This is a genomic window from Aurantiacibacter marinus, assembly GCF_001021555.1.
Classification (GTDB): Bacteria; Pseudomonadota; Alphaproteobacteria; order Sphingomonadales; family Sphingomonadaceae; genus Alteraurantiacibacter; species Alteraurantiacibacter marinus.
The window spans coordinates 57,672-115,145 of the sequence record NZ_LDCP01000003.1 but is presented as its reverse complement, the minus strand read 5'-3'; the positions used below and the strand labels follow the sequence as shown (position 1 = coordinate 115,145).

Annotated in this window: 52 protein-coding genes and 1 tRNA gene (2 of these 53 running past the window's edge); 32 read left to right on the top strand and 21 right to left on the bottom strand. The window is 59.0% G+C overall.

Annotated features, from left to right (window positions below; genetic code table 11):
- The 9 genes from hisD to AB731_RS10520 form a co-directional block, all read left to right on the top strand.
- Positions 1 to 911 carry the 3' portion of a histidinol dehydrogenase gene (gene hisD, locus AB731_RS10560; protein ID WP_047094167.1) on the top strand. The gene continues 385 nt to the left of window position 1, outside the view, so only the last 911 of its 1,296 coding nucleotides appear in the window; the start codon falls outside the window, past its left edge; the stop codon is at positions 909 to 911.
- A gap of 2 nt (positions 912 to 913) precedes the next feature.
- Positions 914 to 1,372 carry a transcription antitermination factor NusB gene (gene nusB / locus AB731_RS10555; protein ID WP_156167443.1) on the top strand — a complete coding sequence of 153 codons (459 nt, stop codon included), beginning with the start codon at positions 914 to 916 and terminating at the stop codon, positions 1,370 to 1,372.
- A 76-nt stretch (positions 1,373 to 1,448) separates the two neighbouring features.
- Positions 1,449 to 2,456, top strand: coding sequence for a hypothetical protein (locus AB731_RS10550; RefSeq protein WP_047094169.1), 1,008 nt, complete (start codon positions 1,449 to 1,451; stop codon positions 2,454 to 2,456).
- Positions 2,457 to 2,484: 28 nt separating this feature from the next.
- Entirely contained in the window at positions 2,485 to 3,312 is an 828-nt protein-coding gene (thiL, locus tag AB731_RS10545; RefSeq protein ID WP_231638923.1) for a thiamine-phosphate kinase, read from the top strand.
- Positions 3,313 to 3,445: 133 nt separating this feature from the next.
- The gene (locus tag AB731_RS10540; RefSeq protein ID WP_047094171.1) at positions 3,446 to 5,569 is read left to right on the top strand and encodes a sodium-translocating pyrophosphatase; all 2,124 of its coding nucleotides are present in this window, start codon (positions 3,446 to 3,448) and stop codon (positions 5,567 to 5,569) included.
- A 189-nt stretch (positions 5,570 to 5,758) separates the two neighbouring features.
- Positions 5,759 to 6,949, top strand: a complete 1,191-nt coding sequence (locus AB731_RS10535) for a GNAT family N-acetyltransferase (RefSeq protein ID WP_231638922.1) — start codon at positions 5,759 to 5,761, stop codon at positions 6,947 to 6,949.
- Positions 6,946 to 7,830 (top strand): cupin-like domain-containing protein, encoded by an 885-nt coding sequence (locus AB731_RS10530; RefSeq protein ID WP_407921644.1) that lies wholly within the window; start codon positions 6,946 to 6,948, stop codon positions 7,828 to 7,830. Before AB731_RS10535 ends, AB731_RS10530 begins: the two co-directional genes overlap by 4 nt.
- A gap of 32 nt (positions 7,831 to 7,862) precedes the next feature.
- Positions 7,863 to 8,756 carry an acyl-CoA thioesterase gene (locus AB731_RS10525; protein ID WP_082126481.1) on the top strand — a complete coding sequence of 298 codons (894 nt, stop codon included), beginning with the start codon at positions 7,863 to 7,865 and terminating at the stop codon, positions 8,754 to 8,756.
- A 21-nt stretch (positions 8,757 to 8,777) separates the two neighbouring features.
- Positions 8,778 to 10,385 carry a serine hydrolase gene (locus AB731_RS10520; protein ID WP_047094172.1) on the top strand — a complete coding sequence of 536 codons (1,608 nt, stop codon included), beginning with the start codon at positions 8,778 to 8,780 and terminating at the stop codon, positions 10,383 to 10,385.
- A 16-nt stretch (positions 10,386 to 10,401) separates the two neighbouring features.
- Here the strand turns inward: AB731_RS10520 and AB731_RS10515 are convergent, their stop codons facing one another.
- Together AB731_RS10515 and uvrC are read right to left on the bottom strand one after the other, a co-directional pair.
- Positions 10,402 to 11,214, bottom strand: a complete 813-nt coding sequence (locus AB731_RS10515) for a universal stress protein (RefSeq protein ID WP_047094173.1) — start codon at positions 11,212 to 11,214, stop codon at positions 10,402 to 10,404.
- A 66-nt stretch (positions 11,215 to 11,280) separates the two neighbouring features.
- On the bottom strand, positions 11,281 to 13,248 hold the full coding sequence (gene uvrC, locus AB731_RS10510) for an excinuclease ABC subunit UvrC (RefSeq protein WP_047094174.1): 1,968 nt from the start codon (positions 13,246 to 13,248) through the stop codon (positions 11,281 to 11,283).
- A 91-nt stretch (positions 13,249 to 13,339) separates the two neighbouring features.
- Here uvrC and AB731_RS10505 point away from each other — a divergent pair, with 91 nt between their 5' ends.
- Positions 13,340 to 14,629, top strand: coding sequence for an APC family permease (locus AB731_RS10505; RefSeq protein WP_047094175.1), 1,290 nt, complete (start codon positions 13,340 to 13,342; stop codon positions 14,627 to 14,629).
- Entirely contained in the window at positions 14,630 to 15,811 is a 1,182-nt protein-coding gene (locus tag AB731_RS10500; protein WP_047094176.1) for a BaiN/RdsA family NAD(P)/FAD-dependent oxidoreductase, read from the top strand. It abuts the gene before it with no gap.
- Between the two features lie 341 nt (positions 15,812 to 16,152).
- Here the strand turns inward: AB731_RS10500 and AB731_RS10495 are convergent, their stop codons facing one another.
- On the bottom strand, positions 16,153 to 19,086 hold the full coding sequence (locus AB731_RS10495) for a TonB-dependent receptor (RefSeq protein ID WP_052769033.1): 2,934 nt from the start codon (positions 19,084 to 19,086) through the stop codon (positions 16,153 to 16,155).
- A gap of 247 nt (positions 19,087 to 19,333) precedes the next feature.
- On the opposite strand from AB731_RS10495, the gene infA reads away from it, so the two are divergent.
- The 5 genes from infA (at position 19,334) to AB731_RS10475 (ending at position 21,489) form a co-directional block, all read left to right on the top strand.
- A complete protein-coding gene (gene infA / locus AB731_RS10490; RefSeq protein ID WP_047094177.1) occupies positions 19,334 to 19,585 on the top strand; it encodes a translation initiation factor IF-1 in 252 nt (83 codons plus the stop codon).
- A gap of 11 nt (positions 19,586 to 19,596) precedes the next feature.
- Positions 19,597 to 20,178: a Maf family protein gene (locus AB731_RS10485; protein WP_047094292.1), complete on the top strand. Its 582-nt coding sequence runs from the start codon at positions 19,597 to 19,599 to the stop codon at positions 20,176 to 20,178.
- Positions 20,171 to 21,148, top strand: a complete 978-nt coding sequence (locus AB731_RS10480; RefSeq protein ID WP_047094178.1) for a ribonuclease E/G — start codon at positions 20,171 to 20,173, stop codon at positions 21,146 to 21,148. The genes AB731_RS10485 and AB731_RS10480 overlap by 8 nt, the downstream gene beginning before the upstream one ends.
- The gene (locus tag AB731_RS13840) at positions 21,145 to 21,309 is read left to right on the top strand and encodes a DNA gyrase inhibitor YacG (protein WP_082126460.1); all 165 of its coding nucleotides are present in this window, start codon (positions 21,145 to 21,147) and stop codon (positions 21,307 to 21,309) included. Before AB731_RS10480 ends, AB731_RS13840 begins: the two co-directional genes overlap by 4 nt.
- A gap of 105 nt (positions 21,310 to 21,414) precedes the next feature.
- Positions 21,415 to 21,489 (top strand) — tRNA-Phe (locus tag AB731_RS10475).
- A gap of 93 nt (positions 21,490 to 21,582) precedes the next feature.
- Here AB731_RS10475 and AB731_RS10470 read toward each other — a convergent pair.
- On the bottom strand, positions 21,583 to 23,202 hold the full coding sequence (locus tag AB731_RS10470; RefSeq protein WP_047094293.1) for an FAD-dependent oxidoreductase: 1,620 nt from the start codon (positions 23,200 to 23,202) through the stop codon (positions 21,583 to 21,585).
- Positions 23,203 to 23,762: 560 nt separating this feature from the next.
- Here AB731_RS10470 and AB731_RS10465 point away from each other — a divergent pair.
- Positions 23,763 to 24,284, top strand: coding sequence for a hypothetical protein (locus AB731_RS10465; protein WP_052769034.1), 522 nt, complete (start codon positions 23,763 to 23,765; stop codon positions 24,282 to 24,284).
- Between the two features lie 84 nt (positions 24,285 to 24,368).
- Here AB731_RS10465 and AB731_RS10460 read toward each other — a convergent pair whose 3' ends face one another.
- Positions 24,369 to 24,785, bottom strand: coding sequence for a hypothetical protein (locus AB731_RS10460; RefSeq protein WP_047094179.1), 417 nt, complete (start codon positions 24,783 to 24,785; stop codon positions 24,369 to 24,371).
- Between the two features lie 239 nt (positions 24,786 to 25,024).
- Here AB731_RS10460 and purC point away from each other — a divergent pair, with 239 nt between their 5' ends.
- Positions 25,025 to 25,834, top strand: coding sequence for a phosphoribosylaminoimidazolesuccinocarboxamide synthase (gene purC / locus AB731_RS10455; protein ID WP_047094180.1), 810 nt, complete (start codon positions 25,025 to 25,027; stop codon positions 25,832 to 25,834).
- A gap of 150 nt (positions 25,835 to 25,984) precedes the next feature.
- Entirely contained in the window at positions 25,985 to 28,846 is a 2,862-nt protein-coding gene (locus AB731_RS10450) for a M16 family metallopeptidase (protein ID WP_162199482.1), read from the top strand.
- A gap of 68 nt (positions 28,847 to 28,914) precedes the next feature.
- On the opposite strand, the gene AB731_RS10445 is transcribed toward AB731_RS10450, so the two are convergent.
- Positions 28,915 to 30,138, bottom strand: coding sequence for a bifunctional alpha/beta hydrolase/OsmC family protein (locus tag AB731_RS10445; protein WP_047094182.1), 1,224 nt, complete (start codon positions 30,136 to 30,138; stop codon positions 28,915 to 28,917).
- A 130-nt stretch (positions 30,139 to 30,268) separates the two neighbouring features.
- Here AB731_RS10445 and purS point away from each other — a divergent pair, with 130 nt between their 5' ends.
- Positions 30,269 to 30,505 carry a phosphoribosylformylglycinamidine synthase subunit PurS gene (gene purS / locus AB731_RS10440; protein ID WP_047094183.1) on the top strand — a complete coding sequence of 79 codons (237 nt, stop codon included), beginning with the start codon at positions 30,269 to 30,271 and terminating at the stop codon, positions 30,503 to 30,505.
- The gene (gene purQ / locus AB731_RS10435) at positions 30,502 to 31,167 is read left to right on the top strand and encodes a phosphoribosylformylglycinamidine synthase subunit PurQ (protein ID WP_047094184.1); all 666 of its coding nucleotides are present in this window, start codon (positions 30,502 to 30,504) and stop codon (positions 31,165 to 31,167) included. The genes purS and purQ overlap by 4 nt, the downstream gene beginning before the upstream one ends.
- 38 nt (positions 31,168 to 31,205) lie before the next feature.
- Here purQ and AB731_RS10430 read toward each other — a convergent pair whose 3' ends face one another.
- The 4 genes from AB731_RS10430 to glmU form a co-directional block, all read right to left on the bottom strand.
- Complete coding sequence (locus AB731_RS10430; RefSeq protein ID WP_231638921.1) at positions 31,206 to 33,488, bottom strand: putative bifunctional diguanylate cyclase/phosphodiesterase; 2,283 nt, start codon at positions 33,486 to 33,488, stop codon at positions 31,206 to 31,208.
- Positions 33,489 to 33,625: 137 nt separating this feature from the next.
- Entirely contained in the window at positions 33,626 to 35,449 is a 1,824-nt protein-coding gene (glmS, locus tag AB731_RS10425) for a glutamine--fructose-6-phosphate transaminase (isomerizing) (protein WP_047094186.1), read from the bottom strand.
- A 19-nt stretch (positions 35,450 to 35,468) separates the two neighbouring features.
- Positions 35,469 to 35,780 (bottom strand): hypothetical protein, encoded by a 312-nt coding sequence (locus AB731_RS10420; RefSeq protein WP_047094187.1) that lies wholly within the window; start codon positions 35,778 to 35,780, stop codon positions 35,469 to 35,471.
- Positions 35,777 to 37,135, bottom strand: coding sequence for a bifunctional UDP-N-acetylglucosamine diphosphorylase/glucosamine-1-phosphate N-acetyltransferase GlmU (gene glmU, locus AB731_RS10415; RefSeq protein ID WP_082126459.1), 1,359 nt, complete (start codon positions 37,133 to 37,135; stop codon positions 35,777 to 35,779). The genes AB731_RS10420 and glmU overlap by 4 nt, the downstream gene beginning before the upstream one ends.
- Positions 37,136 to 37,197: 62 nt before the next feature.
- Here glmU and AB731_RS10410 point away from each other — a divergent pair, with 62 nt between their 5' ends.
- Both AB731_RS10410 and AB731_RS10405 read left to right on the top strand, forming a co-directional pair.
- Positions 37,198 to 37,893, top strand: a complete 696-nt coding sequence (locus AB731_RS10410) for an HAD hydrolase-like protein (RefSeq protein ID WP_047094189.1) — start codon at positions 37,198 to 37,200, stop codon at positions 37,891 to 37,893.
- A gap of 49 nt (positions 37,894 to 37,942) precedes the next feature.
- Positions 37,943 to 38,998 (top strand): hypothetical protein, encoded by a 1,056-nt coding sequence (locus tag AB731_RS10405; RefSeq protein ID WP_047094190.1) that lies wholly within the window; start codon positions 37,943 to 37,945, stop codon positions 38,996 to 38,998.
- A gap of 52 nt (positions 38,999 to 39,050) precedes the next feature.
- Here the strand turns inward: AB731_RS10405 and AB731_RS10400 are convergent, their stop codons facing one another.
- Genes AB731_RS10400 through AB731_RS10385 form a run of 4 tightly spaced genes read right to left on the bottom strand, consistent with a single transcriptional unit; the run spans position 39,051 to position 42,085 of the window.
- Positions 39,051 to 39,410 carry a DUF2794 domain-containing protein gene (locus tag AB731_RS10400; protein ID WP_047094191.1) on the bottom strand — a complete coding sequence of 120 codons (360 nt, stop codon included), beginning with the start codon at positions 39,408 to 39,410 and terminating at the stop codon, positions 39,051 to 39,053.
- On the bottom strand, positions 39,410 to 40,144 hold the full coding sequence (gene epsC, locus AB731_RS10395) for a serine O-acetyltransferase EpsC (RefSeq protein ID WP_047094192.1): 735 nt from the start codon (positions 40,142 to 40,144) through the stop codon (positions 39,410 to 39,412). The genes AB731_RS10400 and epsC overlap by 1 nt, the downstream gene beginning before the upstream one ends.
- A gap of 28 nt (positions 40,145 to 40,172) precedes the next feature.
- Complete coding sequence (locus AB731_RS10390; protein WP_047094193.1) at positions 40,173 to 40,778, bottom strand: P-loop NTPase family protein; 606 nt, start codon at positions 40,776 to 40,778, stop codon at positions 40,173 to 40,175.
- Between the two features lie 20 nt (positions 40,779 to 40,798).
- A complete protein-coding gene (locus AB731_RS10385) occupies positions 40,799 to 42,085 on the bottom strand; it encodes a hypothetical protein (RefSeq protein ID WP_047094194.1) in 1,287 nt (428 codons plus the stop codon).
- Between the two features lie 69 nt (positions 42,086 to 42,154).
- Between AB731_RS10385 and purM the strand changes: the two genes are divergently transcribed.
- From purM to AB731_RS10370, 3 genes are read left to right on the top strand one after another with little or no spacing between them, the layout of a single operon-like run.
- Positions 42,155 to 43,252, top strand: a complete 1,098-nt coding sequence (purM, locus tag AB731_RS10380; RefSeq protein ID WP_047094195.1) for a phosphoribosylformylglycinamidine cyclo-ligase — start codon at positions 42,155 to 42,157, stop codon at positions 43,250 to 43,252.
- The gene (gene purN, locus AB731_RS10375) at positions 43,245 to 44,234 is read left to right on the top strand and encodes a phosphoribosylglycinamide formyltransferase (RefSeq protein WP_047094196.1); all 990 of its coding nucleotides are present in this window, start codon (positions 43,245 to 43,247) and stop codon (positions 44,232 to 44,234) included. The genes purM and purN overlap by 8 nt, the downstream gene beginning before the upstream one ends.
- 3 nt (positions 44,235 to 44,237) lie before the next feature.
- Positions 44,238 to 45,440, top strand: coding sequence for a sulfotransferase family protein (locus AB731_RS10370; RefSeq protein WP_082126458.1), 1,203 nt, complete (start codon positions 44,238 to 44,240; stop codon positions 45,438 to 45,440).
- 12 nt (positions 45,441 to 45,452) lie between these two features.
- Here AB731_RS10370 and AB731_RS10365 read toward each other — a convergent pair whose 3' ends face one another.
- The 6 genes from AB731_RS10365 to AB731_RS10345 form a co-directional block, all read right to left on the bottom strand.
- Complete coding sequence (locus tag AB731_RS10365; protein ID WP_047094197.1) at positions 45,453 to 45,875, bottom strand: nuclear transport factor 2 family protein; 423 nt, start codon at positions 45,873 to 45,875, stop codon at positions 45,453 to 45,455.
- Between the two features lie 146 nt (positions 45,876 to 46,021).
- Complete coding sequence (gene ndk / locus AB731_RS10360; protein WP_047094198.1) at positions 46,022 to 46,444, bottom strand: nucleoside-diphosphate kinase; 423 nt, start codon at positions 46,442 to 46,444, stop codon at positions 46,022 to 46,024.
- 103 nt (positions 46,445 to 46,547) lie between these two features.
- Entirely contained in the window at positions 46,548 to 46,988 is a 441-nt protein-coding gene (locus tag AB731_RS10355; protein ID WP_197076226.1) for a hypothetical protein, read from the bottom strand.
- Between the two features lie 34 nt (positions 46,989 to 47,022).
- A complete protein-coding gene (locus tag AB731_RS10350; RefSeq protein WP_047094296.1) occupies positions 47,023 to 47,460 on the bottom strand; it encodes a DNA polymerase III subunit chi in 438 nt (145 codons plus the stop codon).
- A complete protein-coding gene (locus AB731_RS13835; protein WP_082126457.1) occupies positions 47,457 to 47,603 on the bottom strand; it encodes a DUF2256 domain-containing protein in 147 nt (48 codons plus the stop codon). The genes AB731_RS10350 and AB731_RS13835 overlap by 4 nt, the downstream gene beginning before the upstream one ends.
- A 91-nt stretch (positions 47,604 to 47,694) precedes the next feature.
- Positions 47,695 to 49,158: a leucyl aminopeptidase gene (locus AB731_RS10345; RefSeq protein WP_047094200.1), complete on the bottom strand. Its 1,464-nt coding sequence runs from the start codon at positions 49,156 to 49,158 to the stop codon at positions 47,695 to 47,697.
- 100 nt (positions 49,159 to 49,258) lie between these two features.
- Between AB731_RS10345 and AB731_RS10340 the strand changes: the two genes are divergently transcribed.
- From AB731_RS10340 to rsmA, 4 genes are all read left to right on the top strand, one after another.
- Positions 49,259 to 51,565, top strand: a complete 2,307-nt coding sequence (locus AB731_RS10340) for an LPS-assembly protein LptD (RefSeq protein WP_047094201.1) — start codon at positions 49,259 to 49,261, stop codon at positions 51,563 to 51,565.
- 141 nt (positions 51,566 to 51,706) lie between these two features.
- Positions 51,707 to 53,077: a peptidylprolyl isomerase gene (locus AB731_RS10335; protein ID WP_047094202.1), complete on the top strand. Its 1,371-nt coding sequence runs from the start codon at positions 51,707 to 51,709 to the stop codon at positions 53,075 to 53,077.
- Between the two features lie 4 nt (positions 53,078 to 53,081).
- Positions 53,082 to 54,014 carry a 4-hydroxythreonine-4-phosphate dehydrogenase PdxA gene (gene pdxA / locus AB731_RS10330; protein WP_231638919.1) on the top strand — a complete coding sequence of 311 codons (933 nt, stop codon included), beginning with the start codon at positions 53,082 to 53,084 and terminating at the stop codon, positions 54,012 to 54,014.
- Positions 54,007 to 54,837, top strand: coding sequence for a 16S rRNA (adenine(1518)-N(6)/adenine(1519)-N(6))-dimethyltransferase RsmA (gene rsmA, locus AB731_RS10325; protein ID WP_047094204.1), 831 nt, complete (start codon positions 54,007 to 54,009; stop codon positions 54,835 to 54,837). Before pdxA ends, rsmA begins: the two co-directional genes overlap by 8 nt.
- Here rsmA and AB731_RS13830 read toward each other — a convergent pair.
- Positions 54,822 to 55,247 carry a PilZ domain-containing protein gene (locus AB731_RS13830; RefSeq protein WP_052769038.1) on the bottom strand — a complete coding sequence of 142 codons (426 nt, stop codon included), beginning with the start codon at positions 55,245 to 55,247 and terminating at the stop codon, positions 54,822 to 54,824. The genes rsmA and AB731_RS13830 overlap by 16 nt on opposite strands.
- 175 nt (positions 55,248 to 55,422) lie before the next feature.
- On the opposite strand from AB731_RS13830, the gene AB731_RS10315 reads away from it, so the two are divergent.
- Together AB731_RS10315 and AB731_RS10310 are read left to right on the top strand one after the other, a co-directional pair.
- Positions 55,423 to 56,634, top strand: a complete 1,212-nt coding sequence (locus AB731_RS10315) for a hydrolase (protein WP_047094205.1) — start codon at positions 55,423 to 55,425, stop codon at positions 56,632 to 56,634.
- Positions 56,631 to 57,474: the 5' portion of an arginine N-succinyltransferase gene (locus AB731_RS10310; protein ID WP_047094206.1), read on the top strand. It continues 170 nt past the right edge of the window; the window shows 844 of its 1,014 coding nt (coding positions 1–844); its start codon is at positions 56,631 to 56,633; the stop codon falls past the right edge of the window. Before AB731_RS10315 ends, AB731_RS10310 begins: the two co-directional genes overlap by 4 nt.

Sequence of the window (57,474 nt, the reverse complement as noted above, 5' to 3'; positions counted from 1 at the left end):
GGCTTTATGTCCCTGGTGGCCGCGCGGCATATCCTTCCAGTCTGTTGATGAACGCCATCCCGGCCAAGGTTGCCGGTGTGGACCGGTTGGTCGTGGCCACTCCCACTCCGAAAGGTGAAATCAACGCCCTTGTCCTTGCTGCAGCCCATCTGTGCGAGATTGACGAGATCTGGCGCATCGGCGGTGCGCAGGCGATCGCCGCGCTCGCTTACGGCACGGACTCAATCGATCCGGTCGATGTGATCACAGGCCCGGGCAATGCCTGGGTGGCAGAAGCCAAGCGCCAGCTATACGGTGTTGTTGGCATCGACATGGTCGCCGGTCCCAGCGAAATCCTGGTCATTTCCGATAACCAGAGCGATCCCGACTGGGTGGCCGCCGACCTGTTGAGCCAGGCCGAACATGATCCCACCAGCCAGAGCATATTGATCACCGATGATGCAGAATTTGCAGAAATGGTGGAAGATGCGGTCGATGTCTTGTGCGCGCAGCTTGAAACGCGCGGGGTCGCCCGCAAGAGCTGGGACGATTACGGCGCATTGGTTGTGGTGGAAGATCTGGTGCGCGAAGCCCCTGCCCTCGCCAATCGCCTTGCTGCCGAACATGTCGAGCTGATGGTTGCCGATCCCGATACAATGTTTGCAGATATTCGCCACGCAGGCAGCGTTTTCCTTGGTCGCCACACGCCAGAAGCGGTCGGCGATTATGTCGCCGGGCCGAACCACGTATTGCCCACCGGACGACGCGCCCGCTTCGCCAGCGGCCTGTCGGTGCTCGATTTCATGAAACGCACCAGCTTTATCGAAATGGACGAAGCCGGATTGCGTGAAATCGGCCCTGCCGCGGCGACCCTCGCCGAAATAGAAGGGCTTCCTGCCCATGCCGCCAGTGTGAAAGTGCGCCTCAAATGAATATGCCGAAAAATTCCCAGGCCCGGTCCCGTGCCCGTTCCGCTGCGCGCCTTGCCGCGGTGCAGGCGCTGTACCAGCGCCATATGGAAAAAACCGCGCTAGCAAGACTGCTCGATGAATTTCACCAGCACCGGCTGGGCAAGGAAATCGAAGATGACCAGTACGAAGATGCCGAAGTCGAATTCTTCGATGATGTGGTTTCCGGCGTTGTGGCCCGGCAGGTCGAGATCGACAATTTGCTGATCAGCAAGCTGGCCGAAGGTTGGTCGCTTGCCCGCCTCGACAAAACTATGCTGCAAATCCTGCGCTGTGGCATCTTTGAATTGCTGGCGCGCGCCGATGTGCCGCTGGCCAGCGTTATCAGTGAATATATCGACGTCGCACACGCATTTTTCAACGAGCGCGAGGCGAAGTTCGTGAACGGTGTACTCGATGCCGTGGCGAAGGAAGTGCGTGCCTGAACGCCGGCATTAAGCCAGCATTCAATTACAACTGTCATCGATAACCCCGGGGCACGAATGCAAGCGGGGTTTATCAATGTTTACTGCACTTTTCGGAACAGCTTTGGCTGCAACTGGCGCGTGTGCGCAATTCACCGATATCGAGTGTTACGAGGCTGAACACGGGATCGTTTTGCACGGCGGCGAGGACGCCGCGGAGCTGGCGCGGCTGATAGACGAGGCCGCAACCAGCTTCACCAACCATTTCGCCGTACCCGAACGCGGAGTAGCGGTGGTTATAGGTGGCAATATCGATGGCGAACTGCATGGCCGCATCCTGGCGGCAGGAATGCGGGGGCTACCCTGGTATACTGGCGATACACTCCAGCAGCAGGCCGAAAATTCTGTCCGTGATCAGGTTATGGCGCAGATGGAAGGCAGGCCGCAAGCGGTGATCGATGGCGCGCTTGAACAGGCCCTGGCAGCGGTCCGGGCAAGGCGGGTGACCGAAAGATCGCCAAGCGCAATGATGCATGAAATTGCGCATCTGTTTTTTTCATCGCTTTACGGAAACACCCTCGGCGTAAGGCAATATGGTTCCGACGCGCCGGATTGGCTGGACGAAATGGCCGCCGTTTTGGCTGAAGACACCGAAATGGGTGAAGGACGCAGGCGGCAATTCGGTTCCCTTATTGGCGGTGACGGGCTGGAACGCCCATACGCGCTGGATGAATATCTTTCGATGACACATCCCGCGTTTGCCGGCGCTCTGGCCGCCGCCCATCGCACGCTGGGTGAGGTTCCGGAAAGTGGCAGCAGGATGATCGTGTTGTCGGGGGAGGAGGCAGAGCGCCTTCAGCAGCAAACAAATCCGGTGCGGTTCTACAGCCAGTCGCGCGTCTTCGCGGACTTCATGATCGAACAATCCGGTGACGCGCGCATATTTGCGCAAGTTGCGCAGGCCCTGAAATCAGGCGCAAGCTTTGAAGAATGGCTTGCCTCCAATACCGCAGGGCTGCCGCAGCAGATTGCCATTCTGGAAGCGCGCTGGCAGAGCTTCGCCAACGCGTACGCATTGACGGAGCATCACGATAGACGAGAATGAATTTATTGCCGCCCTGCGCGGCCTGCCCTTGCACAAGGGCGCGCGCGGGTTGCGTGATGATGCAGCTGTCTTGGCACTCGGCAATCAGGTGTTCGTTCTGACGCATGACATGATGGTTGAGGGCCGGCATTTTCTCAGCTCTCAAAACATGGCCGATGTTGCATGGAAACTTGTTGCCACCAACCTTTCGGACCTCGCTGCCAAAGGCGCGGAACCTGTTGGCGTGCTGCTGGGGCATATGCTGGGCAATGGCGATGCCGATTTCGTCGCAGGACTGGATGATGTGCTGTCGCACTATGGTGTCCCGCTGCTCGGCGGCGATACTGTTGCAGGTGATGGCCCGCGCGCCTTCGGCCTGACCGCGATTGGTCGGGCATCGCACACTCCTGTGCCTTCACGTGCCGGAGCCGAAAATGGTGATGCACTGTTTGTAACGGGGACACTGGGCGCAGCGATGCTGGGCCTCGAAGCGTTTCAAGCTGGCACCGGCGGCGATTGCACAGCCTACACCCGTCCGATGGCGCGTGTGGCAGAAGGGCAGGACCTTGCCCCGCTTGCCAAGGCGATGATGGATGTTTCGGACGGCCTGTTGCTTGATGCATTCCGGATGGCAGAGGCAAGCGAAGTGTCTATCGCAATCGATAGTGCTGCTGTGCCAGTGGCCGATCCCGAACGCCGCATTGATTGCATGACCTGGGGCGACGATTACGAACTGCTCTTCACTCTTCCGGAAGGGACATATCCTCCCGTTCCGGCGACCCGGATCGGATCCGTGGAGCCGCAGGGCTTTGCCGCGCTGTTTTTGGACGGGGAGGCGATCACCAATCCCGAAGGACTGGGATATCTGCACAAATAGGCAGGAATTGCCCGCACCAGAGGAAAAGCCACGCTTTACGCTTGTCGAACAGGATGCTTTTCCCTAGCTCGCATTGCTATGCGGACCCGGAACACCCGGGTCGTTTTTATTTTGGGAAGGGGACAATCGGGTCATGGAACTCGTCTTCATATCAATCGCCTTGGGTGCACTCGCCATTGTATATGGCTTTGTCACCAGCCGGCAGGTGCTCAGCGCCGATCCGGGCAATGAAAAAATGCAGGAAATCGCCGCAGCTATCCAGGAAGGCGCACAAGCCTACCTGAAGCGGCAATATACAACCATCGCCATCGTTGGCGTTGTGGTTGCGGTATTGGTCGGCGTTTTCCTCGGCATCATTCCGGTCATCGGCTTCATCATCGGCGCGATCCTTTCGGGGGTAGCGGGTTTTATCGGGATGAATATCTCGGTCCGGTCAAACCTGCGTACGGCCGCTGCTGCGATGAAGGGCCTTCAGGAAGGCCTTACACTGGCGTTCCGCGCGGGCGCCATCACCGGCATGCTGGTGGCAGGCCTTGCCCTCCTCGCGATTGCGGTGTTCTTCTGGTATCTGACTGGTCCTGCCGGTTATGCGCCTAACAGCCGCGAAGTGATTGATGGCCTCGTCGGCCTCGCCTTCGGTGCCTCGCTGATTTCCATCTTTGCGCGTCTTGGCGGCGGTATTTTCACCAAGGCTGCAGACGTCGGTGCCGATCTTGTCGGCAAGGTAGAAGCGGGCATCCCCGAAGACGATCCTCGCAACCCTGCCGTTATCGCCGACAACGTGGGTGACAATGTTGGCGATTGCGCCGGCATGGCCGCCGACCTGTTCGAAACATATGTTGTGACTGTCGGCGCCACCATGGTGCTCACCGCGCTGCTGCTCGGCAGCATGCTGGGCGACCTCTTGCTGCCAATGATGGCAATGCCTCTGCTGATCGGCGGTGCCTGCATCGTTACCAGCATCATCGGCACGTATTTCGTACGGCTTGGTAACGGCACCAATGTGATGGGCGCGATGTACAAGGGTTTCCTTGTCACTGCGGTTCTGTCTATCCCGCTGATTTATGTTGTGATGCAATATGCACTGGGCAGTGTCGGGACAGACATGAGCACCGTGCTGAATGCCGGCACCGACATGGTGCAGTTCACTGGCATGGACTTGTTCATATGTGCGGTGATCGGCCTGTTGCTGACCTTCATCATCATCTGGATCACGGAATATTACACCGGCACGGGTTTCCGTCCGGTTCGTTCAATCGCCAAGGCATCCGAAACGGGCCACGGCACCAACGTGATCCAGGGTCTGGCTATCAGCCTTGAATCGACTGCACTTCCGACCTTGGCGATTGTCGCTGCGATCATCGGTGCGTACCAGCTTGCCGGGCTGATGGGGCTTGCGTTTGCAGCAACCTCGATGCTGGCACTGGCCGGCATGGTCGTCGCACTCGACGCTTATGGTCCGGTGACCGATAACGCGGGCGGCATTGCCGAAATGGCAGGCCTCGATCAGAGCGTTCGTGACAAGACGGATGCGCTGGATGCTGTAGGTAACACCACCAAGGCTGTGACCAAGGGCTATGCCATTGGTTCAGCTGGCCTTGCCGCACTCGTGCTGTTTGCAGCTTACACTGCGGACTTGCGGGAGTTTTTCCCGGAAGCAAACGTCAACTTCAGCCTCGAGAATCCCTATGTGATTGTCGGCCTGCTGCTTGGCGCACTGCTGCCGTATCTGTTCGGTGCAATGGGTATGACTGCCGTTGGCCGCGCTGCGGGTGACGTGGTGATCGACGTGCGTGAACAGTTCCGCGAAAAGCCGGGCATCATGGATTACTCCGAGAAGCCCGATTACGCGCGCACGGTGGATCTTGTGACAAAGGCCGCCATCAAGGAAATGATCATTCCGTCGCTGCTTCCCGTGCTTGCACCGGTAGCCGTGTACTTCGTGATCACGATGATCGCTGGGCAAAGCGAAGGCTTCGCCGCGCTGGGTGCATTGCTGCTTGGCGTGATCGTCGGCGGGCTCTTCCTGGCGCTTTCCATGACCGCTGGTGGCGGCGCATGGGACAATGCCAAGAAGTACATCGAAGACGGCAATCACGGCGGCAAGGGCTCCGAAGCTCACAAGGCAGCCGTGACGGGCGATACGGTTGGTGATCCGTACAAGGATACCGCTGGTCCAGCCGTCAACCCGATGATCAAGATCACGAATATCGTCGCGCTGCTCTTGCTCGCGGCGCTTGCTGGCCACGGCGGCTAGGCAAGAAACAGCCAATACAGGCATCCAAGTCCTGTGATTGACCTGTTACTGAAATGATATGAGCCCTGTCCGGAGCAATCCGGGCAGGGCTTTTTTAACCCTTACGCTTAGGCAATCCTTGTTGCCCGCTCCTCTACTGGATGCATTATGGGCACAAGGCAGCCCGCCAGTAGAGGTTAACGATCACCTGTGGGCCAGGATCTTCCCATCGACCGTCCTCAATCCGCCGCTACGCGGGCCAGTGCCCCTGCGTCTGCTGAAAATGGCCCGCTGATTGAACTACGCGCCCAGGACTGGCGCACGTTCACGGACACAGAAGATATTGCAGCATGGGATGCGTTGGCGAAAACCGCCGCCGAACCCAATCCCTTTTACGAAAGCTGGAACCTGCTCCCTGCGCTGGAGGAGTTCGATCGGTCAGGCCTGGTAGAACTGTGGCTATTGAAGGCCGACGGGCAATTGGTCGGACTGGTGCCGATGAAGCGCGATTTCCGCTATTATGGCTACTCTATGCCGCATTGGTGCAATTGGACCCACGCCAATTGCTTTCTTGGCGCGCCCTTGATTGTCCGCGGCTTTGAACGGGTGTTCTGGTCACACCTTCTCGCCCGAGCGGACCATCACGCTGGACTTTCGCTGTTTCTCCACCTCGCTCTCATGCCGGGCACAGGCCCGCTGCATTTGGCACTGTCAGCAGAAATACGGCAGTCGGAGCGCGCACGCCCGGCAGCAACCGTCGTCTGTGAAGAACGGGCAGCACTGGTAAGCCGCGCATCGCCCAAGGCCTATTTCGAAGAATCGCTCTCAACCAAGAAGCGCAAGGAATTGCGGCGCCAACAGCGAAGGCTGGAAGACGAAGGTGATCTGACCCTCAAGCGGCTCAAAACTGCAGAAGGGCTGACGCATTGGATCGACAATTTCCTCGATCTCGAACACCGCGGCTGGAAGGGAAAGGCGGGCTCTGCGCTTGCCTGCGATCCGCGAACGGCCCGCCTGTTTACATATGCCCTGGAAGGCGCTGCCAGGCGCGGGCAGCTGTTGCGGCTGTCCCTGTTGCTGGACGGCAAGCCAATCGCAATGCTGGCGAATTTCATCTGTGCACCGGGCGCGTTCTCCTACAAAACCACATTTGACGAGGACTACTCCCGTTTCTCGCCCGGCGTTCTGCTTCAGCGTGAAAATCTGGACATACTGGAGGATGACACGATTGCCTGGGTGGATAGCTGTGCGGCGCAAGATCACCCGATGATCGATCATTTCTGGCGCGAACGCCGCATCATCGCGGGGCACTCAATTGGCATTGGCGGCATCGTGAGACGCAGGGTCTTCTCGGCAGCCGTGCAGCGCGAGACCGGTCGACCGGCAAAGGGGATCCTATGACCCACATGACCCGTTCTTTACAGGGCCGATCTCTCAGGGAGCGGCGCGTCTTTTCGGCGTGCGCGCGTAGCGATTTCAAGGCATCCTACCCCGAAGGCCCGCATAAACTGGATCATGATCTGGTCTCCAACCCCATGTTGGAACTGGACGCCCTGGCCATGCTGGGTGAAGCGCTTCCGCCTGAAAGCGTGGAATATAATCTGGGCGATGTCCCGATTGGCGTGGATGGGAAGCCTGCCGGCAACGGCCTTTCAATCGGGCAGACAATTCGCGAAATCGGCACATCCAACAGTTGGGCTGTGCTGAAGAATATCGAACAGAAAAAACCGTATGCCGCCCTGCTGGAAGAACTGCTGGACGAACTTCGGCCAATTATAGAGGCGCGCACCGGCAAGATGATGCGGACTCAGGGGTTTATATTCGTATCCAGCCCCGATGCCGTGACACCGTACCATTTTGATCCTGAGCACAATATATTGCTGCAATTGCGCGGCAGAAAATCGATGATGGTATTCCCGGCAGGGGACGCGCGATTTGCTCCCGATGAATTGCACGAAGCCTATCACACAGGCGGGGCCCGGGAATTGAAGTGGGATGACAGTTTCGCAGGCGAAGGCGAAACAATGCGGCTTTACGGCGGCGATGCGATCTATGTGCCGGTCATGGCTCCACACTACGTCAAGAACGGCAGCGAGGTGTCGATCTCGCTTTCCATTACATGGCGCAGTGAATGGAGCTTTGCAGAAGCCGATGCCCGGGCATTCAACGCCATGCTGCGTGGTGCCGGCATAATGCCCAACGCCCCGAAACGGTGGCCTGCACGCAACAGTCTTAAGGCGAATGCCATGCGGATCGCAAGGCGGATCCCCGGCCTCGCTTGACGCAAAGCGGCCCGGCGCGCATGGCGGCGGCGATGAACTCAACTGCCGAACAAATGCCTACGCCAGAGAAAATCGTTGCCGACCTCGTCTTCCTGCTCGATCTGGAAGCGAAGGGCCCGGATGTATTTCTTGGTCGGCGCAGACCCGACGGGACTGGCCGCGTGTTTGGCGGACAGGCGATAGCGCAGGCGCTGGGCGCCGCAAGCCGTACGGTCGACAGCGCGCGAGCGGCACATTCCCTGCACGCATATTTCCTGCGTCCGGGAAGCGATGATCTACCGATCGAATACCGGGTGAAGCGCGATCTGGACGGGCGCAGCTTCTCCAACAGGCGCGTTGTGGCAAGCCAGGACGGCAAGCCGATCCTGAACCTCACCGCGTCTTTCCAGATCCCTGTCGAAGGCCCCGGACATCAGCATCCAGCGATGCCCGATGTGCCCGGCCCGGAAGATCTTGTTCCCGATTCACAAATTCGCCTGGAAGCGGCGAATTATGTCCCTGACGGGCCAATGAAAAGGCTGCTCGAGCGGCCATTCCCGGTTGATTTCCGATCGGTCGAGCCGCGCGACTGGTTAAGGCCGAAGGCACGCCCGGCTGTCAGCCACGTTTGGTTCCGAACCGTTGCGCCCTTGCCACCGGAGGCTGCTGTCCACCGTGCGGTCTTGGCCTATATCTCCGATTTCCAGATCCTTGCCACGGCGCTGCAACCGCATGGAAAGACCATTCACGGCGGGAAGATCAAAGGCGCCAGTCTGGACCACGCCGTGTGGTTCCACGAGGATTTCTCGGTCGACGACTGGCTCTTGTTTGTCACCGAAGCCCCGTGGAGCGGCGCGGCGCGCGGCTTTGCGCGCGGCCAGATTTTCAGCCGCGATGGCCGGCTGGTCGCCAGCGTCACCCAGGAAGGTATGCTGCGCCACGTCTGAATATCGTTAGAAAGGTATCTGATGATTAGCATCGCGAAATGGGGCAGCTTTGCTGCCTTGGTCACCGGCCTTGGCGCCTGCGCGCACGCACCTGTCGCACAGCCGGTTGATAGCGCCACAACAATCATTGCAGCGCCCGCTGTCAATTTCGATGTCGAGGTTGCCCGGACGATGGCGGCCTACGATTCCACCGGCATGGTCGCTGCTGTAATGATCGACGGAGAAACTGTTTACGAAGGCGCTTTTGGCCTGGCCGAGGAAGGTACTGACCGGCCCGTCACCACAGACATGCTGTTTCCGATCGCCTCCATCTCCAAGGCATTCACCACCACTGCGCTCGCCATACTTGTCGATCGTGGTGACATCGAATGGGACGAACCGATCCGCACCTACATCCCGGAATTTTCCATGTGGGATCCCTGGGTCAGCGAAAACTTTACGGTTCGCGATGCGCTTACGCACCGCTCCGGCCTGCCTCTTGGCGCGGGCGACCTGCTGATCTGGCCCGACGGCGATGCAGAGCCGGAAGATGTTATTGCTGCACTGCCTCACCTTCGGCCCAGCACCGGCTTCCGATCGGGCTATGCCTATGACAATTTACTCTACGTGGTGGCTGGCGAGATAGTCGAGCGTGTCTCAGGCCAAAGCTGGGCCGATTTCGTTACGGCTGAACTGCTTTCCCCCATCGGTATGGATAATTGCGCCGCGCAGCGAGACCGCATCCCCGAAGGCGCACCGCTGGTAACCGGGCATGAACGTGCGGCCGGGGCAGATGACGGCGTCCCAACCGACCCCAGGCTCAATTTCTCGCCTACCTGGTCTGCTGCAGGCGGCATTTACTGCCCTGCCGGAGAAATGATGGAATGGGGCAAGTTCTGGCTTGATGGCGGCGTGACGGCTGATGGTCAGCGCCTCATCAGCCAAAACCAGGCACGCGAATTGTTGCAGGGTGTGACACCGCAAAGCCCTCGCGGCGGTTTGCAGGCCAGCGGCTCTTCAAACCTCGCCTTATATGCGCTTGGCTGGAGCGTGCATGATTTTGAAGGCACTTTGGCAGTCGGGCATGGCGGCGGCGCACCCGGCGTTGTCAGCAATTTCCTGATCTTGCCGGAACACAGCATCGTGATCTTTTCGGCCACCAATGATTACCGCGGGGCGGCTTCTACATTCAATTATCATGTTGCCAACGAACTGGTCGGCAGGCCGGAGAATGATTTTATCGGTGACTGGGGCGCGCAATTTGCAGCTGCTGAAGCGCGCGGGGCTGCGCTGATTACTGCGACCGCCGATACTCCGGACGAAGGGCCTGCGCCCTCCCCAAGCCTGCCGCTGGCGGCCTATGTCGGCGCTTACCAAGATCCCTGGTACGGCGAAGTCCGCATCTCGGATACGGCAGAAGGATTGTTCATCGACATGAGCCGTAGCGAAATTCTGGACGGGCAGCTTACCCACGTCGACGGCAACCGCTTCGCAGCATTCTGGCCTGACAGTTCCCTGAAAGCCGACGCTTTCGTCGATTTCAGCGTCGTAGACGGTCAAGTCACGGGAATGACGATGCGGGCCATCTCCGACCTCACGGATTTCTCCTACGACTTTCATGATCTGCAACTGGAGCGGATTGCCGAGTAAAAGTGCAGAAACCCGGTCAGTGTGTCAGCAAAACCGGCACCTCGGGCGCTACCAGCATTTCCCGCGTCACACCGCCAAATACCGTTTGCAAGAGGCGCGGAACACCATAGGCGCCCATGACTATCAGACCTGCCTCGCGCGATTTCGCGACGTTTTTCAGCGCTGTGCTGACCTTGCCGCCGTCCCGATCAACTTCAAGGATTTCAGAGCGGATGCCGTGCCGGTCGAGATAGCGAGCTCCCGACAGGGCAGGCAGCATATCCGGGGTACGTGGCTTTTTCTCGCCAACCTGCACAAGCGTTACGCTGCTCGCCCGGGTTAGCAAAGGCGTGGCTGCGCGGACGGCGCGCGATGCCTCGACAGAACCGTTCCAGCAGATGATGACCGGGCACGCCGGATCAAACCCGCCTGCACCTTCGGTCGATACCAGCACTGGCGTGCGGCATTGCAGCGCCAGACTGCCAGCCAATTGTGAAGCGCCTTCATATTCACCCGGATCATCGGCACCGATGATAGTGAGATCGCTCAGGGCGGCGTACTGTACCATTTGCGAACGCGCGACACCCACATCGGATACCCAGTCCCACCGGACATCTTCACCTTCCAGCCTATCGCATATGCGTTTTCGAAACTTGTCGGCGTTCTCTTTCACCTGATGCGTCACATCCGCCATCGTCACACCCCAGGGGTCTGTCGGGATGATCATCGTCATCGGAATCGCATGGAACACAGTGAGGTGGCCGTCGAATGCCCGCGTCAGGTCCAAAGCGGTTTGAAGGCGGGCATCAAAGCGTGGCTCGTCATGGGCGTGTAGCAGAAAGGATTTCATCGCATTTATCTCCTTTTTTTAAGAGATAATCTGCCAATCGAGTGGCTGCATTGATCGAGATCAAATTCAGCGCGCGTGATAGAAATCGTAGATCTTCTGCGCGACCGCTTCGCTTACGCCCGGCGCGCGCTTCAGATCATCAAGTGCAGCAGCGCGAACCTTTCCGGCGGTACCGAAATGCAGCAACAGCGCGCGTTTTCGTGCGGGGCCAATGCCGGGAATCTCGTCCAGAGGAGAAGCGGTGATCGCCCTGCTGCGCTTGGCCCGGTGCGCGCCGATCGCAAACCGGTGCACTTCATCGCGCAGTCGCTGAAGATAGAACAGGACGGGCGAATTGACCGGCAGCGTCTTCTCGCGTCCGTCCGGAAAGTGGAACACCTCGCGCCCCTCACGCCCGTGATGCGGCCCTTTGGCAATGGCGATAAGTGGCACATCTTCTATGCCCAATTCCTCCAGCGTATCGCGCACGCTGGACATCTGGCCCTTGCCGCCATCAATCAGGACCAGATCGGGCCAGGTCCCGGCCTGCTCACGGTCCGGGTCGTCTTTCATTGCGCGGCTGAACCGTCGCTCCATAACTTCGCGCATCATCGCGTAATCATCATTGGTCTGCGCGGTCTTGATATTGAATTTGCGGTATTGGTTTTTCTGATAGCCTTCCGGCCCTGCTACCACCATTGCGCCCACGGCCTTGCTGCCCTGAATATGGGAATTGTCGTAAACTTCGATCCGGGCGGGCACTTCGGACAGCTCCAGAAATTCCGCCATTTCGCGCATGATCTTGGCCTGCGTGCCAGTTTCCGCCAGCCGCCGGTCGAGCGCTTCTGTGGCATTACGCTGGGCCTGCAGCATTAATTTTCGGCGCTCACCGCGCTGGGGGATGCTGATCGTGACCTTGCGCCCTGCCAGTTCTCCGAATGCCTCCTCCAGCAGCTCCTTTTCCGGCAGATCACGGTCCACCAGAATTGTGCGCGGCGGAGGCACCTCTTCATAAAATTGCGCCAGCACGCGGGCGAGCACGTCGTCCTTCTCCAAATCCTGCGTATGTGTGGGAAAAAACGCCTTGTGGCCCCAATTCTGCCCGCCGCGCACGAAGAAGCCCTGAATGCCGATCTGTCCGCCCTTGGCAGCAAGCGCGAACACATCCGCATCACCAACGCCGTCGGCATTCACCGCCTGAGAGCCCTGGATGAAAGTCGCGGCGCGGAGCCTGTCCCGCAAAAGCGCAGCCGTTTCGAAGTCCAGCGCCGCGGATGCCTCCTTCATCTGCGTCTCGATACGGGCCTGGACCGCCCCTGACTTGCCGCCGAGGAAGTCTCGCGCTTCCTGGATCAGTTCGGCATAACCTTCCGCGTCGATGCGGCCCACGCAGGGCGCGCTGCACCGCTTGATTTGGTACAGCAGGCATGGACGATCACGGCGGGAGAAAAAGCTGTCTGTGCAGGATCTTAAAAGGAACAGTTTCTGCAGCGCGTTAATAGTCGTGTTGACCGATCCAGCGCTGGCAAACGGCCCGTAATAGGCACCTTTGGCCTTGCGTGCGCCGCGATGTTTCATGATGCGCGGAAAGTCGTGTCCTTCCTTCAGCAGGATGAAAGGGAAACTCTTATCGTCGCGCAGCAACACATTGTAAGGCGGGCGAAACCGTTTGATAAATTGCGCTTCCATCAGCAGCGCTTCGGCTTCGGAATTGGTGGTCACGATCTCCATACCGCGGCATTGGCTGACCATGCGTTGCAGCCGGTTCGTCAGCGCCTTGATCTGGGTGTAATTCACCACCCTCGCCTTCAGGCTGCGCGCCTTGCCGACATACAGTACATCGCCCCGCGCATCGAGCATGCGGTACACGCCGGGGCTTGGCTTCAGCGTGGCAACCACTTCGCGGATAGCGGCCACACCGGCATCGATGTCCGGCTGGGCGTTGCCTTTGACAGTATAGGTCGCGCGGTCTTCATTGAACCGCTCCTTGCCCCCTGGATTGGCCGGAGGATTGGCCGGAGGATTCGGCGGAGAACCTGCTGGGGTGCGCGACATGACGATGTAGATAGGCGTGCACTTGTCAGTTGGCAAAGCTTGCACTCCCCTCGCCCACAGGGCAGCGTGCAATACTGTTCAGGGGAAATTGATGACCATAGATAAATCGGAGCCGCTTCCGCGCACAGTCGGCTTCTGGGGCACGGCGTTGTTCCCGGTGAATGGCATGATCGGCTCCGGCATTTTCGCCATGCCGGCCATCCTTGTGGCCGCGGTCGGCAATTTCGCCCCGTGGATGATGTTGCTGGGCGCTTTCATCATCCTGCCGTTGGCGTGGGTTTTCGCAGCACTGGCCACCCGGTTCGACGGGCATGGCGGCCCAGTGCTTTATGCCAATGCCGCATTCGGAAAATTCGCTGGCTTCCAGTCAGGCTGGATGCGTTATGCCTCCGCCGTAGTGGCCGTTGCTGCCAATACCCACGTGGCGATTGCCTATCTGGCGGTGTTGTTTCCTGTGCTCGAAGACGAGATGCTGCGCTCTGCAGCGACAGTCGCCTTCATTGCCTTCGTCACGTTGGTCAATCTGGTGGGAATGCGCGCATCTGTCCGCACGCTGGGCGTGATGACGGTGATCAAGCTGGCACCGCTTGTGGTGCTGGTGATCGTTGGCCTGCTGACCCGCGATCCTGCGGTAGGCCTGAGCCTTCCTCAATTCACGGACTTCGAAAGCGTCGTCCTGCTAACTTTCTACGCCTACATGGCGTTCGAAAACGGCAATTTCCCTGCCGGTGAATTGCGCAATCCGCGTCGTACGATCCCGCTTGCCCTGATGACTACACTGGCCGCAGTCGCGCTGTTCTACATGCTGGTGATCTGGGCCTATCTGGCGATTGCGCCTGATGCTGGCGGCGGCGAAAGCGCGCTGGCGGCGGCTGCCGGAGAAATCGCCGGACAGGCTGGCATTGTGATAATTTCGATTGCGGCTGCGTTTTCTGTCGCGGCGAACACGCTTAATGGCGGGATCGTAGTCCCGCGCATGACGTATGGAATGGCCGAACAGGGCACGCTCCCGGCTGTTTTCGCCCATGTCTCACCGCGTTTCAAAACCCCCGATGTCTCAATTCTGTTTTATGGCGGTGTCGCCATACTGTTCAGTTTCTGGGGCGGTTTTGCAGCGCTGGCGGTGGCCAGTACGCTGTCGCGGCTTGTCACTTACCTGCTTTCTGCGCTGGCGCTGCCGGTGCTTGAACGAAGGGAGGGCGTGAACGCCCCGTGGTGGCACCTCCCGGCAGCTCTCCTCGCGGTGGTTGCAACGTTGTGGGTCGCCAGCCATGCGAGCGCGGAAGCATTCCAGATGCTCGGCCTGATCTTCCTGGTGGGTACGGGCCTGTACTTCTTCGCCGCACGGCAGCAACCTGCCACGCCTGCCATAGAGAGCTGAATGTCTACCAAATTCGATGCGATAATCCTTGGCGGTGGAGCGGCGGGCCTGTTCTGCGCGGCTGTTGCCGGTCAGCGGGGCAAGCGTGTGCTCGTGCTGGAGCGCGGCGAAAAGGTCGGTAAGAAGATCCTGATTTCCGGTGGTGGACGGTGCAATTTCACCAATATCGGTGCAGGCCCGGCCAACTACCTCTCCGCCAATCCGCATTTCGCCAAGAGCGCACTGAGCCGTTACACCGCCGCAGACTTTGTCGCGCTGGTCGAAAAGCACGATATCGCATGGCACGAAAAAACGCTCGGTCAGCTGTTCTGTGATGGCTCTGCGCGGCAGATTGTGGACATGCTGCTGGATGAATGCGCGGCCGGACCGGGGGAAGTCGTTGTCCGCTGTGAAGAGGAAATCGCCAGCGTCACAAACGACATCGGCGGGTTCGTCGTCACCACGCAGCATGAAGCCTTCACCTCCCGCCAATGCGTCATCGCCACCGGCGGCCCTTCCATCCCGAAGATGGGTGCAAGCGATTTCGCCTATCATCTGGCGCGGCAATTCGGCCTGAAGATCGTGGAGCCGCGCCCTGCCCTCGTCCCGCTGACGTTGGGCGGAGAGGAGGTTTTGTTCAGGGAGCTTTCGGGTGTTGCAGCAGACGTGGAGGCAATTGCGGGCAAGACGCGCTTCAAGGAAGCCGCGCTGTTCACTCATCGCGGATTATCCGGCCCGGCGATCCTCCAGATTTCCAGCTATTGGCAGCATGGGGAACCTGTTGCCATCCGCTTCCTTGCAGATCGCCCCGCAGGTTGGTTGCTTGAAACCAAGCGGTCCGCTCCATCACTCAGGTTGCGCGGGATCCTGCGCGACGCATTGCCTGCTCGCTTGGCCGATGTTCTGGCGGACCAGATCGGCATCGAAACCGACCTTGGCAACGTATCGGACAAAGCGATAAGGCAAGCGGAAGAGCGGCTGGCGAATTGGCAATTCCACCCCAATGGCAGCGAAGGCTTCGCCAAGGCAGAAGTCACCGCAGGCGGCATTTCGACCGCAGAGCTTTCATCCAAGACAATGGAAGCCAAACGGGTGCCGGGCCTGTTCGTTATTGGAGAAGCGGTGGATGTAACCGGGTGGCTGGGTGGATATAATTTTCAATGGGCATGGGCCAGCGCCCACGCGGCGGCGCAGGCGCCATAACTGTCAGGCACACGCTTCGGTTACGACACTGTCTGATACCCATCGACAGCCGCCTGTGCGGCGCGGCTAATGATGGTTTCACTATCGCCTTTTTAAGCAGCATCGCACGATAGCACCGGCGTGACAGCCTTGAATCGAACCTGGCCCGCTTACTCCCAAAGCATTGATTTCGGTTTTGACGCGTCATCCTATTTGCAATGCGTCGCCCCCAACCGGACGAACCGCGCGCGGCGACAGGAATTCAGCAAAATGGTTGGGCAAAGTGAGGCATTATTCGCCCCCAACTCTTGGCTTGGGACAAATCTCATGCAGCGAAAACTGTCTCAAAACCCCTCAAAAAGTCAGAACAGTTTGCGAAATTCAATTTCGAAACTGCGCCCGCGCGGATCGATCAGGAATGGCTGATACCGCAGCGGAGTTGCGCCGCTGCTGTCCGTCACGCGCTGACGCGAGTCGAACAGATTGTCGATATCGAAGCCGATGCGCGAACCTTTCAAAAACGGTATTGCTGCCACCAGATTGTCGCGCTGGCCAAGATCCACGAAAGTGCGAATATTGATGGTCGCAAAATCATCAAAAAACAGGTCTGTGCTTCCTGCCAGGCCCGATCCGTTGATGCGCGACTGCCCCGTGTATCTGGCAAACAGCAACATGCCATAGCCATCATAGAACGCTCCGCTGCGCCAGGTGATCGAATGGCGCGGCTGCCCGCCTCCGGACAGTGCATCTCCGTCCAGCAGATCGAGCAACGGAATGTTCGGCGCGATCAGCACTGTGTTTTCCAGCTCCAGCGTATACTGGATATTGGCAAACCAGCGGCCAACCGGCGGACCGTCGCCGCCGCCGAAGGGGCTGAAGCCGCGACCGCCACGGCCACGTCCCCCGCCGCCGCCTCGGTTGCCGCCACGCGCCTGGCTATCGCCGCCACCGGGCCGGCCTTCGCCGCGCGGCGGACCATCACCGGCGCCTTCGGGGCGCCCGGCCATTTGCGCTCCATCGGTGCTGCAAATACGCTCACGCAGCGCTGCAAAACGTTCCGGATCAATCTTGCCGTCTTCGCCGGTCAATCTTTCAAGCATACGCGCAGGTATCGCGAGCGGCTGCCCGCCTGGCCCAAGCGGTGCGGGTTCACCGTTTGCGGCCGCTTCAAGCGCGGCATCGAATCGTGCGATGACCACATCGGGCTCTGCTGTGCAAAATTGCTCGCGCATTTGGGCCATCTGTTCCGGGCCGGGCCTCCCGCCACCTTCACCGCGACCTTCACTGGCACCTTCACCACCACCGGGCCTTGCAGCCGGTCCACCAGACTCTGGCCCCGAGGGACGGCCAGAGGGACTATTTGCGCCAGGAGGACCGCTTTGGCCACTCGTCTCGCCACCGCCAGCGAATTGGCCAGACATATTCAAGCCCACTTGAAACCGCTCTACATCCTGTTCAGCGAAGGTGACGAAACGTTCGTCCAGTCGGGTCAGAATGCCTGCCGCATTCCGTTCAACCCGCCCGGGAAAGGCGGCTTCGATGGCCGGGGTCAACACGGGAAAGCCCTGCGTCACATCGTCGGAGTGATTGTCGAAATATTCGATCTGCAGGCTGCTGTTTTCGATGAATGGCAATTGCCAGTTGATACCGAACTTCCAGTCGCTCTGGCTTTGTGCCGGAAGTAGCGGATTGCCGCCTGTAATAACCGTAACCAGCACGGTTTCATTGTTGGCAATATCGAAGACAGGAACGTTGGGTGTCGCGATCTGCGCTGTGCCAAGCTCGCTCAGCGATGGAGAGCTGTCGCGGTTGATATAGGTCGCAGTAAGAGTGAGCCCTTCAATCACACCCCAGGTCACACCCGCCGACCAGTCAAACAGGGTGCCGAAATCAGATTGTTCGAAAACAGCGGCGTTGAAGTTGAGCGAAATATCACCCAGCGCGCTGCCGAAATCCTCATCCCGGCTGGTAATCGGTACGCCGACATTCAGGCCCGCCTGCCAGCGCGTCCGGTCAAGATTGGTAATCAGTCCGGGATTGCCCGTATCGGTGCTTTCGATGCCATTGGCGCGGTAGCCGGCGATTGCTGTGACCGACATCTCGCCGCCCGGCAGATAGACCGGATTGCCGCGTGCCGTAAGAAGCGCGTTCACGGTATAAGTGTTCGTTTCAGAGCGATCGAAACCCGCTTCCGCAAAATCGCCAAGGTCGGCATCGATAGCGAGATTGCCAGCTGCGGCGGCCGCTACAAGAGAAGTGGTGTCGAGCCGTAGCTGGGTATCGTTGACGGAATCGGTGATGGTTGCGTCAACCGTACCTGTAACCTGCCAGTCACCCACACCGGCATTGATACTGGCGGCTGCGGAATAGTTGTTGCTCTGGCGATCCACCGCCAGCGGGCTCGCGACATTAAACGCCCGCAGCGCGCTTTCACCTGTGTCATCTGTCAATTCAACGGTATCTAGCCCTTGCAGGCGCAAGCTGTCATTCCGCTCATATGTGGCATTCAGGCTGATCGAGTTGCCGGTTTCACCAAGCTGCGTCGTCCAGTTGGCGGTCGCCTCCACACTCGAGCTATCGCCGACAAGGCTGCGGAAGTTGGCTGGATCAGGATCGGTCGCAACATCCGGGATGCTCGCATCAGCCTGGATTACTCCGCGCTCACCCTCGGTCAAAAGGCTGGAATTGTCCCATTCCACATTGAGATTGAGGCGGCTTGGTCCGTCGATCCGCAGATAGGTGCCTTGTACCTCCTGCTGGGAAAAGCCACCGTCGAACGGTTGGCCATATTCAAGCTCGACGCTCTGGCTGGAATAATTGTCCTTCAGGATGATATTGACCACACGCTGATCAGCCGAATAGCCGAACCGCTGCGCCACTTCCTCGCTGAAAACCTCGGTCCGCTCGATGGCTTCGGGTGGATAACTGCGCAATTCGCGAAAATTGGAAATCCGCACGCCGTTCACCAGAATGACCGGAAAACCGCCTCCGCGTCCTCGCCCGCTGGAAACCTGCGGCCCAAGCGCCTCGATCAATTCGGCGATGGAGCCAGCACCGTATGCGGCGATATCGTCTTCATCCAGCTCAAGAATTGGCGGTTGCGGCGAATCGATGCGGCCGCGCAGGCGTGCGCCGTAAACGATGATCTGATCGATATCGTCTTCCGATTGCGCAGGGTCCGGACCGGTTGGCGGCTCCGGATTGGCGTCCTGCGCGCTTGCCGCACCTGCATTGAAAGGCTGCAATGCGAGCATAACCGCAATGACCGCGATACTCGTGGTGGTATGAGCGCGCACTGTTAATCCTTGAAAAATATGATCAGGTCCCCACCTTCTGAGACGTATGTGCCGTAACGCACGGGACCTCAAGATGGTCCAAAGTATCAATTTGTCGCATTATACTGCGACATTTGGGTCACAATCGTTCCAGTCGAACTTGGTGCCTCATGCCGGACTTCCCTTTTACGGGAGGGAACGCTATGCGCCGCCCAATATGAAATTCTGACGCGAATTGTCGCCCATCACAAAGGACTTGAGAAACTGAATGGCTAAAGAAGAACTCCTCGAAATGCGCGGCAAGGTAGTGGAGCTGCTGCCCAACGCGATGTTCCGGGTCGAGCTCGAAAACGGTCACGAAGTCCTTGGTCATACCGCTGGTCGGATGCGCAAGAACCGTATCCGCGTTCTAGTTGGTGACGAAGTTCTGTGTGAACTCACACCCTATGATCTCACCAAGGCGCGTATCACCTACCGCTTTATGCCGGGCCGCGCCGGGCCTCCAGGCTACACGGGCTAATGCTGTCGGGCATGCCAACGCCCGGCCCCTCTCTCATTCTGGCATCGGCCAGCCCGAGACGGCGCGAATTGCTCGCGCGGATCGGCGTGAAGCCTGATGCCATATGTCCTGCCGATATCGACGAGACGCCGCACAAGGCGGAATTGCCGCGGACCTATGCCATACGCATGGCACACGAAAAAGCGCTGGCAGTTGCGGCAGGGGATGCTCACGTACTGGCAGGCGATACGGTTGTGGCCTGCGGACGGCGAATCCTGCCCAAGGCAGAGGACGAACAAACCGCACGCAAATGCCTGGAATTGCTTTCCGGCCGTCGGCACCGCGTCCTCAGCGCCATCGCATTGGCTGCACCTGATGGCACAGTGCGGGCAAAGTTGAGTGAAACCCAGCTTAAATTCAAACGCCTCTCTCCTGACGAGATAAACGCTTACATCGCCAGCGGTGAATGGCACGGGAAGGCTGGTGGATACGCGATCCAGGGCATGGCCGAAGCGCTTATCCCGTGGATTCAGGGTAGCCATTCAGCAGTCATGGGACTGCCACTGTACGAAACACGCACACTATTGAAAGCTGCAGGATTCAAGCTTGGCTAAGTGGCTGGTCGAGGAAGGTATCGGCGAACATCGTGCGATCCAGCTCGGGCCTGATGGCATCGAAGAGGCGCGCATTTTCTGGCCGGGCACGCGCTTGGTGGCAGGCGAAATTGCCGATGCAAAGCTGCGCGAACGCATCGGGGAAGGCGGCCGTGGCCGGGTGGAGTTTCCCAGCGGAGAGCAGGCATTCGCTGCGCAGATCCCGCGCTCTGTCAGCATCGGGGCACCGGTGCGAATGCAGGTCACGCGCGAAGCCATTGCAGAACGCGGTCGTTTCAAACTCGCGCAGTCCCGCTTCAGCGATGCCCCTGTCCGTCCGGGACCTGCGCTTGCGCAGTCGCTTGTCGATGAGAGTCACGAGGTCGAATTGATCCGCCGCTTTCCCGATCAGGCGGATTGGCAGGAACTGTGGCTGGACGCTGCCAGCCAGAAGGTGACCTTTGACGGCGGCAGCCTGTTGTTCGCAGAAACCCCTGCAATGACGCTGATCGATGTCGATGGCAGTGCGCAGCGGGCCGCCCAGCAGAAGGCCGTTGCCGCTTTGGCGAAGGCCCTTCGCCGTTTCGATCTTGGCGGAAATATCGGCGTTGATTTCCCCAGCGTTCAGGACAAGGCTGATCGCAAGGCAATTGACACCGGATTGGCAGAATGCCTGGACGATTGGCCGCATGAACGCACAGCGATGAACGGTTTTGGCTTTGTGCAGATCGTAACGCGGCTTTCCCGCCCATCCCTGATACACCGAATCGCCCGGAACCGGAGCGGAGCGGCAGCGCGTCTGCTCCTGCGTCGCGCAGAAGTGCTGGAAGGGCCCGGAAAGGTTGAACTGTCTGCTCACCCGGCGGTTTTGGCTGCAATCGAAGACAACTGGCTGGAAGAGCTGACCCGCCGCACCGGAAAAGAGGTTTCGATTCGACCCGATCCCGGTCTTGCACTTGAAGCCTCCCACGCCCAGCTTGTGACACGATGAATCACAAACCCTGCCCCATTTGCAAAAAGCCCCGAACGGCGGAGTTTACGCCGTTCTGTTCCACCCGCTGCCGTGATCGCGACCTCGCCCAATGGTTCAGCGATGGCTACGCCGTGCCAGGCCCGCCAGCCGCTCCTGAGGATATTGCGCAAGAAGAATAGCGGCGAAGTTGAATGTGGGGCCTTGCCAAGCGCGCCGTGCTTCGCCATAGGCCCGCACTCATTCGCACTTCGGGCACTTCGACGATGTCCGCTGGCCAGTGAAATGCCTGAGTAGCTCAGTGGTAGAGCAGACGATTGAAAATCGTCGTGTCGGTGGTTCGACTCCGCCCTCGGGCACCATTCTTTTTCCAGAAAATTGTCTTTTCCAGAAAACGTGGTGCACGCCGCCCCCTGTCTCGACGATCAATTGCGGCGTTCAGGCAATTGCGGCGTTCAGGATTTCTGCTTGGCCACGTGGTTCCAGGCGGCTGAAATCACGACGGAGCCTTCACCAACAGCGCTCGCCACCCTTTTGACGGATCCGCCGCGCACATCGCCAATAGCGAAAATGCCCGGTGTCGACGTTTCGAATGGCGAACGCGCTCCGACTTCCTCACCTGTCAGCACAAAGCCGCGCTCATCAAGCTCTGCGTGACCTTTCAGCCAATCGGTATTGGGCGCAGCTCCGATCATGATGAAAAGCGCGTTGGTAGCCAGCCGCAGCTCGCCATCAGGTCCCGACAAGGTCACTTCAGAAAGCCGGTCATCGCCGTCCAGCGCGGAAACTTCGGTTTCATGGTGGATTGTGATCGCCGGATCGCTTTCCAACCGGCGCGTCAGATATTCGGACATTGATTGCGCCAGGCTCTTTCCGCGTACCACAAGGTGTACGTGCTTTGCTGCCCGGCTCAGGAACATTGCCGCCTGCCCTGCAGAATTGCCACCACCAACCACAATGGCCTCGTTGTTGCGGCAGAAGCGCGCTTCCATGTCGGTTGCAGCGTAATAGATGCCGGCACCTTCGAACTCAGCCAGCCGGGCGATTGGCAGCCGGCGATATTTAACCCCCGTTGCGACCACCACTGCATGGGCGCAAATCTCGTCTTCGTTATTATCCAGCGTGGCGCAGAAGCGGCCATCATCTGTTTGCCGTAATGCGGTAACACGGCGGGGCATCGCAAAACGCGTGCCGAATTTCATCGCCTGGATTTCGCCACGGTACACCAGATCAGCGCCGGAAATGCCGGTCGGAAATCCCATATAGTTTTCGATACGGCTTGACCTGCCTGCCTGACCGCCAATCGCCGTATCTTCGACGAGAAGAGCGCACAGCCCCTCCGCACCGGCATATACTGCCGCTGCGACCCCGCCCGGTCCGCCGCCAACGATCAACACATCATAATCGCGGTTGGAACAGATGTTCAGATCAAGACCCAGCTTCTGCGCCACTTTGCGCGGAGTGGGGTCTGCCATCACTTCGCTATCGCCCATGATTACCGATGGTTTGTGATCGGAAAGTTTGCACAGCTCCAGCGCCTCTTCCTCAGACGAATCGAGGTCGTAACTTTCGTAGGGGACGCGGTTGCGGCGCAGGAAACTCTCCACCCTTTGGACTGCGCCATCGCGGTCTGCTCCGATGAGTTTGACCGAAGAATTCTGCGCCTCGAACTGCTTGCGCCGCCGCGCTGCAAACACCGAAATAACATGGTCTGAAAGCTCCGGCACTCGGCTCATGAGCTCCAGCATCGCCTCTCGAGGTGCAGCGACAACCTTGGTCACACTGGCAGCTCGCATGGGCAGAAACCATGTGCCCGCGTTCAAAAACCCGATCTCGCCCATGAACTGCGTTGGCCCGAGCGAAGCATCAAGCAGACGTTCGCCCGACCAGGGGTCGACAACTTCAATCTCACCTTCGAGAACGTAGAGAAATTCATCCATCGGCTGACCGACTTCGGCAACCATATCGCCGCATTCGTAAGTTCGTTCGGACCCGATGGCGCAGATCATGGCGACATGGCGGTCAGCAAGCGGGACGCGCTTCATCGTCTCGAGATCGGCAGCAATTGATTCCATGAAAAGGTCTCCCCAAGCGAGGAAGATGGCATAACGCGCGGACTTTACAAGGCCGCCCGGCGGCCCCGCGACTACGCTGGAGCGACTGCAAAGCATGGCCGCAGCGGGCAGCGGGAAGACTGTGCCGGGAATGGACGAATACCATCACCTTTGCCGGGAATTGTGGAATCGCCCGGGCCGGCGCAGAACATGCGTTATGTCCTGCGCCCCGATGAAGAGGCTCTGATTTTTACCAGTTGGACCATCATGCGGTGCCTTTCGCCCTTGGCGGGCGGAAGCAAGATGCAAAGCTTTTCCTGTCGATCCGGAAGAAGCGGATTGGCACAGCACCGCTGATCTCTTCGTGTGATCGAAACATGGCCGCCGTCTGGTGATGCAGGCGAGGTCCAGATCTCTCTCAGCGGGCCTCTTCTATCCGGTAGAGCGGCGCAGCATGTGGTTGTGATAGCGAGAAATTGTATCTCAGCGACATTCGGCAAAGCGTGCCTCATTTGCGATTGATTACAGTCGAAACTTGAGGATATGCAGCTCCCACCAAATCTTGGAGGGACGTAATCATAATGAAAAAAATCTTTGCTTCTGCGCTGCTCGCTGCATCAGTTGGTCTTTCGGGCTGCGCAACGGTTTTGAATGGCACCAGCCAGCCGGTCGAATTCGAATCAGAACCAACTGGTGCCGTTATCGAAACGCTGGCCGGGCAGACGTGCACAACGCCTTGCACCTTCGAAATGCGCCGCGGCGATGATTCCATGGTCACCTTCACCGCCGCAGGTTACGCGCCGGTGAGCATCTATCTGCAAAGCCGCACCAGCGGCAGCGTTGCCGGCAATTTGCTGGCCGGCGGTCTTATCGGCGGCGTAGTCGATGCCAGCAACGGCGCATCAAACCGCCTGCATCCCGATCCTGTCTATATCCGCATGGCAGCTACCGGTTCCGGCGATCAGGCTGTGCTGCTGGATAAGGACGGCGAAGTGATCTCGACCGTCGCCGAATACAACGCCGAAGTTGGCGAAGACGTTCGCGAAGGCATTGTTGGCCAAGGCCTTTATGCCTCCGTCGAAGATGTCCCGATGGCTGATTGACCAACCGCGACCGAATGGAAAACGGGGCGTGCTGGATGACCAGCGCGCCCCGTTTTCTTTTACCCTTCGGGCCTCTCAGCTGCCTTAGCTGTCGGCGCGAACCACAATAGCCGTATTGCCGCTTTCGCGGTTGATCGATGTCCAGACGCCGTCTTCGCCAACAACTTCGTCAGAGCAGGTTTCCGCTTCGCCTTCGTCGGTTGAGCACCACACGTTCGGGCCATCCGTCCGCCATGTGCCCGAACCCTCGGTTCCATCGCTCGAAATCCAGGACATGGTGCCGTCCGCGTTGACGATTTCGGTAATGACAGACCCATCTGCCAAGGTTACTTCGTAGGTGCCGGTTGCAGGCTGACCATCCGCTGCCAATGCCACTTCTGCGGCAGGCTCGTCCGCGACCATTGCCTCGTCCACGGCAGGTGCTTCGGCAGCTTCTTCACCGGAATTGCAGGCCGCCAGTGCAAAGCTTGCAGCAGCCACAAAAAATACAGATCTACGCATAGAAAACTTCCCCTAAATGGCGCGACCCGCAGTTCACGTAACAGTTGCCTGTCATGTTTGATAGCGCGAAGGATGGCGGATGGTCCCTGTGGTTCCAATTGCCCTCCTCTGCTGGCGGGTGTATAGGCCACCTCGACCGCGCCCTGGCCCATGCGAAGCGGATGCATCGCACGTGCCGGGGCGGTTTGTTTTTGTTACGCCCAGGTTTCCTGACTGGGCGAAGATCGAAAGGCCTGCCCATGTCCCGCCGCCGCCAGATTTACGAAGGCAAGGCCAAGATCCTTTATGAAGGTCCGGAACCCGGCACCATCATCCAGTATTTCAAGGACGATGCCACAGCCTTCAACGCCGAAAAACGCGGCACGATCAATGGCAAGGGCGTGATCAACAACCGTATCAGCGAACACGTGTTCACGCGCCTTGCGCATATTGGCATCCCGACGCACTTCATCCGGCGCCTCAACATGCGCGAACAGCTTGTGCGTCAGGTGGAAATCATTCCGCTTGAAGTGGTCGTGCGCAATATTGCGGCGGGCTCCATTTCCAAACGCCTCGGTATCGAAGAAGGCGATATGCTGCCGCACACGCTGATCGAATATTATCTGAAGTCGGATGAACTGGGCGATCCGCTGGTCGCCGAAGAACATATCGCGTGCTTCAACTGGGCCAGCCATGAAGAAATGCAGGATATTGCCGCCATGGCCATCCGCATCAATGATTTCATGTGCGGGATGTTTGCTGCGATCGATATCAAGCTGGTCGATTTCAAACTGGAGTTCGGGCGCATTTTCGATGGCGATTTCAGCCGTGTTATTCTCGCTGACGAAATCAGCCCTGACAATTGCCGCCTGTGGGATTTCAATACCGGCGAAAAGTTGGACAAGGACCGGTTCCGGCGTGATCTTGGCGGTGAGGAAGAAGCCTATCAGGAAGTCGCGAGACGCCTCGGATTGCTCCAGAAGGATGATGACGGCGAACCTGGCGAAGTGCTCGATATGAGCGCGCATCGCTCGCGCTTGCGCCAATCCCCGCAAAAACCGAAAAAATAGCCCGAAAATAGCGGGATAGTTCGAAATACAGGCCTTTGGCCTGTTGCACGGCACAGTTCACTCGTTACACTGGTAACGGGACGAACAGGCGTGCTTAATCTGCGCGCCCTGGATCAGATATGAAGCTTTTGATTTAAGAGGACTATGCCGATGACAATCCGCCGTGCACTCAGCACTACCATTTCCAGTGCCACTCTGGCTTTCACGCTCGCTCTTGCCGCCCCTGCGGCAGCACAAGTCGGCCCGAGCGAAGGCTGGGGCATGGAAGCCACCGATGTCGAGCCGGATGAGACCTTCACGTACGGTCAGCTGTCCAATGGCATGAAATATGCCATCCGTCAGAACGATACGCCGGATGGCGCCGCATCTCTGCGCCTGCACTTCGATTTCGGATCCTTTGGTGAAGCCGATAACGAACAGGGCCTCGCCCACTTCATTGAACACATGGCGTTCAACGGCACAACCAACGTGCCCGAAGGCGAAATGATACCTTTGCTGGAGCGTCTTGGCCTGGCTTTTGGACCAGACACGAACGCCTACACGAGCTTCGATGAAACCGTGTATATGCTCGATGTTCCCAATGCGACCGAGTACGGACTTGAAGTCGCGCTGTTCTTGCTGCGTGAAACCGCCAGTGAAATACAGTTCGCACCCGAGGCAGTTGACCGTGAGCGTGAAATTCTGGTGAGCGAGCGCCGGACACGTGACAGCGCCGGTCTGCGCAACTTCCGCGACCTGTTCGACTTCCGTATCCCCGGCACACGATACAACACGCGTTTCCCGATTGGCACCGACGAAATTCTGCGTGAAGCCCCGGCAGAAAGGCTGCGCGATCTTTACTACCGGTTCTACCGCCCGGAAAACGCGACCCTCGTCGCCGTTGGTGATTTCGATGTTGCGGAAATGGAATCGATGATCGAAGCGCGCTTCGGCAATTGGCAGGGCCGCGGCGACGCGGATGTGATCCCGCCTCTCGGCGATGTGGATTTCGATCGTGGAACGGAATTTGATACTTTCGTCGATCCGGCAATCAGCGAAGGCGTTTCGATTTTCCAGCTGCGCCCGTACACTGATCCTGCCGATACAGTTGCGACGCGCACAGAAAGCCAGCTTCGCGATATTGCGAACACTATCGTCGGACGCCGGATCACGCGGATTTCCAATCAGGAAGACAGCCCGATCCTTGGTGGCGGTACCGGCTTTACCGACGATGAAGGCGTTGCAGATTTCGCGGTTATGTCCGTGAGCACACGTGACGGGGAATGGGAAGCGGGCCTCGGTATCGCTGAACAAGAATTGCGCCGCGCACTGCAATATGGGTTCACCCAGTCGGAACTCGATTATGTGCTGACACAGATCGACAGTTCCCTGCGCCGCTCGGTTGCGCAAGCAGAAGCGCGCGACAATCGCCAGCTTGCAATGGCGATCGTGAACGTCGCGGCAGAAAACGATTTCGTCACCGATCCCGAATGGCGTTACGAATTCTTCCAGCAAATTCGCCCTCAACTTACCGTCGCAGCCGTGAATGCCGCCTTCACCGAAATGTGGAGCCAGGGCGAACCGCTGGTGCGCGTTACGGCGAAAGAACTCGAAGGCGGGACTGAGGCCGTTGCAGCAGTTTACAATGCAAGCACCACGCTTGCCGTGGCTGAGCCGGAAGATGTTGAAGTCAGCGCGTTTGCCTACGACGACTGGGGTACGCCGGGCATGATTGTGGCCGATAGCATGATCGATGATCTGGGCATCCGCACAGTCACTTTCGCAAACAATGTGCGGCTGAACATCAAGCAGACGGATTTCGAGCCGGGCCGCGTGCGATTCAATGTAAATATGGATGGCGGCGGCTTTGCGCTGGACGGCATGAATTCGACTGCAGCGAGCATCTATCTGCAAATTGCATCGCAAGTTGGGGGCCTTGGCCAGCACAGCTTCGATGAAATTACAGAGCTTCTTGCTGGCCAGCAGGTTTCCACCGGAATTGGTGCAGGAACCGATACGTTCAGTTCGGGCGGTGTCACCACGCCGGACGATCTTGCAATGCAGATGAAGGTGAGCGCAGCTTACCTCACTGATATCGGTCTGCGTCCAGAAGCTGATGCGCGGTTCGATGCTGTGATCGATGCCGTCTGGAACCAGCTGGAATCGAATCCTGCCCAGGTCTTCAGCCTGCGTTCGAGCGAGCAGGTCGTGGACAGTCCTTATACAGAATTCCCCACGCGCGACGATCTGGCGGCGGTCGACCGTGAAGTGCTGCGCGACGCAGTGCTTGCAGCAGCTGCGAGTGGTGCGATTGAAATCGGCATTGTCGGCGACATCGATCCTGATGCGGCAATCGCTGCGGTTGCGCAAAGCTTCGGCGCTTTGTCCGAACGCAATGTGGGATTCTCCGAATTTGCGGACAAGCGTGTGGTGACATTGCGCGATCTGTCAGGAGAGGGTGTAAACGATTACACTCACACCGGGCAGGCTGATCAGGCCCTTGTCGGCAGTATCTGGCGTACCCGTGATGACAGCGATTTCCGTGAGGACATGGGGCTTACGTTGCTGTCGGGTCTGGTCCGTCTCAAGGGGCTTGAAACCCTGCGAGAGGAACTTGCGGCGACATACAGCCCGTCTGTGTCCAATTCGACCAGTTCGGACTATGTCGATGTCGGCACACTCAGTCTTTCGGCAGTCGTTGATCCGGCTCAGGCAGACGAAGTACGTGCCATCATCACTCGCCTCGCCAGCGAATTGCGCAGCGAAGCGGTGAGCGAAGACTTCCTGCTCCGTGCGCGCCAGCCGGTGCTTGAAAACATCCGTCAGTCCCGTGAAAACAACGGCTTCTGGCTGGGCGTTGCCTCTGATGCACAAAGCGAGGCCGACCGTCTCGACCGTGTGCGCCAGCAGATCGCAGTGCTTGAAAGCTGGACACCGGCTCAATTGCAGGAACTGGCACGAACCTATCTTGCACCGGATCGCCGCGCAGATACGCGCATTCTGTTCGCCGGAGACGATGCATCGGGCGAATAAGCCGCTGCAACGATAAATAACGCAAATGGCCGGGCATCACGCCCGGCCATTTTTGTTTGTGGGCAATCCTATTCAGCCGGGATCACGCTCGTATGGATGTGCAATTCGCCCTCCAGCGTCTTGTGCACCGGGCACTTGTCGGCGATTTCCAGCAAGCGAATGCGCTGCTCCGCCGTCAAATCACCTGATAGCTCAATGGCCCGGTCGATCACCTGAATCGGCACGCCGCTCTCTTCACAATCAATGCAATCCTTGTGATGATCGCGGCTATGTTCCAGCTCCACCCGCACACTTTCAAGCGGAATCCCTTTGCGATCGGCATACATCTTGATCGTCATGCTGGTGCAGGTACCCAGCGCCGCCAGCAGCAAGTCATAAGGTGTGGGGCCATGGTCTGAGCCGCCATAGCTTTCCGGCTCATCAGCTATAAACTCGTGCTTTGCCGTCCGCACCCATTGCGCGAATTTCCCGCCTGCCGTCGAAACCTCGACTGCGCCGGCGAAGTCTTGCCGCGCGGCTTCCGGCAATTTCGCAAGATAGGGCATCGCCCAAGCCGCGATCATGTCTGCCGCATATTCGGCTGATCCCGTTTCGGTCAGCAGATGGTCCGCCCCGTCCAGCGCGATGAAGCTCTTGGGATGCCTGGCAGCCTGAAAAATCTGGCGTGCATTGTCGATGCCGACAAATGCATCCTGCGGTGTATGCATTACCAGCAGAGCGCGCCCGAGCCCCGCAATCCTGTCCGCTTGCGGCTGACCGCGCCCCTGCTCCAGAAACTCGCGCGAAATGCGGAAGGTTCGCCCGGCAAGCATGACATCGCCCTCGCCGTCCGCTTCGATCCGTGCAACCGCGTCTCCAAAATGTTCGAAAACATGGTCGGTATCGAATGGCGCGTTCAGCGTGACCACGCCGCGCGCTTGCGGGATGTGCTCTGTTGCAGCAATGACGGCGGCTCCGCCCAGCGAGTGTCCGATAAGCAAGACAGGCGGCAGGCCGCGCATATCCAGAGCCTGCGCCGCAGCCACAAGATCTTCCACATTGCTGACAAATCCGGCGTTGGCGAATTCACCATCGCTGCCGCCCAGTCCGGTAAAATCGAACCGCAATACCGCCAGCCCTTTTGCCGCCAGCGCCCCCGCAACACGCGTCGCCGCATGGCTTTGCTTTGTGCAAGTAAAGCAATGGGCGAACAATGCCGCACCTATTGGTCTGGAATATAACGGTAATTCCAGACGCCCGTCCAGCACCTGTCCATTCTTGCCGATGAAGGAAAATTTCTCCGTCGCGATCATGCCTGCCGTCCTTTCGTGTCACCCGCATATCGTTTGAAATGGGGGAACGGTTTCAGTCCCTCTTGCGGGTAGCGCGGGCAATTGTCATAGGCACGCGCAAACCGATCACGCGTCCGAAAGGCCAACAGACATGAAAATCCGCATCCATGTTTCACTGAAGCCCGGCGTGCTCGACCCGCAAGGCCGCGCTGTTCACCACGCGCTGGAAGGCCTGGGCTTTGCCGGCGTAGCCGATGTGCGCATCGGCCGCCTGATTGAACTGGACGTGGCTGACGACACCAGTGACGCGGCGCTGACGGATATGTGCGAGAAATTGCTCGCGAATACGGTCATCGAAAATTATCGCATCGAAAAGGCTGCAGCGTGAAAAGCGCCGTCGTAACTTTCCCGGGTTCCAACTGTGACCGGGATATGTGGACTGCAATGCGTGATGTTTCCGGCCGTGAGCCGGTAAAAGTCTGGCATGGCGATGCGGAATTGCCGGACGGGCTTGATTTCATCGCTCTGCCAGGCGGCTTTTCCTATGGCGATTATCTGCGCAGCGGCGCGATGGCGGCGAACAGCCCGATCATGCGCTCTATCGTTGCGGCAGCGAAACGCGGTGTGCCGGTTCTGGGTGTGTGCAACGGCTTTCAGATCCTGACGGAAGCGGGCCTTTTGCCCGGCGCCCTTATGCGCAATGCGGGCCAGACATTCATCTGCCGCACGGTCGCCTTAAAGGTGGAAAATTCGCAGACCATGTTCACCAGCGGTTATGCTGCAGGCGAGGAAATCCGCATTCCAGTGGCGCATCACGATGGCAATTACTTCGCTGACGAGGAGACGCTCGACAGGCTGGAGGGCGAAGGCCGCGTGGCTTTCCGCTACGCCGAAAGCTGCAACGGTTCGCGCCGCGACATCGCCGGTATCGTCAATGCGGCAGGCAATGTGCTGGGAATGATGCCCCATCCCGAGCGCGCGATAGAAGATGCCCATGGCGGGCATGACGGGCGGCGCCTGTTTGAAAGCGCGCTGGCAGAACTGGTCTAGCTATCGCCGTCTTCGACCACGTGTCGGGCCGAGTCAGATCACGCAGCGACGCGGCGTTTTACAACCAGCGAGTGAGCCTCTGTTGCGCTCATCGGACGTCCGAAATAATATCCTTGGATCTTCGTACAACCCAGGTTCCGGATCAGGTCCGCCTGCTCGGCTGTTTCCACACCCTCCGCCGTAGTCGACATATCAAGGCTTTGCGCCATTGCGACCACCGCTCTGATAATTGCGAGGCTTTCCGGGCTGTCTTCCACCGCGCCCTGTACAAAGCTGCGGTCGACCTTGATGGTGGAGAAGCGCAGGTTTCGCAGGTAGCCTAACGAGGAATAGCCTGTGCCAAAGTCATCCAGCGCCACGGAACAGCCTAGCGCCAGAATCTCTTCCAGCGTCGAGTGCGCAGTCTTCCCGTCGCGCAGGAAGACGCTTTCGGTGACTTCAACCTCCAGCCGATGAGCGGGCAGGCCGGTTTCGGCCAGCGCGGTTACGATAGTCGCCGGGAAATTCGGCTCGAGCAGCTGTTCACCTGATACGTTGACCGCGACCTTGATGTCTTCGGGCCAGCGTGTTGCCTGACGGCACGCTTCGTGCAGCACCCACTTACCGATCGGGATAATCAGACGCGTGTCTTCTGCCAGTGGAATGAACTTTGTCGGGCTAACGAAGCCATGCTCCTTGCTGTTCCAACGCAGCAGAGCTTCAAAGCTGACGACGCCTTCCGTCTTGGCATTGACTACGGGCTGGAAATTCAGGCTCATCTCGCCCTCGGTAATCGCGTTACGCAGCGAAAACTCCAGCGAACGGCGCTCCTCTGCATCGGCGTGCAACGACGGGACATAGGTGTGATGCACCCCGCCGCCATCATCCTTGGAGCGGTATAGGGCGAGATCGGCGTTCCGCATCAGCGTTTCCACACTCTGTCCGTCGCGCGGTCCGATGGCTGAACCGACACTTGCCCCGATAAAAAGCGTGTGATTATCGACAAGGTAAGGCTGTGAGAGATGCTCGATTACCGTCTCGGCAATGAGGTCCACACGGGTGTGGTCGGTCGCATCACGGATCACGACGGCAAATTCATCGCCGCCCAGCCGTCCGCATTGCTCATTGTCAGTACAGACTTCGTTGAGGCGCTGCGCAACCTTTGTCAGCAGCCGGTCGCCCACAAGGTGGCCAAGCGAATCATTAACCTGCTTGAACCGGTCGAGATCGATCATCAGGAAGGCGCAGCGGGTGCGCCACTGCTCCGAAAAACGCATGGCTTCGCCTAGGGCTTCTGTCAGCATCAGGCGGTTCGGCAGCCCTGTCAGCGTGTCATAGCGGGCGAGGTAAGCGATCTTTTCATCACGGTCGCGCTGCTCGGTCACATCGGATCCAACGCCGCGAAAACCGATGTAATTGCCCGAAGCATCGCGCATTGGCGTCCCTGAAAGTTCCCACCAGCGGCGCTGTTCACCCAGATGCACCTGCACCAGCAAGTTCGAGAAACTCTCGCGGCGCTTCAACCGCTCGGCCAGATCATGCAGGCTGCGCGGAACTTCCCCGCTTTCGAAAGTGTGGCCTGCAATCAGCCGGATAAATCGCGCACCTTCCACATCGGCGGGTTCACGGCCCAAGGCATAGGCGAAACGCGGGCTAACCGAACGCAGGGCGCGATTGTTATCGACCTGCCACAGCCAATCCGATTCCTTTTCCTCGAATTCGCGCAGCAGCAGGGATACAACCTCGTCCTTTTCCGCAACACCTGCCTCGGCAATGCGCGCGGAAAGATATGTGCGTGCTGAATTAAGAGCGCCTGCAACAATCACAACGATAAACGCAAGGCTGGACACGGCAAACAGATAGTCGCCGGAAATGACGAAAGAGGCCGCCCCGGCGACACCCACAACCAGATCGAAAACAACGGTCGCAACCGGTGCGGAGCTGGACGTTGCGGCGCTGCCCGCCACAAGCATTGCGGCAAGGGTCCATAAGCCAAAATGCTGCGCTTCATCGCCTGAGGGCACGAAAAACAGAAGCGCGAGAACCCATGGCACAGCGCAGATGGCAACCGCAGCAGCTTGCCTGCGGAATTCCTCGATCGTCATGGAGCGCTTGGCAACGCCGATAAAGGTCCGGTCCACCCTGCCCACATTGGCAACGCCTGCCACGACCACGACGAGCCAGATCGCCAAGAGCCATGCGGGCAATGTGCCAACATACAGCGAAACCACCATGATCGCGGCAATGCCATGCGCGGCAAGCCGGATACGGGAAGCCTTGTAAAGCTCTGAATATTGCAGTGCGCGCAATCGTGCCCAGTCGCCCTCTCCTGGGTCGCGCAATCCGATTACTTGCAGCGCGCTCAATTTAAGCGGCAATTTCGGGAGGCCAGTTGGGTTCTTGCTCACCAATCCGCAATACGCCGGGAATGGTTATCACACGGTAAAGGTGCCCGAATCTTACTTAGTCAGCCCGCAATTCACTCGACCGTGACTGACTTCGCCAGATTGCGTGGCTGATCGACATCGGTGCCTTTGGCTACAGCTACATGATAGGCCAGCAATTGCACCGGCACGGCGTAAACCAGCGGCGCGATCAGCGGATGAACCTTCGGCATTTCGATGGTTGCAATGCAATCCTCCCCTGCCTGCGCAATGCCCTCTGCGTCGGAAATGAGCACAACCTGCCCGCCCCGCGCCTGCACTTCCTGCATGTTCGACACGGTCTTTTCGAACAACGGCCCTGACGGAGCGAGAACGATAACAGGCACATTTTCATCAATCAGGGCGATCGGCCCGTGCTTCATCTCGCCTGCAGCGTAACCTTCGGCGTGAATATAGCTGATTTCTTTGAGCTTTAGCGCGCCTTCAAGCGCCAGAGGGAAATCAGCCCCGCGGCCCAGATACAGCACATCACGGGCCGGAGCGATCAGATGGGCCATACTGGCGATATCATCATCATGATCGAGAGCGGCGTTCAGGCAAGCCGGTGCTTCGAGCAGATGTTCGACGATTTCTGCCTCTTCCTCCCGCGACAAACGGCCTTTCTTCACTGCAAAATGCGCAGCCAGTGCGGCGAGTACGGCAAGCTGGCAGGTAAATGCCTTGGTCGATGCGACACCGATTTCAGGTCCGGCATGAGTGGGCAACAGAAGGTCTGCCTCCCGCGCCATGGAACTTGTGGGCACATTGACGACGGCGGCGATGACCTGGCCCTGCTCGCGGCAATGGCGCAGCGCGGCCAGTGTATCCGCCGTTTCCCCGCTTTGGCTGATAAACAGTGCCAGGCCGCCTTCAGACAATACCGGATCGCGGTAACGGAATTCGCTGGCGAAATCGATGTCGACGGGAACGCGGGCGAACTGTTCAAACCAGTATTTCGCCACCATTCCGGCGTAATAGGATGTGCCGCACGCAACCAGCGTGATCCGGTCGATGGCAGAAATATCGAAGTCGATCTGCGGCAAGGCCACCTGCTGTTCAACCGGACGCAGATAGGAACGCAGGGTTTGCGCGACCACCGTCGGCTGCTCGAATATCTCCTTCTGCATGAAGTGACGGTAATTGCCCTTCTCTATTGCAGCGGCAGAGGCACCAGAGGTGCGCACTTCGCGTATGACTGCGTTGCCCTCTACATCGCGGATTTTCGCATCATCGCGGGTAATCGTGACCCAGTCGCCCTCTTCTAGGTAAGAGATTTGCTGGGTAAGCGGAGCCAGCGCGAGCGCGTCCGATCCAAGGAACATCTCACCCTCCCCGTGCCCGACGACCAACGGGGACCCGAGCCGCGCACCGATCAGCATGTCGGGATAGTCGCGAAATGCGATCGCAAGAGCGAAGGCACCGCGCAGGCGCGGCAGAACCGTCTGCACCGCCTCTTCCGGCGAATGACCCGCTTCGATCTCCCGGCTGATCAGGTGAACGACAGTTTCGGTGTCGGTATCGCTTTCGAATGTGCGCCCTTCAGCGCGCAGTTCGTCACGCAATTCCTTGAAATTCTCGATGATCCCGTTGTGCACCAGCGCAACCCGCTCTGTCGCATGCGGGTGAGCGTTCTTTTCAACAGGAGCGCCGTGGGTGGCCCACCGTGTGTGCGCGATCCCCGTTTCGCCCGGAGCCGGATTGGATGCCAGTTCTTCCACCAGATTGTGAAGTTTGCCTTCCGCCCGGCGGCGCACCAAATCGCCGCCTGTCAGCGTGCAGACGCCCGCGCTGTCATAACCGCGATATTCCATCCTGCGCAGCCCATCGACCAGCCGCGCTGCCACATCACCCTTGCCGACGATTCCGATAATTCCGCACATGTCTTTAATCCTTGCCGCCTCAGTGCGGAAAATTGGTGTCTACGAGTGTATGTGTAAAGTTGACCGGATGGGGGTCTTCGCCGGTGTGCTCGCGGTATTTGATCGCGCCCTTTTCCCAGACTTCCAATATGGCAGCCGATCCGCCTTCCGGCATTTTCAGGCGCTGCTCTACAATGTCTTTCCAGCTGCCCTCAGCGCCGAAAATGTCGCGGAAATAGGGTTCTGCCTCTACCAGCCATTTTTCCGTCGGATCATCCAGATGACCTATGGCGGCGAGGACATAGCTGTCGAGCAGCTTGAGAAAAGGCTTACCTTCGTACCGGTCGCTCATTTGCCTCCGGCCTTCTTTTTCTTCATCGCATCGTGAAACCGGTCGGCCCATCCCGGTTTGACCATCTGTTCAGCCCGCACCATGCGCAGTTCTCCCGCACTGACATCACGGCTGACCGCGCTGCCGGCAGCAACAATGGCATCCGCGCCGATATTCAACGGAGCAATCAGCGCGCTGTTCGATCCGATGAAGGCGCGTTCACCGATCACGGTCTTGTGCTTGAAATATCCATCGTAATTGCAGGTGATCGTACCCGCTCCGATATTCGCGCCCGCACCAACGGTAGCATCGCCAAGATAGGACAGGTGGCTGGCTTTCGCGCCCTCCCCCAATGTGGCTTTCTTGATCTCTACGAAATTGCCAACCTTGCTGCCTTTTTCCAGCACTGCACCAGGGCGCAGGCGCGCATAGGGGCCCACTTCAACATCTTCACCAACCGTTGCACCCTCGAGATGGCTGAACGCCTTTATGTACGCACCGGAAGCCACGACAACGCCGGGACCAAACACGACATTGGGCTCCACCACCACATCGGCGGCAAGTTCGGTATCCCAGCTGAAGAATACCGTGCTTGGAGCACGCAAGGTAACGCCCGCCTCCATCGCCTCTGCACGTTTGAATTCCTGCCACTGCGCCTCTGCTGCGGCAAGTTCAGCGCGGCTGTTGATGCCGGTGACCTCAGCCGGCCGGGGCGTGTTGACGACAGCGCAGGTCTGGCCATCAGCAATGGCAATATTGACGATATCGGGCAGATAATACTCATCCTGAGCATTGTTGTTCTGCACACGGGCGAGCAGCGCAAAGAGGTCTTCCGCGCGCGCAGCCAGCAGGCCGGAGTTGCACAAAGTGCAGGCGCGTTCCTCTTCGTTCGCGTCTTTCCATTCTACCATCTTCAGGATGCGGCCCTGCTGTGCAATCACGCGGCCATAACGCAGCGGATCATCGGGCTCGAAACCCAGCACCACGGACGATGGTGTGTCATGTGCATTCAGCCGGTCGATCATCGCCTGCATCGTTGCCGTCGAAACAAAAGGCACGTCGCCGTAAAGCACAAGCACATCGCCGCTGAAACCGGCAAGCGCTTCTTCTGCCTGCTGCACCGCATGGCCAGTGCCCAATTGCGGTTCCTGCACGCCAAACGCGCATCGGTCGCCAAGCCGTTCATGCAATTGCTCTCGCGCTTCGCCAACGATGGTAACGAGCCTTTCCGGCGCCAAGGCTTCCACACTGGCAAGCAGATGTTCGATCATCGACCTGCCGCCGACTTCATGTAGCACCTTGTGCTGATTGCTCTTCATGCGTGTGCCCTTGCCGGCGGCAAGGATGATCGCTGCGAGTGGTCTGGTTTCGCTCATGCAGCGGGCCATGCCACCAAATCATTGCGGTTTCCATACGGCAGTCTATCTGCGCAGCCGACATGGCCAATTTTCCTTTTGATATCGCCCTATTCGACCTTGACGGAACCCTGGTCGATTCCGCCCGCGACCTGTGTCCGGCGGTGAACCACGCTCTGGGCCTGATCGGTCGCGGTCCGGTTGAGGAAAGCGCGACGCGCGGCATGATCGGAGGCGGGACCGACATGATGCTCAGCCGGGCTCTGGAAGCTACTGGCGGCATGATTGCAGATGCAGAGTACCGGAAGCTGGCGCAAGATCTGCTCGACTTCTACTGGGCTCATCTCTCGGACAATACCGTACCGTATCCCGGCTGCATTGCGGCGCTGGATCAGCTTGCCTCGCTTGGCTGCACTTTGGCGGTTTGCACCAACAAATCCGAAGGACCAGCGCGTGAATTGCTGGAAGCATTGGGCATGACGCGGCACTTTTCTGCGATCTATGGCGGAGATACATTGGGGCGCAACAGGGCGAAGCCTTTACCCGATATGCTCCATGCAGCGATCGCAGATTGCGGCGGCGGCAGCGCGGTAATGATCGGCGACACGACTTTCGATGTCGGTGCAGGGAAAGCTGCAGGCTATCCCACGGTCACCTGCGGCTTCGGCTACCTTGATGTGGCCGTAAGCGAATTGGGCGGCCATGCACATATCGATCATTTCGATGAGCTGGTGCCGGTGCTGCACACGCTCAATCCCCCAGGTGTGTTGACATCATAACACAGTAAGCTAATCTCCTGCGCGGGACATCCCACAGGGGGAGAATGCGATGTATAGCGAACAAGACCTGCGCGATGCCGTAGCGGGCGGCGCGATAAGTCAGGAAGCGGCCGATGCGCTGCGGGGGCATGTTGCAGAGTTGCGGCAAATGCCGGTGACGGACGAAGAAAACTTCCGCCTTGTCAACAGCTTGAACGATATTTTTGTTACCATTGCGGCGATTCTATTGCTGGTCGCGATGGCCGGCATAGGCAGCGCGGTAGTGGCAGGTCTGGCCGGCATCCTGGTCGCAGGCGTGGCATGGTTCATGGCTGAGTTCTTCACCAGACGCCGCCGAATGGCATTGCCATCTATCATCTTGATGCTGGCATTTGTCGGGGGCATCGTATCGGCGCCGATCGAAATTCTGAGCGAGACGACCGCCGATCAGAGTGATCGCCTGGTGGGCGCTCTGGTCGCCGCCAGCTTCATTGCTGGTGCAGTCGGCGCGTTTCTGCACTGGAAGCGCTTTATGGTCCCGATCACGATTGCAGCCCTGAGCGCGACAATCGCAGCATCTGCCATCGCATTGATCGTCACAGCGATTGGTCCGGCATCAATTGCCGATCCGGAGCAGGTGATCCTATCGTTGGTGTTCATCGCCGGACTCGCCATTTTTGCCTTCGCCATGCGCTGGGATATGAGCGATCGGAAGCGCGAAACTCGCCGGAGTGATGTCGCTTTCTGGCTGCATTTGCTTGCTGCACCGATGATCGCCCATCCGCTGTTCCACTGGCTTGGCATTTCGGACGGCAGCATGGTCGGCGTTGGCGGCGCAGTGATTGTGCTGGCAGTGTATCTGGCCTTCGGACTGGTTGCGCTGGCAATTGACCGGCGTGCGCTGTTGGTGTCAGCCCTCGCCTATGTGCTGTTCGCCCTGGCAGAGCTGTTTGGTGAATTCGGCATGGTAGAGCTGTCGGTCGCGCTGACTGCGCTGGTTATCGGTTCCGCCCTGCTGATGCTGAGCGCTTTCTGGCCCGCAATTCGCGGCACTGTTGTTCAGAACCTCCCTGACGGCATGCAGGCGCGCCTACCGGTTGCCGGAGTGATCCCGCAAGCGGCCTGACCGGCTTCAATTAAATAGGGAAAGCCCGCAGGCCAGCGCCTCGCGGGCTTTTCTATGTGTCCACGGCCTTGACCAGCCGCCGCTCTATCGGGGCGAGAACGCCTGCGAGATCATGGCCGCGTTTCAGCACCTGCCCCTGTTCACCAAACAGCGCCCACATACCTTGCTTGTTGCGCAAGGAGGGTCGCTTCTCGATCCGCATCTGCGGCACTTCCGTGGCGCGGCGGAAGGCGGCGAAGGTGGCGCAATCGCGCGTAAAATCCATGGCGTAGTCACGCCATTCGCCCGCTGCAACCATGCGACCATAGAGGTCGAGAATGCGGTTGAGCTCCTGCCGTTCAAAACCGATCTGTGAAGGGGGGCGATTGCCAGGAAATGGCAGAACATTCGGTGCAGAAGGCGACGCTCGCATCAATCCTTGGTGCCGTTCTTGCGATTGGCAAAGAGATCAGAAGCGCTCTCCCCCGAACCGGTATCCGGAGCAGGAAGGGCCTTGCGCAAAGCCTCTACCTGCTGCGCCAAAGCCGCAATTTGCGCTTCCATCTGCTGAACCTGCTCGCTTGCAGCAGGCTCACACGGGTCATCACACGGCGTACCATAAGGGATGAATTCCTTCACCCAGTCCTCTGCAGGCACAAGGGTAGAGCGGGCCTTCAGACCGATCATCGTCGCGCCTTCGGACACATCGTCCGTTACAACGGCATTCGCGCCAACACGGCCGCGTTCTCCAATGGTGATGGGCCCGATAATCTGCGCGCCGGATCCGATGATCACATTGTCGCACAAGGTCGGGTGCCGTTTGCCCCCCTCGCCATTAGTCGGATTGGTACCGCCCAGCGTAACGCACTGGTAAATCGTTACGTTGTCACCGATTTCGGCGGTTTCCCCGATAACGGTGAAGCCATGGTCGATAAAGAAATTCTTCCCGATCTTGGCACCGGGGTGAATATCTATCGCGGTGAGAAACCGGCTGAAATGATTTACAAAACGGGCGAGGAAGAACATTTCAGCTTCGAACAGCCAGTGCGCGACCTTGTGCAGGCCCAGCGCCAGAACCCCGGGATACAACAGGATTTCCCAGCGAGAGCGCGGAGCCGGGTCCCGTTCATGGACCGAGTCCAGATAGCTGATCAGCCGTTCGAACATGTGAGATCAGTTTCCCATTAAAACCCGCTCAAAGCAAGCGGGGCTCATCCGGGCCATGCACAGCTTCAAGCGCAGCCCGCCAAATTCCCTGTGTAGGTGGGGCCTTTCGTTCAAGAGACAAGCGGTCAACCGTGGCCACGAGCTTTTCTATATCAGCATAGGACCGGCTGGCACGCGGTATCAGGTATTTGGCCGCGTCAGCTGGCAGCGGCAAACCTCGCTCTTCCGACAATGACAGCAGCAGTTCGCGGGCCATGTCATCATCCGGCTGGCCGATTTCAATCTGAAGCGAGCCTGCAAGGCGGGATTTGAGATCCGGGAGAGCGATGTCCCAAGGCGGCTCTCCGCCAATGATCAGCAATGGCGTGCCGCTTTCCTGCGCGCGGTTCCAGCGGTGGAAGACTGCATCCTCATCCAGTGTCTGCGCATTATCAAGAGCTTCACCAGCGCCGCTTTCAGCAAACCAGCGCGCGAACAATGATTTGCCCGAGCGCGGCGGTCCGGTCAGCACAGCAGTGCGGTAGGGCCAGCTTGCCGGTGTGCCCAGCGCCTCCGCGACATGCGCGTTGCCCGCCCCGACAACGATGCGCGCAGGACCTTTTCCGGCCTTGAGAGGTAGGGCGATCTGCTCCAACGCGGCGCTCCTAACAGCGCCTAGCGCGAAATGCCGAGAGCATTTGACCCTTCGTTCACCGCCCAGCCGCGCGAACGCAAGGCTCCGGCCAATGCGGAAAGCTCGCCCGCATAGGTAACGCGCAAAACCGACGCTCCACCGATTGCCGTGGATGTGACGGCCACGGCGCTTACGCCGGGCGTGCCACGCAGCAACGAGAGCGCATTGTCAAACGATGCCGCATCAGGTGTGGCAACCTGGACAGCGAAGGTTGCCGCTGCCGCCGCAGTTGCCTCCGGCTGTGGTTCGGCTTCGGTCGAACTTGCGCCACCGCTTTCGCCGGGCTGATCCGCGCTTGCCGCAGCAGCGCGATCTGCCTGCTCTGAACGTCGAGCTTCATCAAGCAGAGCGCGCAATGCCGGACTGATCTCAATATTGTCCAGCGAGAGCGTCGGATCAGGGCGCAAGCGTCCTGCAGAAAGAGCCGCAGAATAAATCGAATCGAACCGTTGCACAGCGCGGTCGAGCATCGCGGGCAACGCTGCCTCATTGTTCGCGCGCAGGGTGAATTCATCCAGGTAGCGATTGTCCGGGCCGTAACGTGCAGTGAAACGTCCTTCCACCGGGCCACCGGGATATTCCCAGCGCAGGTTGGCAATCGGCACAAGAACGTCGGCAGCGCCGAACTGGTCGAGAATATTGTTCCACCATGCCCGGCTACGGCGACCGGTCTGGCCATAGGTCAGCAGCAGCGATTCGCCGCCAGCGCCAGACGGGCGGACATAATCGATCGTGCTCGACCCGAACTGATACTGCGCCCAGGCGCGCTGCCAGGGATTGCGCACTTCGAACATGGTCTGTGTGCCGCCCGATACCAAAGTTGGCAAAGTGAGCATCGGCGCAGAGCGGGCGCGCTGTCCGCTCGACCCCAGCAAAGAACCCGCACGCTGCCGGTCGAAAATCACGCCGAGCCGCGCGATATAACGGCGCGGACCGATATTTTCTTCTTCAACAACGATGGCGGCGACAAGCGTATCTAGCTGCGAATCGGGAATGTCCGGTCCGCCAAGTTCTGCCCAGGCCAGTCGTTGCGCTTCTTTCCAGCCGTTCATCCGCGCGTCTTCAGCATTGTCGCCGGTTGTGTTCACCTCGATACCGCCAACATCGATGTCGGTGCTGCTGGCGACGGGGGCAATTCCGCGATTGCCGGAGACTTGCGCCATCAGCGAAGCCGCCGCCACAACGCACAGCAAGGCGGCAGCTATCGCTCCGATCAGTGCCGGAAGCTGTTTTGCCGATGGGCGATAAGGGAGGGAAAGTATGCTCATGGGGGAAATCCAGTGCCTTTTGCCCAAAGGCGAGTGGAAATCCAAGCACGAAAGACTATGGCATGTGCCATGAGTTCTGACACACCCTCTTATACATACGAACAAGCCGGCGTTTCAATCGAGGCGGGCAACAGGCTCGTCAAGGCGATCGGGCCACTTGTAAAAGCCACAATGCGCCCAGGGGCAGACGGCGAAATTGGCGGCTTCGGCGGCTTTTTCGATCCCAGAGCAGCGGGCTACAAGGACCCGCTGCTGGTGGCTGGCAATGACGGCGTGGGCACAAAGCTGAAGCTTGCCATCGAAAACGACAAGCATGACACGGTCGGCATCGATCTGGTGGCCATGTGCGTGAACGACCTGATCGTACAGGGCGCTGAGCCGCTGTTCTTCCTGGATTATTTCGCCACCGGAAAACTGGACAACGGCGTGGCGGAACGCGTGATCGCGGGAATTGCAGAGGGCTGCCGCGAAGCAGGCTGCGCGCTGATTGGCGGGGAGACTGCCGAAATGCCGGGCATGTATGCGGCGGGCGATTATGACCTCGCGGGCTTCTGCGTTGGCGCAGTGGAACGCGGCGAGCAATTGACCGGCGAAAGAGTTGCGCCGGGCCACGTGCTGCTTGGCCTTGCCAGCTCCGGCGTTCATTCCAACGGCTATTCGCTCGTCCGGCGATTGGCGACAGACAAAGGCTGGAAGCTCGACCGCCCTGCCCTGTTCGATCAGGACCGGCTGCTGATCGACGTATTGATCGCGCCGACGCGAATCTATGTGAAAAGCCTGCTGCCGGTTGTGCGCGCAGGCCACATCGATGCGCTGGCCCATATTACCGGCGGCGGTTTGCTGGAAAACCTGCCCCGCGTCCTGCCCGAAGGCGCGCGCGCTGTGGTTGATGCCGATGCCTGGGAACAGTCGCGACTGATGGCCTTCCTCCAGTCGCAGGGCAATATCGAACCGGGCGAAATGGCGCGTACCTTCAATTGCGGTATCGGCATGGTGCTGGCTGTTACGCCGGACAACGTCGATGCCGTGACCGCGACCCTTAGCGATGCCGGTGAAACCGTAATGCGGATCGGGGAGATTGTGGAGGGACAGCGCGGCTGCACGGTGCGCGGCTCTGCCGGAACATGGTCCGCTCGCGAAGATTGGGACGCCGGGCACGATGGCTGATGCCAAGGGGCCGACAAAGGTGCCAGAGAAAGTAAAGGTAGCCTGCCTGTTATCAGGCAATGGCACTACTATGTCGGCATTGCTGTTTCATGCAAAACTGGCTGATTGTCCGTACGAAATTGTGTTGGTTGCCAGCAACAATCCCGATGCTCCGGGACTAGGAATTGCCGCGGCGGAAGGCATTCCGACCTTTGCTCATGCCCATCACGGGATGGACCGCCGCGCCCATGAAGAAATCATGGACGCCGCCTTGCGCGAAGCTGGTGCGGAATATCTGGCGCTGTGCGGATATATGCGCATCCTGACAGAAGATTTTTTTGCAGGCTGGGAAGGCCGGATGGTGAACACTCACCCCTCGCTCTTGCCCAAGTACAAAGGCCTCGACACGCATCAACGCGCGATTGATGCGGGTGATGCCTTTGGTGGCTGTACCGTCCATATCGTCACGCCTGAACTGGATGGCGGGCCGATACTGGGGCAGATGCCGGTCGCGATCTTGCCTGATGATACCTCCGACAGCCTGGCGAGCCGCGTGATTCTGGCCGAATATCAGCTCTACCCGCGCATGTTGGCTGAATATGTCGGACGCCAATACCGCCCAGACTGGCTGTTGGATCGCGTCCAGTCTCTCGCTCTCGCCTTGCCGGAAGTGGAGGAGCGCGAAAGCCACGGCTCCCCCGGCTGGCGCACTGGCGGCAAGACCGGCAAGTACTTCGCGTATTTTCAGGATCAGTTCCACGGTACCGAACATGTCAGCGTGCTCGTCAAAACCAGCGGCATGGATGAAGTTGTCGGCCTTTCAGAGGCCGCGCCAGGCACCTATTACAAACCTGCGTACTACGGCGCGAGCGGCTGGGTCGGTATCATTCTCAACCGGCCCGGCGTGGATTGGGACAATGTCGCGGAATGGCTCGGTCGCAGCTGGCGTACGGTTGCGCCAAAGCGCCTCAAGAAACTGCAAGATGCTGCGGACCAGTTCTAGCCAATGAGCCCTCCCCCGCGTCCGCACCCCCTATCCCGATCCCCACTGGTTGATCGCACTTGTGGCTGGTTGGAAAGTGCGTGGTCGAAGGGCTTGCTTACGCGGCCAACGCTCGATCCCGATGTGCTGTTTGAAAAGGCGTGCAAAGATGCAACGCCCAGCGCGGAACACGGTATTCGTGCAGAAAGCGATATCGCCGATTTCCGTTTGCGCCTGACCATGCTGACAGCCTCGCTTACGGAAGAAGCGAAGCTAAATCCGCTTGGCCTCACCATCGCGCATGGACAGCTGGTGCGCGTCATCCGCCAGCGCCTTGAACTGGGGGCATTGTGGAGCGATCAGCCCGGCCTTGCCGGTGGTCCGCTCGCCGCGCCTGTCATCATTGCCGGGCAGATGCGCAGCGGCACCACGCGGCTCCACCGACTGTTAGCGGCCGATCCCCAATTCTCCTCCACCCGCTTTTGCGATAGCTGGCTCCCGGTCCCGCGCCGGCCGGATACACGGCCGGCATGGTCTGCGATATCACTGCTGTTTGCCCGGAAACTTGATCCATGGCTCGATTCGATCCATCCGTTCGGAGTCACACGCGCCGACGAGGAGCTGGGCTGGCTGGCCTGCGCACTGAACCACGGCACCTATGAAGCGCAGTGGCGTGTGCCGACATTTACCGCGTTTTCCGAAAGCCGAGATCCTGCACCGGTCTACCGTGAATTCGCCCGGATATTGAGCACCGATGCACACTATCATGGCAATGCAGACCGGCCCCGCGTTCTAAAGGTGCCGCAATTCGCTGAAGATCTGCCTGCTTTGCTGGCGCAATTCCCTAATGCCAGGGTGATCCTGACAAAGCGGTGTGATCAACAGACAGCGAACAGCGCAGCTTCACTGGTCGCCAATCAAATGACCATTCAGTCGGACGACGTCGATATGGACTGGATCGAGGCAGAAATGGGTCGGAAGATCAGCCTCCGGCAAAGCAGGATGGACGCAGCAATTGCGAATTTCACCGGCCCGAAGACTACGGTCGATTTTGATGCGCTGGGAGATGATTGGAAAGACGTGATCGGCCAAGTCTATAGCGATCTGGGCATCCTGCTACCCGCCTCGTCGCTGTCAGCCATGCAAGGTGAGCATGACCGCGCCGCAGTGTCCGCACATCATGCACATGCGAAACAGTACCGCGCGTTTGCCCAGTCGGGTGTCTGACAAGCTTGACGGTCAGCCACGGGCGTCTGGCATAACGTCCGGCATCTGCTCATCAGAAAGTATCGCGCGAACTGTTGAGGGCGGATATGCGCCGTAGCTATGCCATTCTGCCAACTTGCGTTGCCGAAAGCGCGCACGCCACTGGGTCGCGCGCCTGATACCTGCAACAGTGCTATGAGCCTTGCCGCTGACCAGGACATCGTCACCGTGTTTGCTCAAGGCACTCACTTCGATCCGATAATCCGGGGCATGACGGGACAGGCCGCGCAAGACTTCGATACAGTCTTTCCTGCCGCTGACTTCAATACCTGCAGTGTCGATCAGGCTGAAATCAGGGCAAGTCAGTTTCTCGATTGCACCGAGATCTTTTGCGTTAATTGCCTGAACGTATCTGCGAACGATCGCCTTGCGTGTTATTGGCCGCCAGAATTGCATGGTTACTCCCCTGATGCCGCGCAAAGGTGCGCGACTCGTGCGATAGTGCGGTTAAGCGCCGAAATATCGCAACGATTATCAGGGGTTATAACACACGGCTTATGGATTCGGAACCTGGTGCCCCGATCCTGGCCGAAACGTATGCTTCAGCCGACGATTTCACTCTCGTCGAAGAAATAGGCGATTTCGATGGCGGCATTTTCGTCGCTGTCGGAACCGTGCACTGTATTGGCTTCGATGCTTTCAGCCAGTTCCTTGCGAATTGTGCCCTGATCAGCGTCAGCCGGATTGGTTGCGCCCATGATCTTCCGGTTGCGAGCAACAGCATCTTCACCTTCGAGAACCTGCACAACAACCGGGCCGCTGATCATGAAATCGACGAGCTCACCGAAAAAAGGGCGCTCCTTGTGAACGGCGTAGAAGCCTTCAGCCTGTTCCTTCGTCATGTGGATACGCTTGGACGCAACAACGCGCAGGCCAGCCTTTTCCAGCATGTTGGTAACAGCGCCGGTCAGGTTACGGCGAGTGGCATCGGGCTTGATGATCGAGAACGTGCGGGTAACCGCCATTGGAATTTCCTTCGAGGATTGGGATAGAGTGATTGCGCGCGCCCTTAGCGCCCATAACCCCTCCGAACAAGTGCATCAGTAGTCGGCAAGACTATCCGAAGCGCTAGTCTTGGCGGTCGCGTCCTATCGCAAGACTGGCGCGGCTCGATCCGCCATCATGAGGCAGAGCTGCAAAATCAAATTTCATTCCGTCCGCTCTAGCGCCTCTCAACTGCTTCGAACCGCTCTGATTCATCTCCACCGATATAACGAAACCGGCGGCTTCCGCCTGGGCAGCAAAATGCTCTTCCAGGCTTTCAGGAGACGATGCGCTATCGAGATAAATGACCCACCCATCGCCATTTGCCGTACTTACTCGAGTATTTTGAGCGACCTGCGTGCCTGAGGGGAGCGTGAAGCCTTCAGGAAGCGCTGCTTCAGAAGCGCCAACGTCTTCGAGGGAAATCTCGCTCTGCGCTTCATAGTTTTCCGACTCGGCAGCTCCGCACCCGGCAAGCAATGCAAGTGCGAGTAGGCATGAATTGCGGCGCATCATAAATTCCAATCACATCTTTTTCGAACCATTATTGCTATCGCGCTCAAGGTCCCTCGACCCAGCGCCCGCCCTGTTGCTTCCAGAATTTGCGCTCCAGCCCATCGCGGCTTTCCAACGCTTTCCAGGTTTCGCGCGCTTGCCCGCGCGTGGCATCGTCAAAAAGATAGAGTACTCTTGAAAAGCTGTCTTCCGGTTCCCGCCACACACCGTCAGCTATCAGGAGAAAGCTCGCGCCATTAGAGGGCTCAACTTCGTTCGACAGCAGTATCGGCTGGCGCGCATCATGTTCATCACCCGCAATACCATTAGCGAGAAACGCCTCGGGGCTCGCATTCCAAAGCGCTTCTGACGTCGTTTCGAGCAGGTCGAGATCTTCAGCCACAACCAGCAACCGCTCCCCTGCCTCGCGCACCTTTCGCGCCAGCAGAGCGATTGCTGCAGGCGCGGGATCAGATGAAAGAAGATAGAAATCGACCCTCATTTGGTGTTCGCCCCCTTTGAGCGGCGGCAACGTTCGGAACAAAACTTCACATTGTCCCAGTCACGCTCCCACTTCTTGCGCCAGGTGAATGGCAGCCCGCACCCGGCGCAGGTTTTGGTGGGCAGGTCCGATTTCTTCCGCATCTGGGCCAATTATGTTCGCCCTATCGCTTCGCTAATTGAGGGCATCATATCCACCCTATCGCTTCGCTGCTTGAGGGCATGATTTTCGCACTCAGCTCTCGCAATTTTCGCGCACGAAGCGGTCAATCAGGCGCACGCCGTAACCGGTTGCTCCCTTGTCCCAAGTGGCGCCCGGCTTATCCGACCAGACCATGCCAGCAATGTCGCAATGGGCCCAGTTCACGCCGTCTTCGATAAAGCGCTGAAGATATTGTGCCGCCGTGATGGAGCCTGCCCAGCGCGGGCCGACATTTTTCATGTCGGCAATCGGGCTGTCGATCAGCTTGTCATATTCAGGAGCAAGCGGGAAACGCCAGAGCTTGTCTCCGCTCGCCTTGCCAGCCGCCAGCAAGCCATCTGCCAGCCCATCATTGTTTGAGAAAACGCCGCCGTGCTCCATCCCGAGAGCAATCATCATAGCACCAGTCAGCGTGGCCAGATCGACCACCGTCTTTGGCGAATATTCCTTCTGCACCCATGTCAGCGCGTCACACAGCACCAGCCGCCCTTCGGCATCGGTGTTGATGACTTCGATCGTCTGGCCGCTCATGGAAGTGACGATATCGCCGGGACGCTGGGCATTGCCGTCCGGCATATTTTCAACCAGACCGCATACGCCTACGATGTTGGCCTTGGCCTTGCGTCCGGCAATTGCGAGCATGGCACCCGCAACAGCGCCCGCGCCGCCCATATCCCACTTCATGTCTTCCATGCCTGCAGGCGGCTTCAAGGAAATACCGCCGGTATCGAAAGTCACGCCCTTGCCGACGAACACCGTCGGCGTCTCGCCTGCAGCGCCGCCCATCCATTCAATGACCAGCAGCTTGCTATCCCGGGCGGAGCCTTGCCCGACGCCGAGCAGCGCGCCCATTCCAAGTGTACGCATCTCGTCTTCATCCAGCACGCGAATAACCGCGCCTGTGCCTTCAAAGCGTTTCTGGCACCGTTCGACGAAGCTTTGCGGATAGATCACATTGGCCGGTTCCGCGACCAGCTCGCGCGTGAATTCAACGCCGGTTGCAACAGCCGCAGCATCATCCCATGCGGCCGCCATGCCCTTTGGCGCGCCGATTGAGTGAATGGTTTTCAAAGTGCGTTTCTGTTCGTCCCGCAGCTTCGTACGATAGGTGTCCCAGCGCCAGCTGCGCAGCCGTGCGCCGGTGAGCACCGCAGCCGCTTCATCGGCAGAAAGTCCGCTGGAGGCCACATCAATAGCCAAGCCTTCTTCGCCGCTCATGAGGTATTTGGCTGTCAGCGCAGCTCCCGCCTTTTCCAGCGCGGCCATCCGGCCCGCATCTGCCTTCTTGCCCGCGCCTACCAGCGCCAATCGGATGACCTTGCCGTCGGCTTCATAGAAGCCATCAAAGACTTGACCCGCCTTGCCCGTGAAGCGCGATGCGGACGCGCCCTCTGCCACTGCACGCGGAAGATCGCCAGGCAGCTTGTCCTGTTCGACTATGTGCGCAACAATTCGTGTGTTGGCGGCATCAAGGCTATCGTGGAATTCAATGTTCATGGAGGCTCCCGCGGACTGTCGTTGTGTGTCTGAGCGCAGGGAATTGCTGCCCTGCAAAGCTGACATTGCAGTTAGGAGCGCGTGGTGCGATAGGCAAGCCATGCTACCCGGGTTGCCAAATGTGCCACACGCTTTGTTGCGCCAGGTCTCGGCGACTTGCGCCCTCGCGGTTGCAGTATGCTGCGCGGCACCCGCGGCGCATGCGCAAAGTGATCCTGCAACCGATTCGACTGCCGCGCAGGACAATGACCTTGCCATTATCCAGTCCGACCGCCCACTGATCCCCGAATTCAACGATGCAGGCCAGCGCCAGATCGGATTTGAAGCCGATACGCTGGAATATGATCAGAATACCGACACAGTGACGGCATCCGGCAATGTCATTCTGCGATCGGGCGACCAGTCACTCCGCGCCGATGACGTCACCTGGAACCGCCTGACCGGCGAAATCATCGCCACAGGCACTGTCCGGCTGGTCGATCCGGACGGCAATCAGCTGTTCACGGACAGCGTAGTGCTGACAGACGAATTGGAAGCGGGCGCGATGAGCAATCTTTTGCTCGCCTTCCGGCAAGGTGCACGGCTCGCCGCAGCGCAGGCCACACGCACGGAAGATGGCGATATCGCGCTGGACCGCGCGGTTTATTCGTCCTGCGCGGTTGTCGATGCCGATGGCTGCCCCCGCAGTCCGAGCTGGAGAATCACGGCAGAGCGCGTTTTTTACGATAACGAGAGCGCGCAAATCCGCTTTTCCGGTGCTTATCTGGAGATATTCGGCGCGCGGATTCTTCCACTGCCCGGCCTCACCGTGCGCGCCGATGGCCGTGCCAGCAGCGGCTTTTTGGTACCGAGCATCGGTCTATCGGCATCCAACGGGGTGGAAATCAGCGATAGCTATTACTGGAGGCTGGCAGACAATCGCGATCTGACTGTTACCGGATATATATACACCGGTGCGGCGCCGATGGTGTCCGCGCACTATCGTCAATTGACAGAAGACGGCGCATTTCAAGCGACGGGCTATGCCACCTATGGCTCGCGTATCCAGCTGAACGCCACCCAACCTACTTCGGAAAGCAATTTTCGCGGGTATCTGGCCACCAATGGCCGTTTCCAGCTGGATGAAAACTGGACCGCAAGCGGTTCTTTGCGAATCGCCAGCGATCGCACTTTCCTGCGCCGGTATGACATCAGCCGCGAAGACCGCATCCGTTCGACCGTCGAATTCGAGCGGATCGACGACAACTCCTATGTCTCGATTGCCGGCTGGGCGACGCAGGCCCTGCTTGTCAGCACCGACCAAGGCCAAGTGCCGCTCGCCCTGCCGCTGATCGATGCGCGTTACCGGTTGCAGGACCCTGTTCTTGGCGGGCAGGTTGAAGTGCAGGCGAATACGCTCGCCATCACCCGCGCGGAGGGACAGGACACCCAGCGCGCCTTCGGCCGCGCACAATGGGATCTGCGGCGGATCACGCCGTGGGGTCAGGAAGTGACTGTTACCGGTTTGATACGCGGCGATGTGTATCACTCGAACGGCAATCTGCTTACATCCAATCCCAGCTATCGCGGCCAGGGCGGGTGGCAGACGCGCGGCGTTGCACTGGCTGCGGTTGATGTGAAATGGCCGTTTATTGGCAGTTTCCTCGAAGGCACACAGATCCTCACCCCGCGCGTACAGCTTGTGGCCGCGCCCGAGATTCGCAATCTCGATATTCCTAACGAAGACGCCCGCGCAATCGATCTGGAAGACTCCAACCTTTTCGCGCTCAACCGTTTTCCCGGATATGACAGGGTCGAAGATGGTGTCCGGCTTACCTACGGCGTTGATTGGCAGGCCAATTTGCCCGGGTGGCGCCTCAGCACCTCGATCGGGCAATCATATCGCCTGACGGATGAGCCCACGCTATTCCCCGACGGCACGGGATTAAATGAGCAGTTTTCTGATTTCGTGGGGCGCACCGAAGTACGCTACAATGATTTCCTGAAGTTCACCCACCGTTTCCGCCTCGACAAGGACAATTTCGCTGTTCGCCGCAACGAAGTGGACGCAACGGTCGGATCGGACAGAACCTATCTTGAGCTCGGGTATTTGCGTCTGAATCGTGACATCGACTTTACATTCGAAGATTTGCAGGATCGCGAGGAAGTGCGCGCCGCGGGCCGGTTTGCTTTTGACCGGTACTGGTCCGTATTTGGCTCTGCCGTAGTGAATCTGACGGACAGGGACGAAGACCCGTCGTTTACATCTGACGGGTTCGAACCACTTCGTACCCGGCTGGGCATTGCCTATGCCGACGATTGCCTGGAGTTCGGGTTGACCTGGCGGCGCGACTATATTCAGCTGGCCGATGCGGAGAACGGCAACAGCTTCCGCCTATATTTCTCCCTTCGAAATCTGGGGTTCTGAACGTATTGCGTCCGGCTTCCCCTTGGCGGGGGGAAGTGGCTCAGCTAGGGTTCAGCCAAATCTCGGCATAGGGCATTTCTGATACAGGCGCCGGTTTACCGCGCCAATTGCCGGGCCGACCAAATGGCCGTCTTAAGGATTATGGAAAACGTGAATTCGCTTTTTAAAAACGCTCTTCGGGTTGCTGTCGCCGGATTTGGCGCAGCCATCATTACCGCTCCGCTGGCCAGTACTGGCGCGCTGGCGCAGGTCGCGGGAAGCGATGCCTTCAACCTGCCCGAAGATGTTTCCTTCATCATGGAACAGGCCGAAAACCGCAATGATCGGCGTGCCACCGCGCGGGTGAATGGCAATATCATTACCGGCACGGATATTGACGAACGGCTGGCGCTGATTCTTGCCGCGCAGGAAATTGCGCTTCCGGAAGAGGAAGTCGCCCGCGTTCGCCTGCAGGTACTGCGCAATTTGATCGACGAAACTTTGCAGGTGCAGGAAGCTTCTGCGCAAGACATGGAAGTGACGCAGGAGGATGTGAATTCGTCCTACGAACGCTTTGCCGTGGAAACGCGCGGGATGAGCGTTGCGGAAATGGACACTTACCTTGTCTCTGTCGGCTCGTCACCGCGCTCCATCAAACGCCAGATCCAGGGCGAACTGGCGTGGGAACGTCTGCTCCGCCGGAATGTCGTGCCGTTTGTGAATGTGTCTGAAGGAGAAGTGACCGATCTGTGGACCCGTTTGCAGGAATCGCGCGGCACTACAGAATATCGTCTTGGTGAAATCTTCTTGTCGGCCAACTCCGTCAACAGTCAGCAAGTCCGCTCGAATGCCGAGCAGATCATCGCACAATTGCGGCAGGGCGGCAGCTTTGTTGCCTACGCGCGCCAGTATTCGGAAGCCTCCAGCGCCATCGTCGGCGGTGATCTGGGCTGGATCCAGCTTGAACAATTGCAGCAGCCGCAGCTCGAAGCCGCAGCCGCGCAAATGACGGCAGGCCAGCTGGTCGGTCCTCTGGAAATTCCGGGTGGCTATTCAATCTTGCTGATGATCGATCAGCGCCAGATCGGCATGGCCGATCCGCGCGATGCCGTCCTCAGTCTCAAGCAGATTTCGTATAATTTCGCGCCTGGCACATCGCAGACCGAAGCCGAGCGCCAAGGCGCTGCGTTCATCGCAGCCGTCGAAGCCATGAGTGGCTGCGGCACTGCTGATGCCGATGCGGCAGCAGTCGGCGCGACCACCGTGGACAATGACGAAATAACTGTACGCCAGTTGCCGGAAGCCTTGCAGGGCACTTTGCTGCAATTGAGCATCGGCCAGACAACCCCGCCCTTCGGCGACCTGACTGATGGCATTCGCGTATTGATGCTGTGTGGCCGTGATGACCCACAAGAAACCGCCGGGCCTAGCGTGGATCAGATCATGGGCCAGATCGAGGATGAACGCATCAACCGCCGAGCCCAGCGTTACCTGCGCGATCTGCGCCGCGATGCTGTGATCGAGTATAACTGATCCGGTGAAACCTCTCGCTGTATCGCTCGGCGATCCGGCGGGAGTCGGACCGGAGATCATCGCTGCCGCATGGTCGCGAAGGGCAGAGCTTGGCCTGCCCCCGTTCGTGGTGATCGGCGGCGCAATGATTATGGGCCGCGCCAGTGCAGAAGGCATCCAGTGCACGGAAGGGCCTGACGGCACCTGCCAGCCAGGCCAACCAGATGCAGCGTCCGCCAGAATCGCGCTGCAGTCGCTTGAACTGGCAATAGCAGGTGCAATCGCAGGAGAATTCAGCGGCGTTGTCACAGCTCCTGTGGCGAAGTCCGCGATTGCAGAAGTTTGCCCGGGCTTCATCGGCCAGACCGAATTGCTGGCAGACATGTGCAATCTGGACCGGCAAAGCTCGGTCATGATGCTTGCCGGTCCCAGCCTGAAGGCTGTGCCGCTGACAGTTCATTGTGCGCTCTCCGATGTGCCGGGGCTGATCACGCAGGACCTTATCGTCCACCGCACCCGTATTGTTGCCCGTGCACTGCTTACAGATTTTGGCATCACTGCGCCGCGCATTGCCATCGCCGGATTGAACCCGCATGCGGGCGAGGACGGGCGCATGGGGCGCGAAGAAATGGAAGTTATCGCGCCCGCTATTGCCCGGCTCCGCACCGAAGGGATCGATGCCACCGGCCCGCATCCCGCAGACACGCTATTCGCGCCGCATAAACGCAGCACTTACGATGCCGCGATTGCGATGTATCACGATCAGGCGCTGGTACCGCTCAAGGCGCTTGATTTCGATGAGGGCGTGAACATAACGCTCGGCCTGCCAATTGTCCGCACCTCGCCCGATCATGGCACCGCCTTCGATATCGCCGGCAACGGTATCGCACGGGCAGATGCGATGATCGCAGCAATCCGCATGGCTGGCGCAGTCGCGGCGCGGCGCGCCAATGGTTGATCTTCCACCTTTGCGAGAAGTCATCAAGACGCACGGACTGTCCGCGTCCAAAGCGCTTGGGCAAAATTTCCTGTTCGATGAACAATTGCTTGGCCGGATCGCGGCGATACCAGGTAATCTGGACGGCAAGGCCGTTCTGGAAATCGGACCGGGTCCCGGAGGCCTCACCCGCGCATTGCTTCGTGCCGGGGCGCGCGTGACCGCCATTGAACGCGATAGCCGCTGCATTCCCGCCCTCGCTGAATTGCAGGAGGCATTCCCAGGTCAGTTACGCGTCGTGGAACAGGATGCGCTTGCAATTGATCACGGCGATCTCATGGGAGAGCCTTTCGCCGTGGTCGCCAATTTGCCTTACAACATTGGTACAGCACTGTTCACGCGGTGGCTGGCTGACAGCGCCTGGCCGCCGCGTTGGACCAGCCTGACGCTGATGTTCCAGCAGGAAGTCGCACGCCGCATTATCGCAGCCCCCGGATCTGGCGAATTTGGCAGGCTTGCCATCCTTGCCCAATGGCGCAGCTCTGCCAAACTGGCGATGAAAGTGCATCGCAGCGCTTTTACCCCGCCGCCCAAGGTGATGAGCGCCATCGTGCATGTGGAACCTGTCGCCGCACCGGAAGGCGCGGATATCCGTACGTTGGAACGCTTGACGGAGGCCGCCTTTGGCCAAAGACGCAAGATGTTGCGGCAAAGCCTCAAAGGGGTTGAAGGGGCTTTGAGCGCGCTTGAAAGCCTTGGGATCGATTCCACGCGCAGGGCGGAGACATTGGCCGTAGCCGATTTCGTTGCACTCGCCCGTGCGCTCGATCAAATTATTAAATAGGTCACGATTAGATAGGCTGTCGAAAACGCAGTCACGCCAAGAATGCCGTATCCCGCCAACATGGCCGTGGGTGACCATTCCGCGTTTTCCGGATCTACCGTGATTTTGTTCGCGCGGCGCTTCCTGGGCGCTTTTCCGCCCATGATTGCTGCGACATCGATACGTTCGTTTGTGCGGACGCCAAATCGCCGCCCGCTGACCCACATAACGCGGCCTGCCAAATGATGTCCCGATACCGAAATATCGATAATGTGACCGCGTGACGGAGGCCGCGAACTTACGATCATCATGCCCTTCGATGAGATGTTGCCCACGCGCACGTCCTGCGTCATGCGGTCATCGCGCATTGTGCCGGGCAACATGGCTGTCGTACGCGTATCGACACGCGATTTCTCACCGCCGGCAAGCATGGGATCGTTCCAGATTAGACATAGCGGTGCGACTACCGCAAAAAACCTTAGTAGCCGGTTAAACATACCTGCAGAAAATCTGCTCGCACTTTCTATTAAATATCGGAAAATGGGACAGTGCCGCGCCCGAGCGCACATTTGACAGGAGCCGCCCGTCCATTCAGGGCAGTTACGAATGAAACAGCTTTCCAAAATTGAAACCGCCCTGATCCAGACCATCGACCAGCAGCGAATGCTGGACCGGACGCAGAGCTGGGCCGCGACCAATTCAGGCACGTCAAATCTGGCAGGTCTGGCACAGGTTGCACAAATGCTGGCCGAAGCGTTTTCATGTTTGCCCGGAGAGGTCACTCTGCGCGAACCCGCTGCTGTAACGGTCGTAGATCCCAACGGACGCGAAGCCGACAAGCAGCATGGCAAGCACCTGGTCTGCTCGGTCCGACCCGAGGCGGAACGGCGCTTTCTGCTGACCGGCCACATGGATACCGTCTTTCCCGCAGATCACCCGTTTCAGGATCAGGTATGGCTTGATGACGAAACATTGAACGGCCCCGGTACAGCGGACATGAAAGCAGGCCTTGCGATTATGCTGGAGGCGCTGACAGCATTCGAAGCCAGCGATGCTGCAACATCTGTCGGTTACGATATCATGATCAATTCGGACGAAGAGACCGGCTCACTGTCCTCGGCCGCTCTGATCGACCAGTTGGCGCGCGGCAAACACGCCGCACTTACTTATGAACCGTCCGCCCTGCCCGACGGTACGCTGGCCCATGCCCGCGGCGGCAGCGGCAATTTTTCGGTCACCTTCACCGGCAAATCCGCCCATGCCGGACGCAATCCGCAGGATGGGCGCAATGCCATCGTGGCAGCGGCGGATTGCGCTGTCCGTCTGAAGGCGATGCAGCATGGTGATCTGCCGATCAATCCGGCGAAGATCGATGGCGGCGCCGCGAACAACGTTGTGCCCGATCACGCCGTCTTACGCTTCAACATCCGCCCGAAGACAACCGAGGCTGCCGAAAAATTTGCGCTTGATCTCAATAATTTGCTGCGCAATATTGAAACAGCACATGATGTTTCGGCGCATTGCCATGGCGGCATTTCTCGGCCTCCGAAACCGGTTGATGCGCGCGCGCAGAAACTGTTCGATCTTGTTCGCGACACCGGCGCGGCGCTGGGCCAGACGATAGGCTGGCAAAGCACCGGCGGCGTTTGTGATGGCAACAACATTGCAGCCAATCACGTGCCGGTGGTCGATACAATGGGCGTGCGCGGCGGCAAGATCCATTCACCCGACGAATTCATGATCGTGCCTTCACTCTCTGAACGCGCACAGCTTTCGGCCATTGTCCTTCACCGCCTTGCCACAGGAGAAGCCTTGTGAGCTTCGTGATGCGCGCCGCCCGGGCGGATGATCTTCAGGCCTTGTATGAAATGGCGAAGCTGACCGGCGGAGGCTTCACCAATTTGCCGCCAGATCGCAATTCCCTGACGGAAAAACTGGCCGGATCCGACGCCGCTTTTGCGCGCGAAGGTGAGGAGATCGAAGGCGAAACTTTCGTCCTGGTGCTCGAAAATTTGGAAACGGGCGATGTGCGCGGCACTTGCCAGTTGTTTACGGCAGTCGGGCAAAACTGGCCGTTCTATTCCTATCGCATCACGAAACTGACCCAGCATTCGCAGGAACTGGACCGCACCGTCTCTGCCGAATTGCTGAGCCTGGTCAACGATCTGGGCGGTTGCAGCGAAGTCGGCGGGTTGTTCCTCCACCCGGGTGAACGCGCAGGCGGGCTCGGAATGCTGCTGGCGCGAAGCCGCTATCTGTTTATCGCCAGCCACCGGGAAAAATTTGGCGACCGCATTCTGGCAGAACTGCGGGGCATTATCGACGAGCGTGGCGGATCACCCTTCTGGGATGCCATCGGCGGCAAATTCTTCGGCATGAGCTTTCAGGAAGCGGACGAATTCAATGCCATCCACGGCAACCAGTTCATCGCCGATTTGATGCCCAAGCACCCTGTCTATATCGCCATGCTGGATGAGGCGGCCCGCAGGGTTATCGGCCTGCCTCACCCAAGCGGGCGCGCAGCGATGCGCATGCTGGAAAACGAGAACTTTTCCTACCAGGGCTATGTCGATATCTTTGATGGCGGCCCGACCATGATTGCCCCGACTGACCGTGTGCGATCCATCGCAGATGCCCATGAGGGCACTGTGGAATCGA

Excerpts from the sequence above, each read along its gene's own strand:
- AB731_RS10530 (WP_407921644.1), top strand. The coding sequence starts at position 6,946 with ATGACCCACATGACCCGTTCTTTACAGGGCCGATCTCTCAGGGAGCGG.
- AB731_RS10470 (WP_047094293.1), bottom strand. The coding sequence starts at position 23,202 with ATGGAATCAATTGCTGCCGATCTCGAGACGATGAAGCGCGTCCCGCTT.
- glmS (WP_047094186.1), bottom strand. The coding sequence starts at position 35,449 with ATGTGCGGAATTATCGGAATCGTCGGCAAGGGTGATGTGGCAGCGCGG.
- AB731_RS10365 (WP_047094197.1), bottom strand. The coding sequence starts at position 45,875 with ATGCAATTCTGGCGGCCAATAACACGCAAGGCGATCGTTCGCAGATAC.
- AB731_RS10525 (WP_082126481.1), top strand. The coding sequence starts at position 7,863 with ATGAACTCAACTGCCGAACAAATGCCTACGCCAGAGAAAATCGTTGCC.
- AB731_RS13840 (WP_082126460.1), top strand. The coding sequence starts at position 21,145 with ATGAATCACAAACCCTGCCCCATTTGCAAAAAGCCCCGAACGGCGGAG.
- AB731_RS10485 (WP_047094292.1), top strand. The coding sequence starts at position 19,597 with ATGCCAACGCCCGGCCCCTCTCTCATTCTGGCATCGGCCAGCCCGAGA.
- epsC (WP_047094192.1), bottom strand. The coding sequence starts at position 40,144 with ATGTTCGAACGGCTGATCAGCTATCTGGACTCGGTCCATGAACGGGAC.
- rsmA (WP_047094204.1), top strand. The coding sequence starts at position 54,007 with ATGGTTGATCTTCCACCTTTGCGAGAAGTCATCAAGACGCACGGACTG.
- AB731_RS10385 (WP_047094194.1), bottom strand. The coding sequence starts at position 42,085 with ATGAGCATACTTTCCCTCCCTTATCGCCCATCGGCAAAACAGCTTCCG.
- AB731_RS10540 (WP_047094171.1), top strand. The coding sequence starts at position 3,446 with ATGGAACTCGTCTTCATATCAATCGCCTTGGGTGCACTCGCCATTGTA.
- AB731_RS10410 (WP_047094189.1), top strand. The coding sequence starts at position 37,198 with ATGGCCAATTTTCCTTTTGATATCGCCCTATTCGACCTTGACGGAACC.
- ndk (WP_047094198.1), bottom strand. The coding sequence starts at position 46,444 with ATGGCGGTTACCCGCACGTTCTCGATCATCAAGCCCGATGCCACTCGC.
- AB731_RS10500 (WP_047094176.1), top strand. The coding sequence starts at position 14,630 with ATGTCTACCAAATTCGATGCGATAATCCTTGGCGGTGGAGCGGCGGGC.
- purC (WP_047094180.1), top strand. The coding sequence starts at position 25,025 with ATGTCCCGCCGCCGCCAGATTTACGAAGGCAAGGCCAAGATCCTTTAT.
- glmU (WP_082126459.1), bottom strand. The coding sequence starts at position 37,135 with ATGAGCGAAACCAGACCACTCGCAGCGATCATCCTTGCCGCCGGCAAG.
- AB731_RS10335 (WP_047094202.1), top strand. The coding sequence starts at position 51,707 with ATGGAAAACGTGAATTCGCTTTTTAAAAACGCTCTTCGGGTTGCTGTC.
- AB731_RS10445 (WP_047094182.1), bottom strand. The coding sequence starts at position 30,138 with ATGATCGCGACGGAGAAATTTTCCTTCATCGGCAAGAATGGACAGGTG.
- AB731_RS10460 (WP_047094179.1), bottom strand. The coding sequence starts at position 24,785 with ATGCGTAGATCTGTATTTTTTGTGGCTGCTGCAAGCTTTGCACTGGCG.
- purN (WP_047094196.1), top strand. The coding sequence starts at position 43,245 with ATGGCTGATGCCAAGGGGCCGACAAAGGTGCCAGAGAAAGTAAAGGTA.
- AB731_RS10345 (WP_047094200.1), bottom strand. The coding sequence starts at position 49,158 with ATGAACATTGAATTCCACGATAGCCTTGATGCCGCCAACACACGAATT.
- AB731_RS10350 (WP_047094296.1), bottom strand. The coding sequence starts at position 47,460 with ATGAGGGTCGATTTCTATCTTCTTTCATCTGATCCCGCGCCTGCAGCA.
- AB731_RS10315 (WP_047094205.1), top strand. The coding sequence starts at position 55,423 with ATGAAACAGCTTTCCAAAATTGAAACCGCCCTGATCCAGACCATCGAC.
- AB731_RS10370 (WP_082126458.1), top strand. The coding sequence starts at position 44,238 with ATGAGCCCTCCCCCGCGTCCGCACCCCCTATCCCGATCCCCACTGGTT.
- AB731_RS10505 (WP_047094175.1), top strand. The coding sequence starts at position 13,340 with ATGACCATAGATAAATCGGAGCCGCTTCCGCGCACAGTCGGCTTCTGG.
- purS (WP_047094183.1), top strand. The coding sequence starts at position 30,269 with ATGAAAATCCGCATCCATGTTTCACTGAAGCCCGGCGTGCTCGACCCG.
- AB731_RS10520 (WP_047094172.1), top strand. The coding sequence starts at position 8,778 with ATGATTAGCATCGCGAAATGGGGCAGCTTTGCTGCCTTGGTCACCGGC.
- AB731_RS10405 (WP_047094190.1), top strand. The coding sequence starts at position 37,943 with ATGTATAGCGAACAAGACCTGCGCGATGCCGTAGCGGGCGGCGCGATA.
- AB731_RS10515 (WP_047094173.1), bottom strand. The coding sequence starts at position 11,214 with ATGAAATCCTTTCTGCTACACGCCCATGACGAGCCACGCTTTGATGCC.
- purM (WP_047094195.1), top strand. The coding sequence starts at position 42,155 with ATGAGTTCTGACACACCCTCTTATACATACGAACAAGCCGGCGTTTCA.
- AB731_RS13830 (WP_052769038.1), bottom strand. The coding sequence starts at position 55,247 with ATGCTTGCCGGCGGTGAGAAATCGCGTGTCGATACGCGTACGACAGCC.
- AB731_RS10420 (WP_047094187.1), bottom strand. The coding sequence starts at position 35,780 with ATGAGCGACCGGTACGAAGGTAAGCCTTTTCTCAAGCTGCTCGACAGC.
- AB731_RS10400 (WP_047094191.1), bottom strand. The coding sequence starts at position 39,410 with ATGCGAGCGTCGCCTTCTGCACCGAATGTTCTGCCATTTCCTGGCAAT.
- uvrC (WP_047094174.1), bottom strand. The coding sequence starts at position 13,248 with ATGTCGCGCACCCCAGCAGGTTCTCCGCCGAATCCTCCGGCCAATCCT.
- infA (WP_047094177.1), top strand. The coding sequence starts at position 19,334 with ATGGCTAAAGAAGAACTCCTCGAAATGCGCGGCAAGGTAGTGGAGCTG.
- AB731_RS10340 (WP_047094201.1), top strand. The coding sequence starts at position 49,259 with ATGCTACCCGGGTTGCCAAATGTGCCACACGCTTTGTTGCGCCAGGTC.
- AB731_RS10450 (WP_162199482.1), top strand. The coding sequence starts at position 25,985 with ATGACAATCCGCCGTGCACTCAGCACTACCATTTCCAGTGCCACTCTG.
- nusB (WP_156167443.1), top strand. The coding sequence starts at position 914 with ATGCCGAAAAATTCCCAGGCCCGGTCCCGTGCCCGTTCCGCTGCGCGC.
- AB731_RS10465 (WP_052769034.1), top strand. The coding sequence starts at position 23,763 with ATGAAAAAAATCTTTGCTTCTGCGCTGCTCGCTGCATCAGTTGGTCTT.
- AB731_RS13835 (WP_082126457.1), bottom strand. The coding sequence starts at position 47,603 with ATGCGGAAGAAATCGGACCTGCCCACCAAAACCTGCGCCGGGTGCGGG.
- AB731_RS10550 (WP_047094169.1), top strand. The coding sequence starts at position 1,449 with ATGTTTACTGCACTTTTCGGAACAGCTTTGGCTGCAACTGGCGCGTGT.